The organism is Fictibacillus sp. WQ 8-8 (assembly GCF_024494405.1).
GTDB classification, from domain to species: domain Bacteria; phylum Bacillota; class Bacilli; order Bacillales; family Fictibacillaceae; genus Fictibacillus_C; species Fictibacillus_C marinisediminis.
Window position 1 is genome coordinate 171,743 of record NZ_JAMXKG010000004.1, and the last position, 55,547, is coordinate 227,289.

The 55,547-nt window shown below is 44.7% G+C and carries 66 protein-coding genes and 1 riboswitch (2 of these 67 running past the window's edge); of the genes, 8 read left to right on the forward strand and 58 right to left on the reverse strand.

Annotated elements, in window-relative coordinates; genetic code table 11:
- The 7 genes from M1K46_RS10350 to M1K46_RS10380 all read right to left on the reverse strand — a co-directional run.
- Window positions 1-873 carry the 5' portion of an asparaginase gene (locus M1K46_RS10350; protein WP_256225962.1) on the reverse strand. The gene continues 93 nt to the left of window position 1, outside the view, so 873 of the gene's 966 nt are visible here — the first part of the coding sequence; the start codon lies at window positions 871-873; its stop codon lies off the left edge, out of view.
- Window positions 874-965: 92 nt separating this feature from the next.
- Complete coding sequence (locus tag M1K46_RS10355; protein WP_256225963.1) at window positions 966-1,946, reverse strand: YpdA family putative bacillithiol disulfide reductase; 981 nt, start codon at window positions 1,944-1,946, stop codon at window positions 966-968.
- Between the two features lie 150 nt (window positions 1,947-2,096).
- Window positions 2,097-3,377 (reverse strand): Glu/Leu/Phe/Val family dehydrogenase, encoded by a 1,281-nt coding sequence (locus tag M1K46_RS10360; protein ID WP_053358030.1) that lies wholly within the window; start codon window positions 3,375-3,377, stop codon window positions 2,097-2,099.
- Window positions 3,378-3,566: 189 nt separating this feature from the next.
- Window positions 3,567-4,484: a D-alanine--D-alanine ligase family protein gene (locus M1K46_RS10365; protein ID WP_062235317.1), complete on the reverse strand. Its 918-nt coding sequence runs from the start codon at window positions 4,482-4,484 to the stop codon at window positions 3,567-3,569.
- A 165-nt stretch (window positions 4,485-4,649) separates the two neighbouring features.
- Window positions 4,650-5,240 (reverse strand): genetic competence negative regulator, encoded by a 591-nt coding sequence (locus tag M1K46_RS10370; protein ID WP_053358028.1) that lies wholly within the window; start codon window positions 5,238-5,240, stop codon window positions 4,650-4,652.
- 89 nt (window positions 5,241-5,329) lie between these two features.
- Complete coding sequence (locus M1K46_RS10375; protein WP_062235314.1) at window positions 5,330-6,268, reverse strand: MerR family transcriptional regulator; 939 nt, start codon at window positions 6,266-6,268, stop codon at window positions 5,330-5,332.
- 213 nt (window positions 6,269-6,481) lie between these two features.
- Window positions 6,482-7,114 carry a CBS domain-containing protein gene (locus M1K46_RS10380; protein WP_053358026.1) on the reverse strand — a complete coding sequence of 211 codons (633 nt, stop codon included), beginning with the start codon at window positions 7,112-7,114 and terminating at the stop codon, window positions 6,482-6,484.
- Window positions 7,115-7,250: 136 nt separating this feature from the next.
- On the opposite strand from M1K46_RS10380, the gene M1K46_RS10385 reads away from it, so the two are divergent.
- Window positions 7,251-7,469, forward strand: coding sequence for a hypothetical protein (locus M1K46_RS10385; RefSeq protein WP_053358025.1), 219 nt, complete (start codon window positions 7,251-7,253; stop codon window positions 7,467-7,469).
- Window positions 7,470-7,473: 4 nt separating this feature from the next.
- Here the strand turns inward: M1K46_RS10385 and M1K46_RS10390 are convergent, their stop codons facing one another.
- The 5 genes from M1K46_RS10390 to M1K46_RS10410 all read right to left on the reverse strand — a co-directional run bounded on the left by M1K46_RS10390 (window position 7,474) and on the right by M1K46_RS10410 (window position 11,522).
- On the reverse strand, window positions 7,474-7,926 hold the full coding sequence (locus tag M1K46_RS10390) for a DUF2663 family protein (protein ID WP_062235309.1): 453 nt from the start codon (window positions 7,924-7,926) through the stop codon (window positions 7,474-7,476).
- Between the two features lie 152 nt (window positions 7,927-8,078).
- The gene (locus M1K46_RS10395) at window positions 8,079-8,363 is read right to left on the reverse strand and encodes a hypothetical protein (RefSeq protein WP_256225964.1); all 285 of its coding nucleotides are present in this window, start codon (window positions 8,361-8,363) and stop codon (window positions 8,079-8,081) included.
- Entirely contained in the window at window positions 8,347-8,976 is a 630-nt protein-coding gene (locus tag M1K46_RS10400; RefSeq protein WP_256225965.1) for a CPBP family intramembrane glutamic endopeptidase, read from the reverse strand. The genes M1K46_RS10395 and M1K46_RS10400 overlap by 17 nt, the downstream gene beginning before the upstream one ends.
- Entirely contained in the window at window positions 8,915-10,486 is a 1,572-nt protein-coding gene (locus M1K46_RS10405) for a RecQ family ATP-dependent DNA helicase (RefSeq protein WP_256225966.1), read from the reverse strand. The genes M1K46_RS10400 and M1K46_RS10405 overlap by 62 nt, the downstream gene beginning before the upstream one ends.
- On the reverse strand, window positions 10,452-11,522 hold the full coding sequence (locus tag M1K46_RS10410) for a helix-turn-helix domain-containing protein (RefSeq protein ID WP_256225967.1): 1,071 nt from the start codon (window positions 11,520-11,522) through the stop codon (window positions 10,452-10,454). The genes M1K46_RS10405 and M1K46_RS10410 overlap by 35 nt, the downstream gene beginning before the upstream one ends.
- A 258-nt stretch (window positions 11,523-11,780) precedes the next feature.
- Here M1K46_RS10410 and M1K46_RS10415 point away from each other — a divergent pair, with 258 nt between their 5' ends.
- Together M1K46_RS10415 and serA are read left to right on the forward strand one after the other, a co-directional pair.
- Window positions 11,781-12,029 (forward strand): ferredoxin, encoded by a 249-nt coding sequence (locus M1K46_RS10415; protein ID WP_062235300.1) that lies wholly within the window; start codon window positions 11,781-11,783, stop codon window positions 12,027-12,029.
- A gap of 265 nt (window positions 12,030-12,294) precedes the next feature.
- A complete protein-coding gene (gene serA, locus M1K46_RS10420; protein ID WP_256225968.1) occupies window positions 12,295-13,866 on the forward strand; it encodes a phosphoglycerate dehydrogenase in 1,572 nt (523 codons plus the stop codon).
- A gap of 50 nt (window positions 13,867-13,916) precedes the next feature.
- Here the strand turns inward: serA and M1K46_RS10425 are convergent, their stop codons facing one another.
- The 16 genes from M1K46_RS10425 to M1K46_RS10500 form a co-directional block, all read right to left on the reverse strand.
- Window positions 13,917-14,726, reverse strand: coding sequence for a histidinol-phosphatase (locus M1K46_RS10425; protein ID WP_256225969.1), 810 nt, complete (start codon window positions 14,724-14,726; stop codon window positions 13,917-13,919).
- Window positions 14,727-14,752: 26 nt separating this feature from the next.
- A complete protein-coding gene (locus tag M1K46_RS10430) occupies window positions 14,753-14,926 on the reverse strand; it encodes a hypothetical protein (RefSeq protein ID WP_156316370.1) in 174 nt (57 codons plus the stop codon).
- A 178-nt stretch (window positions 14,927-15,104) separates the two neighbouring features.
- Window positions 15,105-16,895, reverse strand: a complete 1,791-nt coding sequence (locus M1K46_RS10435; protein WP_091004841.1) for an ATP-binding protein — start codon at window positions 16,893-16,895, stop codon at window positions 15,105-15,107.
- Complete coding sequence (locus tag M1K46_RS10440; protein WP_062235285.1) at window positions 16,892-17,611, reverse strand: response regulator transcription factor; 720 nt, start codon at window positions 17,609-17,611, stop codon at window positions 16,892-16,894. The genes M1K46_RS10435 and M1K46_RS10440 overlap by 4 nt, the downstream gene beginning before the upstream one ends.
- 117 nt (window positions 17,612-17,728) lie before the next feature.
- Complete coding sequence (ccsB, locus tag M1K46_RS10445) at window positions 17,729-18,919, reverse strand: c-type cytochrome biogenesis protein CcsB (protein WP_256225970.1); 1,191 nt, start codon at window positions 18,917-18,919, stop codon at window positions 17,729-17,731.
- 19 nt (window positions 18,920-18,938) lie between these two features.
- Window positions 18,939-20,552 carry a cytochrome c biogenesis protein ResB gene (gene resB / locus M1K46_RS10450; protein ID WP_256225971.1) on the reverse strand — a complete coding sequence of 538 codons (1,614 nt, stop codon included), beginning with the start codon at window positions 20,550-20,552 and terminating at the stop codon, window positions 18,939-18,941.
- 14 nt (window positions 20,553-20,566) lie between these two features.
- The gene (gene resA, locus M1K46_RS10455; protein WP_091004834.1) at window positions 20,567-21,094 is read right to left on the reverse strand and encodes a thiol-disulfide oxidoreductase ResA; all 528 of its coding nucleotides are present in this window, start codon (window positions 21,092-21,094) and stop codon (window positions 20,567-20,569) included.
- 52 nt (window positions 21,095-21,146) lie between these two features.
- Complete coding sequence (locus M1K46_RS10460) at window positions 21,147-21,896, reverse strand: pseudouridine synthase (RefSeq protein ID WP_053358012.1); 750 nt, start codon at window positions 21,894-21,896, stop codon at window positions 21,147-21,149.
- 109 nt (window positions 21,897-22,005) lie between these two features.
- Window positions 22,006-22,536: a spore maturation protein gene (locus M1K46_RS10465; RefSeq protein WP_053358011.1), complete on the reverse strand. Its 531-nt coding sequence runs from the start codon at window positions 22,534-22,536 to the stop codon at window positions 22,006-22,008.
- A gap of 3 nt (window positions 22,537-22,539) precedes the next feature.
- Window positions 22,540-23,133 carry a nucleoside recognition domain-containing protein gene (locus M1K46_RS10470; protein WP_256225972.1) on the reverse strand — a complete coding sequence of 198 codons (594 nt, stop codon included), beginning with the start codon at window positions 23,131-23,133 and terminating at the stop codon, window positions 22,540-22,542.
- The gene (locus M1K46_RS10475) at window positions 23,126-24,298 is read right to left on the reverse strand and encodes a D-alanyl-D-alanine carboxypeptidase family protein (protein ID WP_256225973.1); all 1,173 of its coding nucleotides are present in this window, start codon (window positions 24,296-24,298) and stop codon (window positions 23,126-23,128) included. The genes M1K46_RS10470 and M1K46_RS10475 overlap by 8 nt, the downstream gene beginning before the upstream one ends.
- Window positions 24,299-24,372: 74 nt before the next feature.
- Window positions 24,373-24,933 carry an isoprenylcysteine carboxyl methyltransferase family protein gene (locus tag M1K46_RS10480; protein ID WP_256225974.1) on the reverse strand — a complete coding sequence of 187 codons (561 nt, stop codon included), beginning with the start codon at window positions 24,931-24,933 and terminating at the stop codon, window positions 24,373-24,375.
- 5 nt (window positions 24,934-24,938) lie between these two features.
- Window positions 24,939-26,027, reverse strand: a complete 1,089-nt coding sequence (locus tag M1K46_RS10485; protein ID WP_256225975.1) for a type III polyketide synthase — start codon at window positions 26,025-26,027, stop codon at window positions 24,939-24,941.
- Between the two features lie 105 nt (window positions 26,028-26,132).
- On the reverse strand, window positions 26,133-26,495 hold the full coding sequence (locus M1K46_RS10490) for a hypothetical protein (RefSeq protein WP_062235266.1): 363 nt from the start codon (window positions 26,493-26,495) through the stop codon (window positions 26,133-26,135).
- 21 nt (window positions 26,496-26,516) lie between these two features.
- Window positions 26,517-27,101, reverse strand: coding sequence for an SMC-Scp complex subunit ScpB (gene scpB / locus M1K46_RS10495; protein WP_091004825.1), 585 nt, complete (start codon window positions 27,099-27,101; stop codon window positions 26,517-26,519).
- Entirely contained in the window at window positions 27,098-27,853 is a 756-nt protein-coding gene (locus M1K46_RS10500; protein ID WP_256225976.1) for a segregation/condensation protein A, read from the reverse strand. Before M1K46_RS10500 ends, scpB begins: the two co-directional genes overlap by 4 nt.
- A 126-nt stretch (window positions 27,854-27,979) precedes the next feature.
- Here M1K46_RS10500 and M1K46_RS10505 point away from each other — a divergent pair, with 126 nt between their 5' ends.
- The gene (locus M1K46_RS10505; protein ID WP_256225977.1) at window positions 27,980-28,498 is read left to right on the forward strand and encodes a DUF309 domain-containing protein; all 519 of its coding nucleotides are present in this window, start codon (window positions 27,980-27,982) and stop codon (window positions 28,496-28,498) included.
- An 82-nt stretch (window positions 28,499-28,580) separates the two neighbouring features.
- Here the strand turns inward: M1K46_RS10505 and M1K46_RS10510 are convergent, their stop codons facing one another.
- The 23 genes from M1K46_RS10510 to M1K46_RS10620 all read right to left on the reverse strand — a co-directional run bounded on the left by M1K46_RS10510 (window position 28,581) and on the right by M1K46_RS10620 (window position 47,404).
- Entirely contained in the window at window positions 28,581-29,015 is a 435-nt protein-coding gene (locus M1K46_RS10510; protein ID WP_053358003.1) for a peptidylprolyl isomerase, read from the reverse strand.
- An 82-nt stretch (window positions 29,016-29,097) separates the two neighbouring features.
- Window positions 29,098-30,423 carry a diaminopimelate decarboxylase gene (lysA, locus tag M1K46_RS10515; RefSeq protein WP_256225979.1) on the reverse strand — a complete coding sequence of 442 codons (1,326 nt, stop codon included), beginning with the start codon at window positions 30,421-30,423 and terminating at the stop codon, window positions 29,098-29,100.
- Window positions 30,424-30,528: 105 nt separating this feature from the next.
- Window positions 30,529-30,705: riboswitch (Lysine riboswitch) on the reverse strand.
- Window positions 30,706-30,774: 69 nt separating this feature from the next.
- Window positions 30,775-32,256 (reverse strand): spore germination protein, encoded by a 1,482-nt coding sequence (locus tag M1K46_RS10520; RefSeq protein ID WP_256225980.1) that lies wholly within the window; start codon window positions 32,254-32,256, stop codon window positions 30,775-30,777.
- Window positions 32,216-32,815 (reverse strand): stage V sporulation protein AE, encoded by a 600-nt coding sequence (locus M1K46_RS10525; protein WP_062235249.1) that lies wholly within the window; start codon window positions 32,813-32,815, stop codon window positions 32,216-32,218. The genes M1K46_RS10520 and M1K46_RS10525 overlap by 41 nt, the downstream gene beginning before the upstream one ends.
- A gap of 5 nt (window positions 32,816-32,820) precedes the next feature.
- Window positions 32,821-33,171, reverse strand: a complete 351-nt coding sequence (spoVAE, locus tag M1K46_RS10530; RefSeq protein ID WP_062235246.1) for a stage V sporulation protein AE — start codon at window positions 33,169-33,171, stop codon at window positions 32,821-32,823.
- Window positions 33,171-34,190, reverse strand: a complete 1,020-nt coding sequence (gene spoVAD, locus M1K46_RS10535; protein WP_256225981.1) for a stage V sporulation protein AD — start codon at window positions 34,188-34,190, stop codon at window positions 33,171-33,173. Before spoVAD ends, spoVAE begins: the two co-directional genes overlap by 1 nt.
- Window positions 34,191-34,203: 13 nt before the next feature.
- Window positions 34,204-34,659, reverse strand: a complete 456-nt coding sequence (gene spoVAC / locus M1K46_RS10540) for a stage V sporulation protein AC (protein ID WP_053357998.1) — start codon at window positions 34,657-34,659, stop codon at window positions 34,204-34,206.
- A 16-nt stretch (window positions 34,660-34,675) separates the two neighbouring features.
- Window positions 34,676-35,098 carry a stage V sporulation protein AB gene (locus M1K46_RS10545; protein ID WP_091004814.1) on the reverse strand — a complete coding sequence of 141 codons (423 nt, stop codon included), beginning with the start codon at window positions 35,096-35,098 and terminating at the stop codon, window positions 34,676-34,678.
- Window positions 35,088-35,711, reverse strand: coding sequence for a stage V sporulation protein AA (locus M1K46_RS10550; protein ID WP_256225982.1), 624 nt, complete (start codon window positions 35,709-35,711; stop codon window positions 35,088-35,090). Before M1K46_RS10550 ends, M1K46_RS10545 begins: the two co-directional genes overlap by 11 nt.
- Before the next feature lie 133 nt (window positions 35,712-35,844).
- Window positions 35,845-36,600: an RNA polymerase sporulation sigma factor SigF gene (gene sigF / locus M1K46_RS10555; RefSeq protein WP_256225983.1), complete on the reverse strand. Its 756-nt coding sequence runs from the start codon at window positions 36,598-36,600 to the stop codon at window positions 35,845-35,847.
- 12 nt (window positions 36,601-36,612) lie between these two features.
- Window positions 36,613-37,053, reverse strand: a complete 441-nt coding sequence (gene spoIIAB / locus M1K46_RS10560; RefSeq protein WP_053357994.1) for an anti-sigma F factor — start codon at window positions 37,051-37,053, stop codon at window positions 36,613-36,615.
- Between the two features lies 1 nt (window position 37,054).
- Window positions 37,055-37,405: an anti-sigma F factor antagonist gene (spoIIAA, locus tag M1K46_RS10565; protein ID WP_053357993.1), complete on the reverse strand. Its 351-nt coding sequence runs from the start codon at window positions 37,403-37,405 to the stop codon at window positions 37,055-37,057.
- A 110-nt stretch (window positions 37,406-37,515) separates the two neighbouring features.
- Complete coding sequence (locus M1K46_RS10570) at window positions 37,516-38,679, reverse strand: D-alanyl-D-alanine carboxypeptidase family protein (protein ID WP_375162193.1); 1,164 nt, start codon at window positions 38,677-38,679, stop codon at window positions 37,516-37,518.
- Between the two features lie 116 nt (window positions 38,680-38,795).
- On the reverse strand, window positions 38,796-40,100 hold the full coding sequence (locus tag M1K46_RS10575) for a pyrimidine-nucleoside phosphorylase (RefSeq protein ID WP_256225984.1): 1,305 nt from the start codon (window positions 40,098-40,100) through the stop codon (window positions 38,796-38,798).
- An 18-nt stretch (window positions 40,101-40,118) separates the two neighbouring features.
- Window positions 40,119-40,949 (reverse strand): purine-nucleoside phosphorylase, encoded by an 831-nt coding sequence (locus M1K46_RS10580; protein WP_091004805.1) that lies wholly within the window; start codon window positions 40,947-40,949, stop codon window positions 40,119-40,121.
- Between the two features lie 14 nt (window positions 40,950-40,963).
- On the reverse strand, window positions 40,964-41,782 hold the full coding sequence (locus tag M1K46_RS10585) for a purine-nucleoside phosphorylase (protein WP_256225985.1): 819 nt from the start codon (window positions 41,780-41,782) through the stop codon (window positions 40,964-40,966).
- Between the two features lie 11 nt (window positions 41,783-41,793).
- A complete protein-coding gene (gene deoB / locus M1K46_RS10590) occupies window positions 41,794-42,978 on the reverse strand; it encodes a phosphopentomutase (protein ID WP_256225986.1) in 1,185 nt (394 codons plus the stop codon).
- Window positions 42,979-43,092: 114 nt separating this feature from the next.
- Window positions 43,093-43,983 carry a site-specific tyrosine recombinase XerD gene (gene xerD / locus M1K46_RS10595; protein ID WP_062235225.1) on the reverse strand — a complete coding sequence of 297 codons (891 nt, stop codon included), beginning with the start codon at window positions 43,981-43,983 and terminating at the stop codon, window positions 43,093-43,095.
- Between the two features lie 11 nt (window positions 43,984-43,994).
- Window positions 43,995-44,234: a YqzK family protein gene (locus M1K46_RS10600; protein WP_053357986.1), complete on the reverse strand. Its 240-nt coding sequence runs from the start codon at window positions 44,232-44,234 to the stop codon at window positions 43,995-43,997.
- Between the two features lie 147 nt (window positions 44,235-44,381).
- Window positions 44,382-44,843 (reverse strand): Fur family transcriptional regulator, encoded by a 462-nt coding sequence (locus tag M1K46_RS10605; protein WP_053357985.1) that lies wholly within the window; start codon window positions 44,841-44,843, stop codon window positions 44,382-44,384.
- 117 nt (window positions 44,844-44,960) lie between these two features.
- A complete protein-coding gene (spoIIM, locus tag M1K46_RS10610; protein WP_256225987.1) occupies window positions 44,961-45,599 on the reverse strand; it encodes a stage II sporulation protein M in 639 nt (212 codons plus the stop codon).
- 64 nt (window positions 45,600-45,663) lie between these two features.
- Entirely contained in the window at window positions 45,664-46,857 is a 1,194-nt protein-coding gene (locus M1K46_RS10615) for an endonuclease Q family protein (protein ID WP_256226145.1), read from the reverse strand.
- Window positions 46,850-47,404, reverse strand: a complete 555-nt coding sequence (locus tag M1K46_RS10620; RefSeq protein WP_256225988.1) for an NUDIX hydrolase — start codon at window positions 47,402-47,404, stop codon at window positions 46,850-46,852. The genes M1K46_RS10615 and M1K46_RS10620 overlap by 8 nt, the downstream gene beginning before the upstream one ends.
- Before the next feature lie 100 nt (window positions 47,405-47,504).
- Between M1K46_RS10620 and mciZ the strand changes: the two genes are divergently transcribed.
- Both mciZ and M1K46_RS10630 read left to right on the forward strand, forming a co-directional pair.
- Window positions 47,505-47,642, forward strand: coding sequence for a Z-ring formation inhibitor MciZ (gene mciZ, locus M1K46_RS10625; protein WP_062235211.1), 138 nt, complete (start codon window positions 47,505-47,507; stop codon window positions 47,640-47,642).
- An 84-nt stretch (window positions 47,643-47,726) separates the two neighbouring features.
- Window positions 47,727-48,644 (forward strand): aldo/keto reductase, encoded by a 918-nt coding sequence (locus M1K46_RS10630; RefSeq protein ID WP_062235208.1) that lies wholly within the window; start codon window positions 47,727-47,729, stop codon window positions 48,642-48,644.
- A 49-nt stretch (window positions 48,645-48,693) separates the two neighbouring features.
- On the opposite strand, the gene M1K46_RS10635 is transcribed toward M1K46_RS10630, so the two are convergent.
- Genes M1K46_RS10635 through M1K46_RS10650 form a run of 4 tightly spaced genes read right to left on the reverse strand, consistent with a single transcriptional unit; the run spans window position 48,694 to window position 52,477 of the window.
- The gene (locus M1K46_RS10635; RefSeq protein WP_062235205.1) at window positions 48,694-49,875 is read right to left on the reverse strand and encodes a thiolase family protein; all 1,182 of its coding nucleotides are present in this window, start codon (window positions 49,873-49,875) and stop codon (window positions 48,694-48,696) included.
- A 27-nt stretch (window positions 49,876-49,902) separates the two neighbouring features.
- Window positions 49,903-50,556, reverse strand: coding sequence for a CoA transferase subunit B (locus M1K46_RS10640; protein WP_091004791.1), 654 nt, complete (start codon window positions 50,554-50,556; stop codon window positions 49,903-49,905).
- 22 nt (window positions 50,557-50,578) lie between these two features.
- Window positions 50,579-51,268: a CoA transferase subunit A gene (locus M1K46_RS10645; RefSeq protein ID WP_062235200.1), complete on the reverse strand. Its 690-nt coding sequence runs from the start codon at window positions 51,266-51,268 to the stop codon at window positions 50,579-50,581.
- Between the two features lie 12 nt (window positions 51,269-51,280).
- On the reverse strand, window positions 51,281-52,477 hold the full coding sequence (locus M1K46_RS10650) for an acetyl-CoA C-acetyltransferase (protein WP_256225989.1): 1,197 nt from the start codon (window positions 52,475-52,477) through the stop codon (window positions 51,281-51,283).
- A gap of 140 nt (window positions 52,478-52,617) precedes the next feature.
- Here M1K46_RS10650 and M1K46_RS10655 point away from each other — a divergent pair, with 140 nt between their 5' ends.
- A complete protein-coding gene (locus M1K46_RS10655; protein ID WP_256225990.1) occupies window positions 52,618-53,529 on the forward strand; it encodes a hydroxymethylglutaryl-CoA lyase in 912 nt (303 codons plus the stop codon).
- 48 nt (window positions 53,530-53,577) lie between these two features.
- Here the strand turns inward: M1K46_RS10655 and M1K46_RS10660 are convergent, their stop codons facing one another.
- The 3 genes from M1K46_RS10660 to M1K46_RS10670 all read right to left on the reverse strand — a co-directional run bounded on the left by M1K46_RS10660 (window position 53,578) and on the right by M1K46_RS10670 (window position 55,243).
- Entirely contained in the window at window positions 53,578-53,916 is a 339-nt protein-coding gene (locus tag M1K46_RS10660) for an iron-sulfur cluster biosynthesis family protein (RefSeq protein WP_062235191.1), read from the reverse strand.
- Window positions 53,917-53,918: 2 nt separating this feature from the next.
- Entirely contained in the window at window positions 53,919-54,470 is a 552-nt protein-coding gene (locus tag M1K46_RS10665; protein WP_256225992.1) for a PadR family transcriptional regulator, read from the reverse strand.
- A gap of 197 nt (window positions 54,471-54,667) precedes the next feature.
- Entirely contained in the window at window positions 54,668-55,243 is a 576-nt protein-coding gene (locus M1K46_RS10670; protein ID WP_062235186.1) for a DedA family protein, read from the reverse strand.
- A 139-nt stretch (window positions 55,244-55,382) separates the two neighbouring features.
- Here M1K46_RS10670 and M1K46_RS10675 point away from each other — a divergent pair, with 139 nt between their 5' ends.
- On the forward strand, window positions 55,383-55,547 hold the 5' portion of the coding sequence (locus M1K46_RS10675) for an HPr family phosphocarrier protein (protein WP_256225993.1). Its footprint extends 120 nt past the window's final position; only the first 165 of its 285 coding nucleotides appear in the window; it begins with the start codon at window positions 55,383-55,385; its stop codon lies beyond the right edge, outside the window.

A 55,547-nucleotide genomic window follows, 5' to 3' on the forward strand; every position in this document is an offset into this window, starting at 1 on the left:
GATAACCCCGTGTTCAGCAAGATCAAACGTACTTCCAAGATAATCATAAGTCGGATATACTTGGCCCTCCTCAGAACTGGTCGTAATGACGACCTTTATGCCAGCATCAACTGCTTCAATAATGGAATTCATCATCAGCGGAGCTACCTGCCCTCTGCCTGCTCCTTCTAGAACAATGCCCTGAACGCCGCTTTCGATGGCCGCTTTAATAAATTTGCCGTCTGCGCCAATATAACATTTGATGATATCAACTGGAGGCACTGCTTTTTCTATAGTATAATATTCCCTTCCGATCGGCTTTTGGTAGGCTACGACCTTATCGTTATCGATAATTCCTAAGTACCCAAAACCAAAAGAATTAAAGCCCTGCAGGTTGGATGCATGGACTTTTTTTACATACCTGGCCGTAAAAATTCTCTCGTTAAATACAACTACTGTTCCCGAACCTTTTAAATCAGGGTCACATGCAGTATAGATGGCGTGCCTCATATTCGTATAAGAGTCACTGCCGATTTCTCCGGGTGAACGCTGTGAACCCGTAACGACTACTGTCCTCGAATCTGCGATGGTCAGATCAAGAAAATAAGCGGTTTCTTCAATACTGTCTGTTCCATGGGTAATGACTACACCATCATAATCTGAATCCTTAAAAAGGTTTTCAATGGCTTCCTTAAGCACGTTAAGATGTTCAAACGTCATATGCATACTCGGGACCTGAAACAGTGAAAAAATACTAACTTCAATATCGTTTGGCAGCTCAATCATTGCCGCCAGCTCTTCCCCCGTCAGAGCGCCTGAAGATAGAAGGCCTGACGTTTCATTCGGCTTGCTGGCAATGGTTCCGCCAGTAGTTATCAACGCTACTTTTTTCATATGTAAACACCTCTTAAGTATCATAACACATGCTCTTCACCGCAAAAATCCACCAATTAATCGGCTTACATAAATAAAAGCAGCCCCTGTTTTTATTTATGAGATGCCGATAACGTATCGGCGATCAGTCCGCCATGGAACCTTCCATTCTCAATAAAGATCTCATTAGCATTGTTGCCTGCAGCAATGACACCGCAGATGAACACATTTTCCACATTCGTTTCCATCGTCTCAGGATTGTGGGCGGGCCGGCCTGTTTCATGGTCAATATGGATACCGATTTTTTCAAGGAACCCGTGATCCGGATGATATCCTGTCATGGCAAACACAAAATCTGCCTTGACCGTTTCTTTTTCTCCGTTTTTATCAAAGGTTACTGTATTTTTTCCGATTTCAAGAACGTTCGACTGAAAGTGCATGGCGATCTTGCCGCTGTTTACATGCGATACAAACTCAGGCAATACCCATGGTTTTACACTCTTCGAATAATCTTCACCCCGGTAGAGAACCGTCACCCTCGCACCGGCTTTTTGAAGTTCAAGCGCTGTATCGACCGCAGAGTTTTTTCCGCCGATCACCGTCACGTCTTTATCATAATAAGGATGACCTTCCTTAAAATAATGAAAAACATGCTGCTGCTCCTCACCTTGTATGTTCATATAGGTCGGATTATCATAGTATCCTGTTGCAATTATAACAGCCTTCGCCTCGTATTCATTGGAGTCACCTTTAGCCGTTTCTGTCTGGACATGATAAGTTGTACTGTCCCCTTTTTGTACAGCAGTTACTTTCTCAAACGTGCGGATGTTCAGTTCTTTCCGTTTGGCCACCTCGCGATAGTAAGTCAGTGCGTGGATTCTTCTCGGTTTTCTTTCCTCATTGACAAAAGGTACATCACCAATTTCAAGTTTTTCACTAGTGCTGAAAAACGTTTGGTGAGTCGGGTAGTTATAGATTGACTCCACGATATTCCCCTTCTCGATCACCACATAGGAAAGCCCTTTTTCCTTCACAGCGATGGCTGCCGATAAGCCGCACGGCCCCCCGCCGATAATACAAACATCGTACTTCATTTCTCCACTCTCCTGGTTCACAAATCTATAGCTTGCTCTTTTTATATAGGCTCACACATAGCCTTTCATTAATAAAAACGAATTATCCCTTAAACCATAAAAAACCCCTATCAATTAATGATAGGGGATTCTGCTGGCATTTGCAAAAGATTAAATCCATCCTCTGAAACGGGAGGCTTCAGCCATCTTGCGCACGCCTACCATATAGGCTGCGAGGCGCATGTTTACTTTACGGTTCATGGCCGTTGTGTAAACGTTATTAAAAGATTTCACCATTACAGTTTCAAGCTTCTCTTCTACTTCTTCTTCTGTCCAATAATATCCCTGGTTGTTCTGTACCCACTCGAAATAGGAAACCGTTACACCGCCGGCACTTGCCAGTACGTCCGGTACAAGAAGGATGCCGCGTTCTGTTAAAATCTTTGTTCCTTCAAGTGTTGTAGGGCCATTGGCTGCTTCGACTACGATGGAAGCTTTAATATTATGGGCATTTTCTGCTGTAATCTGATTTTCAATCGCTGCAGGAACAAGAATATCGCAATCCAGTTCTAAAAGCTCTTTGTTGGATATGGTATCTTTGAATAATTTAGTAACCGTACCAAAGCTGTCGCGCCTTTCCAAGAGATAGTCAATATCAAGGCCTTCTGGATCGTGGAGTGCACCATAAGCATCAGAGATCCCAATGACTTTTGCGCCTGAATCATGCATAAACTTCGCTAAGAAGCTGCCTGCGTTTCCGAATCCCTGGATAACGACTCTTGCACCCTCAATTTCAAACCCGCGTTTTGCAGCTGCTTCACGAATGCAGATCGTTACCCCTTTTGCTGTAGCTGTTTCACGGCCGTGTGAACCGCCTAGAACAAGCGGCTTGCCTGTGATGAAGCCAGGTGAGTCGAATTCTCTGATCCGGCTGTATTCATCCATCATCCAGGCCATGATTTGAGAGTTGGTAAACACGTCTGGTGCCGGAATGTCCTTTGTTGGACCAACAAGCTGGCTGATCGCACGTACATAACCGCGGCTTAGACGCTCCAGTTCACGGAACGACATGTTGCGGGGATCACAAATGATTCCCCCTTTACCTCCGCCGTATGGAAGATCGACAATTCCTGCTTTTAAGCTCATCCAAATCGAAAGTGCTTTCACTTCTGTCTCTGTTACACTCGGGTGAAAGCGGACTCCCCCTTTAGTCGGGCCGACTGCGTCATTATGCTGGGAACGGTATCCCGTAAATATTTTAGTAGAGCCATCATCCATTTTTACCGGGATGCGGACAGTCAGCATCCGGATCGGTTCTTTGAGAAGTTCATATACTTCTTCAGGGTACCCTAATTTATCAAGTGCTTCCCCAATCACTGATTGTGTTGCGGTTAGCACGTTATTATTTTCATGGTTATCAGATTTGTGATCTGCTGCGTTTTGGGCAGTCATTTGGTTACCTCCCATTATTGTCACCTCTAAAGTTTAGTCAATCTTCAGAGACAGTATACACCTTTGTTAGTCCTATGAGAAGGGGATTTTCAAGATAATCGCGAAAAAGGTAAGCGCTTTCGGTACTTTTTTACTATCAGACGACCGGCATGATGAAGCCCCCCCTAGACTTGAAGGGAGGGCGGCCGTTTATTTTTGAAGCGAAAGCTGAATGAGCTTCTCGATCATATCAGGGTAAGAAAGACCTACTTCTTTCGCCGCGTCCGGGAATAAGCTGGTTGGTGTCATTCCCGGCAGCGTATTGACTTCAAGAATGACAGGTTCACTTCCGTCGCTCGGAATAATGAAATCAACTCTGGAATAAACTTCGCACCCCAATACCTCATGAGCCAAAACGGCTTGTTTCTGAAGCAATGATGTGGTTTTTTCATCAAGGCGTGCCGGTACATAATGAACACTTCCGCCTTCCGCATACTTGGATTCATAATCGTAATATTCATTTTTTGGGACAATCTCAACGACAGGGAGAGCATTGACACTTCCTTTTTCCCCCATAACCGCCACTGTCACTTCTTTGCCGGATACAAATTCTTCAACCATTACTGTATGATCATGCAAAAGGGCTGATGCGATGCCTTTCAGCATTTCATCTTTGTTTTTTGCGATGGTCAATCCGATCGTAGATCCCTCATGATTCGGTTTGACGACAAGTGGAAATCCGAAAGGAACATCGAGTTTATCCTCGCGGTAGAGCTTTTTCTCCAAAACAACCTCTTTAGCTGTTCTGATTCCAGCATTTTTAAAAAACTGTTTGGAACGAGCTTTATCCATTGCCAGTGCCGATGCAAGAACACCAGAACCAACATAAGGAATCTTCAGCATATCAAGCAAGCTTTGCAGCTTGCCGTCCTCACCGTATTTTCCATGCAATCCGATGAATACGATATCTGCATTCAGCTGAATGATTTCTTCCAGTCGATCAGGATGAAAGTCCACTCCGATTACTTCATGCCCTTTCGCTTCCAAAGCGTTCATAATCTGTTTTCCACTAGATAAGGATACCTCGCGCTCAGCGGATACTCCTCCGTATAAAACTGCAATTTTCATGTGTGTAATCACTCCCACCCCAAAAATATATGTAGTTCATTATATTCCCTGCCACTTTTTGTGAGCTTTTCTATAAGGAAATCCCATATATCATACCATGTTTGCAGGTTGATGTAATGGCTTATGTGTTTTTTTCAAATAAAAAACTCCCGGATTTTCGGGAGTTTAATTAAAATAAGAATTGATTTGGGAAATTGCATTGCTTTCCATCAGGGCTTTGCCGTATTCGATCACTCTGTAGCTCGTAATGGTAGAAGAACTGCCAAATTCAGCTAATAATGCAATGAGTGTATCCAGTTCAATATCGGGAAGATCCTGTTCTTCAAACTTCAGATAGAAACAGTTTTCAAATGAATAGAGTGTTCCACCGTCAATGCTGAGCTGACCAAGGCGTTTTGCCAATGATATGACATCTTCAAAGGAAGAAAATTCATAGAAGATTTCGTCACTTTCATCCAAGGTTACTTGCATTTCAATATAGTCTTCATCATATTCATCTTCGAGTTCATACTCGTTATGACCTTTTGTCACAATGACCACCATTCCTTGCGCCGGTAAAGCAAAAACTTCAACAGCAATCGGTCCGTCTGCTTTGAATCCCACTTCGTCGTCTGCTTCGGTCATCATATCTCTGAATAGTTGGTGAACTTTAGGAATATCCTGCCATATTTCATCTTTGGAGATTCCGCGTTCTTTTAAATCATCAAACGTTAGGAAGATCTTGATCTTGTTATAAGTTAATCGCTCTACCCGCATTTCTGGTCCCCCTTACGATCGATTCCGCAACTCTTTAATACACTATATGAGTGAGAAGGAAGTTGGTGCTAAACTTCTCTTACTACACTTTAATGATCAAGAGCCGGTCGCTTTTCTTGTTTTAATTTTTTATGAATCCATTGTTCCCAATCTGTTTTGGTGTTCCCTATTATGATGTCTTTAAATTTGGTTTTTATATCATTGGATAAATATTCAATTCCAAGTCCTCCTAAGCCGATTTGAAGGTTTGGATACTCTTTATCCACCTTTTCAAGCCATTTCAGGGTCTGAGAAGTATGTTGTTCCATCGTACAGGAAACAACTAACAATTTAGGGTCGATTTCTTTAATGACAACATTAAGATCCTCGGGAGGGATTCCTTCACCGAGATAGATGACTTCAAACCCTTTTTGCCTCAAGTACAGTGTGAAGATCAGTAAACCTAATTCATGGGTCTCTTTTAATCCGCAAACCGCCATTACTTTTGGCAAGTAACCGTCGACAGGAAGATGATAGAGTATGTTCCCGATCTTCGCCTTCAAAAAAGAGGTCGAATAATGCTCATGGGCAACCGTAATTTTATGGTTCTCCCACATATGGCCGATTTTTACGAGTAAAGAGCCTAGTATATCAATCGTTACTTTTTCTATGGTAAACAGGCTGAATGCACGGTCCAAAACTTCCTTGGCTTTGTTTTCATGGAAAGAAAGGAGTGCTGACAGCAGCTCGTCCGCCAGTTGGACAGCCCTATCCTTCTGGCTGCTGTTCTCGACGACGAACTGATCGATGTTATTTTCATGATGTTCAAGCAGATCTACAGCCTGGCTAATGGTGAAACCGTGATTAATTTTATTCATGAGCCATTTAATGATATAGATGTGTTCATCCGTATATAGCCTGTGGCCAGCTTCATTGCGCTTGGGCTGGATGATGGAATATCTCCGCTCCCAGGCTCTTAATGTTCCCGCCTGGATTCCAAGCATTTTTGAAACGGCTTTAATATTGTATTTCCCTTCCTGTGAAGCCATTTCTATATCCTCCAATAGCTGATTATACCTATAAGTATAGCGGACTGCTTACCTTGTGTAAAATTTGTACAACGCCTCACAAATATACTCGTACATGCATAGAACTAAAAAGATAGGGAGTATGATGTTAATCCCCGTTAATAACTTTTTGTAAAACACATTTTAACTGAAAATTGATAAAAAGGACAGCCCCGGTATACAGGGCTGGCCGGATCAATCCTCATGTATGCTTAAAATTCTGAATCCAGACTGGCTGAGCTTTTCCACAAACTTTTCAAGATTTGGTGTTTTTTCCACTTTCATTACCATCCGTCTTACGAGCTGATCCGTTTCATCAAATGTAGTCAGTGAAATAATATTCTCGTGAAATTGCTTTGTAATCTCAGACAATCGGGCAATCCTCCCTTCCGTTTCAAGGGAAGCGAAGGATATTCTAATCCCGGGCTTTTTCATGCCGAACGCGCTTTGAAACTGCTCCAGCACATCATACCGGGTAACGACGCCAAGCAATTGATTATGTTTGTCAGTTACGGCAACGATCGGCATATCTTTTACCATCAGCAGGGTCCTTTCAAACATTTCATCTTCACTGATGGTCAGGTTTCTGCAGCAGGCAATATCGCCGGCTTTTGTTTTTGCTAAAAATTGCTCCTTTGTCTTGCCGCTCGCAAAAAAAGCTTCATAGATGGAATGCCGTGTAAGAATCCCTTTAAACCTGTTATCAGAGACGACCGGAACTCCGTCAATATCATACTTTTGCAGAAGATCAAGCACTTGTTTTACAGAATCTTTTTCCTTCACAAAATGTGTCTTACGCAGTGGGATCATATTGCTTTTTACAAACATACCCTTTCACTTCCTCCCCCCAGCCACTCGTTTTAAATTTTAAGAATATTTAAAATCTTTTATTGAAAATACTGTAAAATTGACTTATCATTGAATTAACCAGTGAAAAACTTAAAAAAGAATGGAGAGGAACATCATGACTTTATTAAAAATCAAGACAAAATCTCTCGTGTTAAATAAAGATCTAAGATATAACGAAAAACTTGGACTCCCAGTTGAAGTCTATTGTCCGAATTCCCATAGAACTATAGCTTTCGGGCGCATCGAGACGATGGATGACCATTTTGTAGTCATTAATTCAGAGAAACATTCCATCGCTGATCACTTCTTTTTCGGATGCCCCAGCGCGATCTAGCTCTTCATTTATGATACAGATTTATGTTGTACTCAGATTTAACATACTCCAATACCTGATACCTGTTCTTCCACATTTCCGGCCTTGGCCATAAATCGTCTCCGCGTTCAATAATCTCTTTCCTGATGCTTTCATATTCATCATCCGCTTTTGCACACTTCTTTTTGAGCCGTTTCCACTGAACCCCTGCCACTAGAAAATAAATCCCGATAAACCAGATCATCCTGTCACCTGCGAGTGAAAACAACGCCGCCCGTACACTTTCAGCATGGGTTAACTTAAAACCATACAAGTAGATCAACGCCAGGCAGCCCATGAGCGAACTATAAAACGCCCACCATTTCATCTGTCTATCATACTGGTCTTTCTGTTCTTTCTTTTCAATCAGCGTCTGAAGCACCACTTTGCAGATTTCTGAGATAAAAGGCTCGACCTTCCAGTAGTTGATTGCGTTCATATAAGCCCCCTCCTGCTTCAACGTATGCAAAATAAGATTAAATCATTCCCAATGGCTTCCCGTTTTTAATCTCGTCTCCAGAGGCCATTTTAATAGGCTTTGTTATAAAAAAAGGATGCTGACGAATTTTGCATCAGCATCCTTTTACTACTTCATGATTCTATTTTCACCTTCTGCACATCGTCATTTCCTTTTAACGGATCCGTTACTCTCGGAAACCAATAGTTATATGTAAGGATAAAAACAACGAGGAGCAAGAAAATAACAAGCAGAGATTGGGCCAGCGGCAGCCGGTTCTTTTTTTTCTCTTCAGAAGAACTCTCGGGTTCCACTGCATTTCCTTTTCTTATCTGTTCCGTTTTTCTTTTATGAAATTCCTTCCTCGAAGGCAGCGGACGATCGTTTATTAGTTCAGATTGTTCACTCATGTTCTTCATGAGTACCACCTCCGTTGTCCTCTATTGGATAAGATTTAGGATGGGTCGTGAGCCATCCTTTGGAAATCAGCAGCCCAAGAAAAAAATCGATAAAAAAATGAGCGGTCATCGGAACAAGCAGATTCTCAGTGTATTGGTATAAATATCCGAGAAGAAAGCTAAGTAGAACCGCTGCACTGAAAAGTACAGGCTTTTTTATATATCGTACATGGAGGACTGCAAAAAGTATACTTGTTAAGCTCAAGCCGAGCAAGGGCAGTACAGCTCCCCGAAAGAGCCACTCTTCTGAAAACGAAATGACAGCTGTTAGTACAGCAATATGCCAGACCGGAACCGAGCGGAAGATGCGCTCATTGATCCCTCCGTCATCCAAGTAACGTTTCGGCATCCATTTATGCAGAAGGAGGTTAATAATGACTACCGCTAATGCGGTTCCTGCTCCCAAAACTATGATATTAAAGCTTTCCCATCGGAACTTGTTCAGATCAAAGCCCGCAAACCACATGATGGCTGTTCCGGCAGCAAAGAATAGAAATTGGGAAATATATATATTAGTGCGTAATTCTCGGTCGCTCATTTGCCGGATCAGCTGTGCTTGATCCCAATTCTTCATGATGATCATCACTTTCCTGATTAAAAATTAGTTGCAGCTCATTTTGCCAATTCACAGCTGCAGCAGGCTGAGGATTTGTACGAGTTTCCTTTTGGATGAAATGTCCGATATCTGCCTTGCAGTGGCTGCAGCAATTATCCGGGCGTTCCCCCATCTCATCATGAAAGATGTGTGCAATCTTTTCTCGTTTGCAAAAATCTCCTCTTGTCCATTCTACCATTTCTTCTATTTTTTTGCGTTTCAGAGCTTTTCTGTTTTTCATTTTTTGAAGAATACGTTCCTTGGCTTCATCCTGCAGCACATTTCCTTCGTTTAAAAAGTAACCCTCTTTTTCAAACTGATAAAGCAAAAATCTTCTTGCGCTGTCACTCATCTCAAACCTTTCCAGCATACCCGAAAATGAAACGCGGTCAGCCGCAGGAAGTGAAGCACAATGGAGTACCTGTCCCTCATCTGGAAACTCATGGTCAATAAACATCCCCGGAATTTCTTCATCCCCTCTGCAATATAACAAAACAGCGAGACTCTCTTTGCCGTCTCTTCCCGCCCGGCCGATTTCCTGGACATAAGACTCTATGGCAGAAGGCATATGAAAATGGACAACAAACCGGATGTTTGGTTTGTTGATGCCCATGCCGAAAGCATTCGTACAGCAAATGATATCAAGTTCATCATTTAGAAACTGTTTTTGGATCAACAGCCGATCCTCATTTTCAAGCCCCCCATGGTAGGCAGCTACACGATTCATCCCTTTTTCTCTCAGATTTTCTGCAAGGTTTTCAGCCCATGATCTTGTCGAGGCATAAAGAATTCCAGGTCCATTTAATGAGGAAGCGAGTTCAATGGCACGATTCAGTTTATCCAGATGCTCCGTGCAGTGCTCTACTGTTAACGTAATGTTCGGCCGGTCCACACGATAAACATGCATCGTACAGCTTTTCATTTTAAGCTTTGCTGTGATATCATCTCTGACTTCCGGTGTAGCGGTCGCTGTCAGAGCAAGACAAGGGGGATTCCCAATATTGCTTCGGAATGACGCCAGTTTTAGATAACTGGTCCGAAATTCATGGCCCCATTGGGATATACAATGCGCCTCATCAACAACGAACAGAGAGACGGAGATTTTTTTCAGTTCGTTGAGTACAAATTCATTTTCAAGTATTTCAGGAGAAACGTATATAAATTTATAAGAAGAGAGCCTGTGAAGCACTCTTCTTTTTTCTTCAAAATCCATAAAACTGTTTAAAGCCACCGCTCTTTTTTCCCCAGAACGCTTAAGCTGTTCCACCTGGTCTTCCATCAGTGAAAGAAGAGGTGAGACAATGATGATTGAGCCGGAAAGAATGTTGCCTGGAAGCTGATAGCATAATGATTTTCCTTTACCAGTAGGCATCATGGCCAGTACGTCATTTCCCATCAGAATGTCTTCGATCACTTCCTTCTGTCCAGTGCGGAATTCATCATATCCGAATTTTTTACTTAACAGGGCTTCCAGCTCCAATTCGATCACCTGCCCTTCCTAGTACGAGACGTATTTTAAAGTAAGAGATGTCATCTCCGAGGCTTTCTTTTATGCGTTTTAGTTTTTTAGTCTGCAGCTTTTCAAAGGCAGCTATTATCTTTTCTTGTTCCTGTTCGGTTACGTAAGGGTCGACCGAAAAGTTGGGATAGTGGATCGCAATCTCTACTAAGTGGTCTTCAATTGTGCTTTTTCTCATCTTTCTGATCATGATGATCTGTTCCATGCTATTTCCAGATTTCAGCAATCTCCACGTCTTTTGAGCGGATACTGTGAGAGGATCGTTTATTTCCAGACAGTTTACGAGTTTGTTCAATACGGGGTAAAATTTTTGCCCTTCTTCTGCATTCATGAGAAGATAGTGGAGCACAGAACGGAAAATAAGCTCAGTATCCTCTACAGGCAGCCCTAATACACTAGCCGCTTGGTTATTCGTGAGACCTGTTCTTCCGTACCTGCTTAATTTTAATACAAATATCTCTGCATGGCGGCCGGGCAGTTCACCGAGGAGTGAAAGAAATTCTCTGTATAACTGATCCGCCTCCGCCTGCCTCTCGTTCTGCTTCGGAAATATTCTTTTCACAAGATAAAGCGTCACCGGGTCTCTTGAAACCGGCAGAAAATCATAATTGTTTCGGGTACTGTGAGATACTGCTTGTATGTATAGAGCAAGAAGCCTGTAAAATGGAAGTTCTGCGTTTCTGTAGCGAAGACCGTTAAAGGCGAATAGATACGGACGATCCTTCAGAAGCTTGGCTAATTGTTCATCCCCTTCTTCTGTAATGATATACCGGTCTTCCAGCCTTTTGGCCAAACTGAGCTCAATGAGATGGCTGATCGTTTTTTCAAAATCTTCACGTTCGAGGCTCGGCAAGACCCCAAATAAAAAAGAGAGATTAAAAAGGTGTCCGTCAGAAAGTGTCTGCGAGGTTTTCTTCCCTTTTACCAAATGCAAGATTCCTGACAGACTTCGTTCACCGTTAAATTGTTTCAAACAATAGAGGAGTATGCCATCTCGTGTATTCATCATCCATCACCACACTTAAATAATCTTTAGCCTAACACGCATCTGTAAACTAATAAAGAAGCAGAATTCGTTTAGCGGAGAAAAACCAGGGGAAACATGAAGTTAAAGGGAGTTGTGACATAAACCATTATTTTTTCTATTGAATTATTGGTAGCTAATAAATTACAATATGAATAGCACACATATATTGAAGTATAACATTTTGAATGTATTCGTGTTTTATTGCATTGTTCTTACCATGATTAGGAGGTTATAAATATGCCAAAGTACACAATTGTAGACAAAGACACTTGCATTGCCTGCGGAGCTTGCGGAGCTGCTGCGCCCGATATTTATGATTATGATGATGAAGGCATCGCCTTTGTTACTCTCGATGAAAACCAAGGAATTGTTGAAATTCCAGATGTATTGATCGACGATATGCAGGATGCTTTCGAAGGCTGCCCAACAGATTCTATTAAAGTGGCAGACGAACCGTTTGACGGCGATGCATTGAAATTCGAATAGAAGAAAATACAAAGCCCTTCATGCTGATGCTGGAGGGTTTTTATTTTCTCTTTCATTTAAAATTAAATGATAACCATTGTCAATTATAAATTTTGCGTAAACGATTTCATCGTCCTTCTCTAAAGTTCTCCCCTCTTTCTTCTTTATTTCGTTTAGATTTTCTCTCAAATTTCGTTTGTACTCTAAATAGCCCTGTGTTAAATTATCAATATTATATAAATATTCTGGCAATATAAGCTGTAATTACAAACTGGGAGTGGATGAGATGTTTCGTGTGCTGGCAGCAGATTCAATAGCAAAAGAAGGAATGGCAGCTCTGGAGAAAGAGTCCGGCGTTTCAGTCATTTATGGCAGTGTTGAGGACGTTCAAGATCCAGAGAGTATCGACGCTTTGGTCGTAAGAAGTGCCACTAAAGTAACAAAAGAACTTCTATCCCTTTTTCACAACATTAGAATTGTAGCGCGTGCAGGTGTCGGTGTGGATAACATAGATATCGATGCAGCAACACAGCGCGGAGTTCTGGTCATTAATGCACCTGATGGAAACACGATTTCCACAGCTGAGCATACATTTGCGATGATCATGGCAATCCTTCGAAAGATTCCTCAGGCGAACCAATCGATTAAAGAAGGAAAATGGAACCGTTCAAGCTTTACAGGAGCTGAGCTTTCCGGAAAAGTGCTCGGGATCGTAGGACTTGGGAGGATTGGAACAGAGCTTGCCAAACGGGCTCGTGCGTTTGGTTCAAAAGTCCAAGTGTTTGATCCGTTTCTAACGGCAGAAAGGGCAAAAACACTGCAGGTCGTTCCTGTTACCCTGGATGAACTTCTCGAGAGCAGTGATATTATTACCGTCCATACACCGCTTACGAAAGAAACAAAAAACCTCATCAACACCGAGAATCTATCAAAGACCAAACAAGGCGTTTATTTGATCAACTGTGCGAGGGGCGGCATCCTTGATGAAGAGGCCCTTTACGCCTACCTATCAAACGGCCATATTGCAGGCTGTGCCCTTGATGTGTTCGTGCAGGAACCGGCTGTTGAGAACCGGCTTGTTCACCTGCCGAACGTGATCGCCACTCCTCACATCGCGGCTTCAACCGCAGAAGCACAGATGAATGTTGCTGCACAGGTTGCCAAAGAAATCTTAACCTTCTCCAAAGGCAAGCCCGTCAAAAACGCGGTGAACCTTCCAGCCGTCTCCAATGACGACTTTCAGAAGATCTATCCTTATTATGAACTTGCTAAAGTTTCCGGCCAGTTTCTATCACAGTCATTCTCTTCTCCGATTAAAGAGATTAAGATTACCTTTGCCGGAACTATCACAGAATTGGATACAGGATTAGTATCAAGAGGCCTTCTGTCCGGATTCTTACAGCCAAGAGTAGACCGGATTGTCAATGATATCAATGCCACGCTCATCGCGAAAGAGCAAGGCTTCTCATTTAGCGAAAAATACAGCACAGAAACACAAGGCTATGAAAATATCATTGAAGCCCGTGTTATCGGCGAAACAGAAAGCTTCAGCCTTCAATCCACGTATATCAACGGCTATGGCCCAAGAGTGGTCAACATCAACGGATATTCCACTGATTTTGTTCCTGAAGGATTCCTCGTATACATTGAGCATGTCGATAAGCCTGGTGTCATCGGCAGAGTCGGAAAGCTGCTCGGTGATCTGGAGGTCAACATCGCTGCAATGCAGGTGGGGAGAAAGATGGCCGGCGGTGAAGCAATCATGATGCTTATATTTGACAAAGAGCTGGATCAGGATGTATTACTGAGGATCAAGGAGCTCTCTGACGTAGTTTCCGCTACTACTATAAACCTGTAATAACAACAAAAAAAGCATGGAAGCAAAGGCTTCCATGCTTTTTTTATGCTTTAAAACGAGATTTCTTTTCGTTCTCCTTTAGTAAACGTCATTACAGACGTATAACCAGCTTCCCTTGCCAGTTGGATAGCCTGTCCATAATCAGCACCCACATGGGACGGTTCGTGAGCATCAGAAGAAAATACGATCGGAATCCCTTTGCTTCGACACATTTTTAGTAATACTGGTTCTGGATAAAGCCGCTGAACCGGTTTGCGCAATCCGGCAGTAGAGATCTCAACGCATGTTTTTGAATTCTTGAGCGCGTCTGTCGCCCGTTCATATTGTTCAAGAATAAATTCCTCATCATTCGGTATGTAGTTGAAAATTTTAACAAGGTCGATATGCCCGATGATATCAAAAAGATTGGAATCTGCAAGTGTTACCACTTGATCATAATATTGTCTGTAGACCTCATAAAGATCCCTGCGTTCCCACTCTTTCCGGTACTCAGCAAGATCAATGCCAAAGTCTCCAACCCAATGGACGGAACCGATCACATAATCAAAATCATAGCTTGATATAAAACTTTCCATCTCTTTATGCCGGCCTGGCGTATAATCCATCTCGATCGACATCTTTACATCCAGATCTTTCGACCATGCCTCATGAAACAAGTCTACATAGTCTTTCATGTCATAATATCTTCGTTCTTCCATCCAAGGTTTGCTCACTATATCTTTCGTTTGGTAAAAATGATAGGCATGTTCAGAGATTCCAAAATGGCTGATCTCTCTTTCTCTAGCCTGGTTAACAAACCTTTCAAGATAGTCCAGTGTTAGCGTTCCCTTTTCTAAATGATTGTGATAGTCTGTCGGCAAGCTTGTTCCTCCTCTAATTTTTCAACCTAATTCTTGGGCAAATCCTTATCCACTTTTGTAACATGAATTTCGGCCTCCTTCAAGTGTTTTTCAAAACTTTCTCCTGACTTTGCCTTGCCGCCCTTGCCGCCCACAAACAGAATTCCGATGCACAAGGTGATAGCCAATACAACAAGAAATCGCCTTCCGTAATCTTTCATCTTTTCCTCCCTGAAACTAGAATCACCTTTTCATGTTATGCGGCTCTGCATAAAACAGAACAAAAAAACTGCTCCTCCCGTTGTTAGTTGTGTCTAACAAGAGGAGTGCAGTTCACTTCAGTCGTTTGTTTTATGGTGTTTTTGTTTCTTATGGAACAAGAATAATCGAGGTGTTTTACTATTCTTCAACAGATAGCGGCAAAAAGATCGAAAATGTCGTACCTTCGTTCAGCTTGCTGTGAACAGAAATCGTGCCGCTGTGGCTGACCACGATATTTTTGGCGATCGCCAAGCCAAGCCCGGTTCCGCCTTTCTTCCCCCGTGTTCTGGCTTTATCCGCTTTATAAAACCGTTCGAAAACAAAAGGCAGATCTTCTTCTGCGATTCCTGATCCATTGTCGGTAACTTCGATCTTCAATCCTTGCCCAGCGGAACCGACCCGGATGGAAACTTTACCGCTGCTGGCTGTATGGCGGAGTGCATTGTCGATCAGGTTGGTCAACACTTGTTCGATCCGGTCAGGATCAAGTCTTGCCGTACCATCTGTATTGATATCCAGTATGAGCTCGATTTCCCTTTCCCTCGCGATTCCATAGAATTTGCGGACTACCCGTTCAAAAAATTCAGTGACAGATACATTAACGGGGTGCAGTTTCATCTGGCCCGCTTCAAGCCTCGCAAGATCAAGCAGTTCATTTACAAGGCGGCCCATGCGCAGAGATTCATCATGTATAATCTTAACGATTTCCTTTTCTTCTTCCTTGGAGCCGGCCACATCATCAACGATCGCTTCACTGTATCCTTGAAGCATGGCAATCGGTGTTCTGAGTTCATGAGAGACATTCGCGATGAAATCTTTTCTTAATTTATCCAACCGTCTTTCTTCTGTCATGTCCCGTAAAACGGCAACAGCTCCCCTTACATAGGACTGGTTATAGAGAGGCGTCATGAGCACCACCCAGCTTCGCCCCTGAATATCAATTTCAATGTACTGTTCTTTTTCAAGGGTAACAACATTCTCAAACAGCTCTGTAAGCTGATCAGGCAAGGTCTTATCTTTGTTACGGTCCATCCCCTGTTCATAATACCAGGCCTGCAAGAAGCGTTCAGCCGGCGGATTGGATACAAGTATGCTCATTCTCCTGTCAAAGGTAATAACCCCGTCTGCCATTGAACTAAGGATTCCTGAGAGCTGTTCTTTTTCCTGATTCAGCGCAGTAATAAAGTTTTTCAGCTGCCTTCCCATCCGGTTAAAGGCCATGGCAAGTTCTCCGATCTCATCGTGCGTCAGCATCGGAACCTTCATATCAAACTCTCCTCTGGCCATATGGGAGGCCGCCTCCCGCATTTTACGCAGTGGGGCGGTGATTCGGCTCGAAAGAAAGAACGCAAAGATCGTCGTTAAGATAATGGCAATTCCTGCTGATAAAAAGATAAGGCGCTTCGTATAGTTCGTACTTTCGGCGATGTTTTCGAGTGACTGGTAGATGTACACCGCACCCGTTTTCCCGTTCTCCATTTTAAAAGGCAGCCCGACGATCAGCAGCCGGTTATGTTTTTCTTTACCATTTGACATAACGGGAAAATCGCCTTTTTTAACGACTTTGTTTCCTTTTTTGTAGACGGACGCCAGTGAATCATTTTTAAAGAACACTTTAACTGGCAAGTCCGGTTCCTCATTCTTCCTCGGTGTCGGAGAATAGTATTCTTTTTTATCCATGATGAACATCGCATTTAATGAATAAGCGTCGACAAGCTCTGAAGAAATCCGCAAAGCCTCTTCCCTGTTGTCATAATGCTCCACGAGCTCCACCATTTTTTGGGCAAGCTTGGTAAGCTGCTGCTCTGCTTGTTCATCGTGGTATCTTTCTACGAATTGTGTAAGCAGCACTGTTAAAATAAAAAGGACTACGGAAACAAGAAGCAATATGGTTACCCAAAGTTTTCCGACTACGCTGCGCCAGATCATTCTTGTTCAGCTACCTCAAATTTGTAGCCCACTCCCCACACTGTCGCAATCATCGATGCTGCCTGAGGGGAAACTTTATTTAGCTTCTCGCGCAGCCGTTTGACATGAGTATCAACCGTCCGAAGATCTCCGAAGAACTCATAATTCCAAACATCTTTTAAAAGCTGCTCCCTTGCATACACTTTATCCGGGGTCTTCGCCAGATAATACAGCAGTTCATACTCTTTAGGAGTCAGGTTGACTTCTTTTCCCCCAGCGATCACGCGATGAGCGTCATGATCGATCGTCAGGTGCGGAAACACGATGATATTTTTAGCGACGGATTCAGTCTGCAGGAACTTGGTAGATGAAGACCTGCGCAGCAGTGCCTTCACTCTGAGGATGACCTCTCTGGGGCTGAACGGTTTTACGATATAGTCGTCAGCACCTGATTCAAATCCTTGTATCCGGTTCATCTCCTCACCTTTAGCCGTTAGCATGATAACAGGCGTGGCTTTCCTTTGCCGGAGTTTTTCACAGACTTCCGTTCCATCCATGCCGGGCATCATCACGTCCAGCAAGATCAAGTCGTAATTTAAGGTCAAAGAGTAGTCAAGCGCTTCCTCTCCGTTCTCCGCTTCATCTACTTCGTAATTTTCTCTTTCAAGATACATTTTTAAAAGCTTGCGAATCCTTTCTTCATCATCAACAACAAGAATTTTCGCTTCTTTTTCCACTGCTGTTCCTCCATTTCATATGTATCTGCCCTTCTATCATACATGAACACTTTGTATATCACAAAACCCTTCATACCAGGAAACAAACCTGACATGAAGGGTATAGGCCTGCGCTAATTATGCGTAGGAATGAAGACCGGAAATCACAAGGTTAACCGCAACAAGGTTAAACATGATGATGACAAATCCGATGACGCAGAGCCAGGCAGACTTCTCGCCATGCCAGCCTCTTGAAAGCCGAAAATGCAGATAGGCCGCATAGAACAAGAAAGTGATCAGTGCCCATACTTCTTTTGGATCCCATCCCCAGAACCTTGTCCATGCCTGCTGTGCCCAGATCATCGCAAAAATGAGTGCGCCAAGTGTGAAAACAGGAAAACCGATGGCAACAGAGCGATAGCTGATCTCATCAACAAGATCCGGTTTAAGATTCATAAGTTTTGGCTGAATGGCTGCGGTGATCCGCTTTCTTAAGATCAGCCGGATGATCCCATACAGTACTCCGCCCATGAGCAGGGACCAGATGAATGTGTTAAATTTCTTTGGTGCTTCATCACCATTCATCCAGGATGGAGATTTCAGTAGCGGTCCGAAATGATTGTCTGCCTGCGTTCCGTTCGGAGGGCCTACGAGAGCCGGCAAATTGTACGTCAACTCCGTTTTTTGATCCCTCTTGTCCGTCCAATCAAACTTCGTCTCATAGCCGGCTGCTGAAGAGATCGCACTTACAAGAACGAAACCGAGTACACATAAGAGCAGATACATAATGATCTCAAGCATCTTTGTCTTTTTGGATGAAATGCTTTGATCAACCACGCGAATCAGGTAGATGAACCCTGCCGCAAATGAGATGGACAGGATGCCTTCGCCGAGGGCTGCAGTCGTTACGTGTATTTTCAGCCAATCACTTTGAAGTGCCGGAATGAGCGGTGCGATATCTTTCGGGAACATGCTGCCATATGCGATGACCAGCAGGGCGATCGGCATCGCGAACACCCCAAGGGCATTTGTTCTGTAAATGCCATATAAAAGGATGAAAGCAAACACCATCATCATCCCAAAGAAAGTAGTGAATTCAAACAGGTTGCTGACCGGTGCATGTCCGCTCGCGATCCATCTCGTAACGAAATATCCAAGCTGTGAGATGAAGCCCAGGATGGAAAGTACATACCCAGTTCTTCCCCATTTCTTAGTATAGGCTGCTTTTTCCTTTCCTTTTTTGTCAGAAAGAGACATGGCAAAGACAGCTGTTGCGATTAAATAAATAATAAATGCAATATAAAGCAAATTACTGCTAAGTTGAGCCATAATAACCTCCAGTCAGGGCTTAAGCGCTTTTTTCGCCACTTTGGTCAACAGGCATGACCAGCCCGGATTCCTCCGAAATGGCCTGCATTTCTTTTTTCAGGCCAAACCAGTTTTTATTCGTATGAGCAGCAATCCATAATTGCCCGTTTTTCTGCTGAATCCAAATTCTGCGGTGATTCCAGTACAGTCCCTGGACCACCCCAAGCATGAAGATAATTCCGCCAACAATAATGATTGGAAGTGTTCTGTCCTTCTTGACGGTTAACGCTGATACGTTTTTCGTTCCGAGACCGGAGAAGGTCATCTTATACTTGTTGTTGCCGGCTTCTACGTTCTTACGAATTCCTATAAAAGCGGTTTCTCCTTTTGGCGTCTCTGGGGTAATCATCTTAAATACGAATGCCGGATTGTCGGGCACGCTGTTTTCTGTTGTCGGCTGGCCGTCTTCATCGAGCTTAAAATTCGGGAAGTATTCAACCATTTTCACTTTGTAGCCGTTTCCAAGATCATACGCCGACTTTGGATTAAAGAGATTGATCTTGATTTCCCCAAAGCTTTTCCCCGTCGATTTCTTTTCAAGCTTCAGGTTCATTCTATGAAACTCGTTCAGCTTGAAATCTACTTGATAAAGGGCATAATCCCCGAAAGTCAGCGGCTCATTCACTTTAATCTTAGCATCTTTAACTTTCTTCAGTTCCGGAGCTGCTCCTACAACTTGGGCAGGATTTGCATGGTAGAGCGTAATATTGCTCTGATAGTTCTTCGGCACCTCGTTGCCCACCTGGTTTAGTGCGTTGGAGAACTGCTTGTCCTTTTTATTGTAGAGCTCCATAACAAACTTATGGTTCTTTAAATAATACTGGCCTTCGTCTGTTTTCGTTCCAGGTACAGCAGTCGTTTCCCCTTCTCTGATCCAAAGTGTCTGATCTGTATACATACCCGGGAAAAAGCGAAGCATGGCTCCGATCAAAAAGATGATGAGCCCTGTATGGTTCACATAAGGACCCCATCTGGAAAACCTGTTTTTCTCTGCCAGTATGTTGCCGTTATCTTCTTTAATTCTGTAGCGTTTGCCTGACAGAACCTTCTTCACCTGCTCAAGTGAGATCCCCTGATCAGAAACCGCAAAAAGACGCTGCCTCTTCATAAAGCTTTCATGGCGTGTCACTCGCTGGTGTTTAAGCGCCCTGTAAAGAGGAACGCCCCTGTCGATGCTCACGATAATGAGAGATATACCAAGAGCTGCAAGGAGCAGTAAAAACCACCAAGAACCATATAGGTTGTGAAAACCGAGCAGATAGAAGATTTGTCCCGGTGTCCCGTATTCCTGTTTATAATACGTCGTTGGATCCACATTGGGAGGTATGTACATTTCTTGCGGGAAAATGGTGCCGATTGCTGCTGCTATTAAAATAACAATAATGATTCCAATGCCCACTTTTACGGATGAAAAGAAGTTCCAGATCTTATCAATAAACGTTTTGTTATAGGTCTGGGAACGAATAGCGCTGCCCTCATACCTCATGTTGATCAGCTCGCGCGAATTTTCGTTGCTTAACGGCTTCCCGCACGATTCACAAATCTCAGTTCCGAACGGATTCTTGTGGCCGCATTCACATTGTATCGTTTTCAAATTTGCACACCCCGTTACGGCTTGATTTTTTCCATATACTCTTTAATCGTTTCATTAGAAAGTGATTCACTCGTTTTCTCAATGATGTTTCCGTTCTTATCAACAAGGAATGTTGTAGGAATCGGTCCGATGCCATAAGCCTTCGTCACTTCCCGTGAACCATCGAGTGGAATAGGAAAGGACAGATGAAAGCGGTCCGCAAAATTTTTCACAGAAACATTGGATTCTCCAACGTTGACGGCCAGAATCTCTACTCCATGTTTCTGATACTCTTTATATTCCTTTTGCATATATGGCATCTCGCGCTGACAAGGCTTGCACCATGTTCCCCAGAAATTCAAGAACACTCCTTTTCCTTTGTAATCTGACAGCTGGACTTTGTTTCCCTGCAGATCCGTCAGCTCAAAATCAGGTGCCTTATCGCCCTTTTGCACACTGCCGCTCTTATCTTGAAACACATTATTGTAAAAGGTATAACCGACGGCAAGAGCTATGACGGCAAGAAGAATTGAGCGAAACACCAGTCTTCTTTTCTTTTTCAATTATGACGCCCCCATTTTATATGTTCCCAACTTAACTATAACGCTTGAAATTTTATTTATGGCCTCTCTTTTTTGACGGTTGTGTGACAGCCTGGTTGCGCAGCTGTTTCACTTCATGCGGCGTCAGTTCTCTGAATTCGCCAGGATTCAGCCCTTTCACATCTAAAAAAGCATAACGCTCCCTCTTCAGTTTCATCACCGGATGTCCGATCGCTTCAAACATTCTTCTGACTTGCCGGTTTCTACCTTCGTGTATGATCAGTTCAATAATAGAGGTCTGTTTCTTCCTGTCCCCTGAGATGAACTTCACTTTTGCAGGCGCGGTCTTGCCATCTTCCAGCACGACCCCCTTTTCAAGCTTTTTCAGCACTTCCCGTTCGGGAATACCTTTTACTTTCGCGATGTACGATTTGTCCACCTTATATTTCGGATGCATCAGTTCATTGGCAAATGCACCGTCGTTGGTCATGATCAAAACACCAGAAGTGTCATAGTCCAAACGGCCGACCGGAAAGATCCGCTCTTCCACGATATCCTGAAAATAATCCGTAACAACCTTTCTACCTTTGTCGTCCGAAACAGCAGTGATGACACCCGAAGGCTTGTACATCAGAAAGTATACAGGCTGTTCCCTTTCTATTTGCACTCCATTTACTTCGATGCGGTCTTTTGGAGAAACCTTCGTACCAAGCTCCTGCACAACGGTTCCATTGACTTTAACTTTTCCTTCCAATATTAATTCCTCAGCTTTTCGCCTTGATGTAATGCCGCTCTGTGCAATTACTTTTTGTAAACGTTCCATGATTTCACCTCATTTAACATCATACTCTCTACACTTCCATTTCTCAAGCTGAGCTTCAATGTTCTTCACACAAAAACACACCGAACAACATTTGTGGGTTCGGTGTGTTCTATGAAAATACGATGGTAACGACGATGATAGAAGCGATAAATCCAACCAGGTCAGCAAGGAGTCCTACTTTCAGCGCGTACCCCATCTTGCGGATGCCGACCGCTCCAAAGTAGACGGTTAAAACATAGAACGTCGTATCTGTGCTTCCTTGAATCGTAGAGGCCAGTCTGCCTATGAATGAATCAGGCCCGTTGGAAGCGATAAGATCAGAGGTCATGCCAAGTGCTCCGCTTCCTGAAATGGTGCGCATCAGACCGAGCGGCACCACTTCTCCGGGGACGTGAATAAAATCAAAGAACGGTTTCCCGAAATCAAGCAAGAGATCAAGCGCACCTGAAGCCCGGAACACGGATATAGAAACGAGCATTCCGACCAGATAAGGTATCATGGAGACAGCGAGGGAGAACCCTTCTTTTCCGCCTTCTACAAAGGCTTCATAGGTCGGAACTTTTTTTACTGTTCCATACAGTAAAATAAAGCCGATCAAAAATGGGATAAACCAGATTGAAAATGAATTTATGAAACTCATAATCTATTTCTTCCCCTTCCTGCTTGACCGATAATAGAAAAAACGGTCAATACAAAGTGCAAACACCGTCGAGACTCCCGTTGCGAGCAGCGTTGTCCCGACAATGTCTGTAGGATTGGAAGATCCATAATTCATTCTGATCGCAATAATCGTTGTTGGAATCAGCGTGATGCTTGATGTGTTGATCGCCAGCAGGGTGATCATCGAGCGGCTCGCTTCATTTTTCCCGCCGTTCAGTTTCTTCAGCTGTTCCATCGCTTTGATCCCCATTGGTGTAGCTGCGTTCCCAAGGCCAAAAAGATTAGCTACCATATTGGATAAAATATAACCGAGTGCAGGATGGCCTTCGGGCACATCCGGAAAGAGGCGCTTGACGATTGGACGGAACAGAAAGGCAAGCATTTCCAGCAGTCCGCTCTTTTCGGCAATTTTCATGAGGCCGAGCCAAAAAACAAGGATACTGACCATTCCTAGACTGATCGTTACTGCTTCCTGTGCGCTTTTAAAAACAGCCGCGTTCACCTTATCGACGTTTCCAGTCAGCATGGCGACAATGAACCCTGTCACCATCATCCCCACCCAGATGTAATTAACCATGTCTTACACCTGAGCTGATTGAGAAAAGGGATGCCACCATGTCCTTGAATACACTCCAGAATGTCTTGCTGTCTTCCTTCACCAATCCTTTTCCTTCATAATATAAAGGCAGATCTGCGATCATCGTTTCCCCCAGCGTGACTTTCATTTTCCCAATCGGTTTGGGTATGGCTCCTTCTTTCCACTTCCCTCCTTTTGGAGGCTGGTATAGAGTGACGGATTTCTGAACTTCTTTTTTCTCGCTTTTCATGAGAGGGTATCGAAAATCTCTTGAAGCTTCAATCTTATTTTTATAGGCTTTCAGCTTGATTCCGTCAACGGCCCCTTTTTTCACGATGCTGGCAAGGTGAAACGTCCGATAGCCAAAATTAAACATAGCAGCATGATCTTCCCAGTCGTCCGGATCGTTCAGCGTTACTGCAATGAGCCCCATTCCGTCTTTCTTGGCTGTCGATACGAGTGTTCGTTTTGCAAGCCTTGTATAGCCGGTCTTTCCCCCCGTAGAATAGGGATACCGTTTAAGCATTTTATTTTTGTTTCGCCAAACCCGATCCCACTTCTCGCCTTCTTGAGGAGACCGGTAGATAGCAGAGGACGATATCTCTCGGAACTGAGGATTCTCCATGGCATAACGTGTGAGCACCGCCATATCATAGGCGGTGGAGTAATGGTCATCATGATCATCAAGTCCGTGCGGGTTGCGGAAAAGCGTGTTCTTCATGCCGATTTCCCGGGCTTTTTGATTCATCATGTAAACGAAACCATCAAAGCTGCCTCCGACATACTCTGCGATGGCTACAGCTGAATCATTCCCTGAGCGAAGCATTAAACCATATACCAGATCATTTAGGGAAATATGCTCACCTGGCTTTAAATAAAGTGAAGAACCTTCCGTTTTGGTCGCTTTTTCGCTGACCGTCACCCGGTCCTGAAGTTTTCCAGATTCAATCGCGAGTATAGCAGTCATGATTTTGGTGATGCTGGCGATCCGCATCGGCCGGTGTTCATTTCTGGCATAAAGGATTCTTCCTGAATCCTGATCCATGAGGATAGCAGCTCTCGCGGAAACACCAGGACCATCAGCATGAGCTGAAAATGGCGCGTAAGGAAAGACCATTACGGCTATTAATATCGGCAGAATCCATTTTTTCGATGTATAGAGCATAAGTATCCCGTCCTTAGTTGTTTTGTACAAGTTTATGCAAAAACAGGACGGTTATGATGGTAAATTATATCCAATTATGTTTCGTCACCAGGTAAGAATCTGTTTTTCCCGTCGAATCGCTGTCCGTAATCGGTTGCCTCCTGAAGGGCTCTCTCTTCTGTTGGAATTCGGACAGATAGGATAACAGCGTTTAAAACAAGAAAAAGAAAAGCTGTGAAATAGGCCTGAAAGACAAGAGGGATCGTGATGATCTCCATGGTTACGATACAATAGTTTGGGTGTCTGATATATTTGTAAGGGCCTCTTGCCACCACTTGTGCCCCAGGCAGAATAATAATTTTCGTGTTCCAAAAGGCCCCGAGCGATCTGAGGCACCAAACACGGGCCATCTGGGCGAGTAAAAAAAGAGAGAAAGGGATCCACCACCAGGTGGCCGGCTCTTTATGGAATAGTGTGACTTCGAGGAGCAAGAAGAAAAAAAATGAAGCATGAATCGCCACCATCCATTTGTAATGTTCCTGTCCTGCTTCAAACGCTCCTTTCGAACGAAGAAACGTTTCATTCCTCCTTGCGATTACAAGCTCTGCAAGCCTTTGAAGAATCAGTGCACCGAGAAAAAGAAAAAACACGATCATCCCCCCTATGTCCATTGTATGTACAGCAGTTCAGAAGAAAAACCGGGTCCAAGCGCTGCCATCAGTCCGGTTTCACCCCGTTCAGGCATTCTTGCCATAAACCGTTCCATCACATAAAACACCGTAGCTGACGACATATTGCCAAACTCCTTCAGCACCGCTTTGGAAATCTCCGTCTTTTCCGGCGGTATCTCAAGAGCATCAATGTAGGCATCTAATACTTTTTTTCCTCCCGGATGAGCGATAAAGTGTTTGATATCCCTCCCGGTTAAGCTGTTCTTTTCGAGGAACTCGTCCACGTTCGGTTTCAGCCAGCCCCGGATAATATTCGGTATGTCCCTTGAAAATACCACATAGAGTCCGTTATCTTTCACATCCCACCCCATGACATCTTCAGAGTTCGGCATAAGTGTGGACATCGTATCTTTCACTTCAGGTATCGCTTGAAATGCTGAGGCTTCTGCCGCATCCGACTCATCGCCGCAAAGAAGCGCACAACCGACCCCGTCTGAAAAGAGCGATGTGCCGACAAGGTTGCTTTTACTGTGATCATCATGCTGAAACGTTAAGCTGCACAGCTCAACACTTAGTACGAGGACGTTTGCTTTCGGATACGCCCGGCAATAATCATAGGCTCGGGAAAAACCCGATGCCCCTCCCGCACAGCCAAGCCCCCAGATCGGCACCCGTTTTGTATGGGGTGAGAATGGCAGTTCATTCATGATTCTTGCCTCAATGCTCGGTGTGGAAAAACCAGAACTGGAAATAAAGAAAATCGCATCAATCTCCTTATATTCAATATTCCTTCTTAAAAAGGGGGAATATTGCAGACATTTTTTAATCGCTCTTCCGCCATACTTGGTTGCGGTTTCGATGTAAAAATCGTTCTTCTCCTGAAAAGAGTGCGTTTCTTTGAACCACTCCAGCGGCTTCGCAAAATGGCGGGTCGCAATCTCGCCATTGTGAAACACCTTCAGAAGTCTCTCAATATCTTTAAATGACTGAGAAAATAATCCCCGTGCAAATTCGAGAGCCTGTTCTTGTTCCAGCTTATGTGGAAGATTCGTTGTTTGAACGGATACAATTTTGGGCATGTTGAAACCTCCGTATGGGTAGTTACGTAAGTTTTCCCTTTTAATACCGGTTTTACGCCCTTATTTCTTTCTAATAAAAAAAGCCTCCATTAAGGAGACGTTTTTTTACTGCTGTTTTACCGTTTTCCAAATCTTTTTAACATCAGACCAATCCACGTTCTGAAAGAGAGAAAGAAAGTTTTCCTCCCTGTTCATGTAAAGTCTTCTTCTTTCCAGGGCATCCTTTAAATGAAGCAAGCAAACCAGGGCTGCGATGTCTTTAATCGCCAGCTGCTCTCCATCATCCGTGATTAATTGTTCCGAGATGCGCGGCAGGAGCTGTTCCTCAAAATATCTCACGTAAAGAAGCTGAAAACTTTTTTCTTGTCCTTCTTGTTCATAGAATACTTCTGAACGGTTAAAAAAATCTTCCGGCGAGTTCGGCTTTTCCTTTTCCAGCTCATATCCTGTACATGCTCTAATTTTCAAGGCCTTCAACTCCTGTTCCCATTATTCCATCGTTTCTTGAAACTTTGAAAAAAACAGATCCGCTTCCTCTTCAATCGATTGATCGTTCACTTTCTCAGGGAGGGGCGGAAGTTCGTGCAATGACTTTAAACCAAAATGCTCCAGAAAATTCTTTGTCGTACCGTATAGAATAGCCCGGCCGGTTCCTTCTGCACGGCCTGTTTCTTTGATGAGCCCTTTAGAAGAGAGCGTCTGCAGCGGCTTTTCAGTCTTTACCCCTCTGACTTCCTCTATTTCAGCCCTCGTGATCGGCTGTTTATAGGCGATGATTGCAAGTGTTTCCAAAGCTGCCTGTGACAGGCTGGAGTGGGAGGGAGCAGATACAAGCCTTTCATAATAGCCGGCATGTTCGCGCTTCGTAACAAACTGGAATGAACCGGCGATTTCAATGATTTCCATGCCTCTCGTATCAGACTTGTAGTCTTTGACCAGCTCATCAAGAAGCTCTTCAGCCGCATCCATGCTGATCTGCAGAACGTCTGCTATCTGCTTTTTTTCAATACCCTCCTCCCCCGAAACAAATATTAGCCCTTCAATGACCGCTTTATGTTCTGCTGATTGACTCAAACTTCATTCTCCTTTGTTGCATAAATAAAAATTTCGCTAAAATTGTTTTCTTGCTCACATGTCACATCTTTCGTCTTCATTAATTCCAGCACAGCCAGAAAAGTGACAACAAGATGTTCCCGGTTTGAGGAGGTGAAAAGATCGGAAAATTTCTTTCTGCCGCTCGAATAGCGGATCTCATTGATGATCTGCTTCATCCTTGTCTCAATCGGGATCTCCTGGCGCTCAATCGTTGTTTTTCTCGGCGCCTTCTCGAGTTTTTTAGTAAAAATCTTCTGCATGGCGGCGAGCATATCATAGATCGTTACGTTAGCTACGGGATTGACTTCTTCTTCTTGGTTTTCATAGTACGTCAGATCCATAGCCTCTCTTGTAAAGATCATGCTTCTGGCCGTTTCTTTCTCCTTCAGGCCGACTGCCGCCTGCTTAAATTTTCGATATTCAATAAGCCTGCGGACGAGATCTTCCCGGGGATCTTCATCCATCTCAATCTCCATCTGCTGATCAAGATCCTGTAGTTCCTGTTTTGGGAGCAGCATCTTGCTCTTGATGGCGAGAAGCGTTGCCGCCATGACCAGGTATTCACTGGCCACATCCAATTTTAATTCCTGCATCGTATGTATATAGTTCATATATTGCTCTGTAATCGCAGCAACGGGTATATCGTATATATCGATCTCGTACGAAGTGATCAGATGCAGGAGCAGATCGAGAGGACCTTCAAATGCATCGACTTTCACGCTATACTTCATAGTAGTAACCCCTGTTTCCAAATTCAATATTGTACCGGAATTATACCATATTTTAAACACAGTTCCTTTTTGCATCTTAAAATTTTTAGTAAGATAGACTGTAAAAAGCAAACCAGGAGGCCATTGATGTACCCAGAAGCATACATTGAATACCTTGCCTACTTCCACGGATCGAGGGACTTTTTCGAATGCCATGAAGTACTTGAAGAGCATTGGAAAAGCGAAGGTCAGCAAAACGGCGTCTGGGTCGGATTGATCCAGGTCGCGGTCTCACTCTACCATCAGCGCAGAGGCAATGACATTGGAGCACTCAGAATGATGAAGAGCGCAATCGGTAAACTGTCCGCACATAAAGAGGATCTCACGAGGCTCGGACTTGATTGCACAGCGCTGCTGGAAAGGCTCATTATAAGATTGGATGAGATCGAATGCCGAAAGCCATTTACAGACCTGAATCTTCCTGTTGCAGATGAAGCACTTATGGACCAGTGCTGCCGCTGTATCGAAAAACAAGGCTCGGTTTGGGGCAATGAAAGCAATATGGCGGATGAAACGATCATGCACAAGCATAAACTGCGTGACCGGAGTGATGTTATTTTAGAACGTGAAGCGCAAAAGCAGCTGCGGATGAAAAAGAAGAGCTGAAGCCGAGCGGCGCACTTAAAACCTTTTCCAACAAGAAAATCCCACAAAAAAACCCCCGGGAAACCGGGGGTTTTCACTATTCTTATTCTTCCCAAACTTTAACTTCTTTCATTACATCGCCTTGTTTGATTCTTAGAACCGTGTCCATCCCTTCGGTAACTTGTCCGAAAACAGTATGAACGCCGTTTAAATGCGGCTGCGGCTCATGAACGATAAAGAACTGGCTTCCGCCTGTGTCTTTGCCGGCATGTGCCATTGAAAGAGAACCAGCCACGTGTTTGTGAGGGTTTCCGGCTGTTTCGCATTTGATCGTATAGCCAGGGCCGCCTGCACCTGTTCCTGTCGGGTCTCCGCCTTGTGCTACGAAACCAGGAATTACACGATGGAATGTTACCCCATTGTAGAAACCTTCGTTCGCTAATTTTTCAAAGTTGGCTACTGTTCCCGGTGCTTCTTCCGGAAAAAGCTCGATGGAAATTTTTTCACCGTTTTCAAATTCGATAGAACCTTTTTTCATAGATATAACCTCCTGAATTCAACATACTTCATTATTTTATGCTTTTTTTAGCCCAGAGTCCAGCGAGGTCAGCAAGCTCATCTTAATTGCCGGCAAACACGCCGTTCTTTAAAGGAAGATCCAGGCGTAAAAGATCTTCGTAAGACTCTCTTTTCACAACGAGGCGAGCTTTCCCTTTTTCAGCAAAAACGACCGCCGGCCGGGGTATGCGGTTATAGTTGTTGGACATGGAATAGCCATAAGCACCCGTGCAGAAGACAGCGAGCAAGTCTCCGCTCTTCGTCTCCGGGAGCATGATGTCCCAGATCAGCATATCCCCTGATTCACAGCATTTCCCGGCGATTGAAACTTTTTTCGTTCCTTTTTCACCAGCACGGTTTGCAAGCGCGGCCTCATACTGGGCTTGATATAGAGCAGGACGAATGTTATCGCTCATGCCCCCGTCGACAGCCACATAGTGACGGACAGAAGGTATATCTTTTTGAGAGCCGATCGAGTAGATGGTCGTTCCTGCATCTCCTACCAGTGAACGCCCGGGTTCAATCCAAATTTCCGGAACAGCAACAGAGGCGCTAGTAGATAACCTGGTGATCTCCTGAATCATCGCGTCAATGTATTCTTTCGGTTCGAGCGGTTCATCTTCTTCTGTATAGCGGATGCCGAATCCGCCTCCGAGGTTCAGGACTTCAGGAAAGAAAGAAAATTCTTTGTCCCATCTACCGAGATATTCGTAAAGCTTTTGAATCGCCAGAACAAATCCCGTGGTCTCAAAGATTTGTGAACCGATATGGAAATGAACGCCCAAGAGGTTCAGACGGTGTGATTCAAGCGACTCTAGAACCGCCTGTTCTGCCTGGCCGTTCTGAAGGTCAAAACCGAACTTGGAATCCTCCTGCCCAGTCAGGATGTACTCGTGTGTATGAGCTTCAATACCCGGAGTAACCCTCAGCAAGATGGATGTGTTCTTGTTCAGCTGATTGCAAAGGCTTTCGAGCATGCGGAGTTCATGAAAGTTATCGACAACAAAACATCCGATCTCCGATTGAAGAGCATATTGAAGTTCCTCGTAACTTTTGTTGTTTCCATGAAAATGAATACGATCCGCCGGAAAACCAGCTGAAAGAGCGGTATACAGCTCCCCGCCAGATACGACATCCAGGCTCATTCCCTCCTCGTCCATCAGCTGCACTTGCGCCAAACATGAAAACGCTTTGCTTGCATAAGCCACTTGTGCTTTGATCCCTTGTTCCTCAAACGCTTTCTTGAACGACCTCGCACGCTTGCGGATCAGCTCTACATCATAAATATAAAGCGGTGTACCATATTCACTCGCCAGCTGAACGGTGTCAACCCCGCCGATTGTTAAGTGATTGTCATCATTGATTGAACTAGTACCATGTAAATACATGAAAAAATCTCCCCTCTGCTTTTCCATTAGAGATTCTGTTCCGACGAAAAACAAAGACAGCTAATGTATTAAGGTACATTAGCTGTCTTACACCGTACCCCCATTTGCCGGAATAGTTCTCCACTGCATGATGCAGTGACAGTCCGCTGTCTGTTCGGCAGCGACCCAGCATGAGGATGTATGGACCATCTTCACACTTCGGCAAATTGGCCTTTAAAATGATTTCTTCATGTCCATTCACTCCATCATCCTACTGATCCGCTTTGCGCCTCTACCCCATTATCAATAAATGAGGCATATCCAATTGTTATGAACAAATTTATCACAAATTTATTCTTTCGGCAATACTTCTTAGGAAGTCGGCTGTTTTTTTCTGTTCTGCGGATGGACGATGCTTGGCCTGATCTTTGAGAGCGGCACAGCGAGCCGGATGACAATCTGCAGGAAGGCTTTTGCGTTAAACGGTATGAATGGCCATAAGTAAGGGGTATTCAAGTTCTTCATCGAGCACAGATAAAGTATTATTAAGGTGGCCCCACCTACAAATCCCGGCACATGGAAAATGGCAGTTAAGAATAGCAGCAGGAGCCGGAGCATCTTATTGGCTACACTCAGCTCATAGCTTGGGGTCGAGAAACCGCCGATCGCCGCTATAGAAACATAGAGAATAACTTCAGGAACAAACAGTCCGACATCGATCGCGATCTGTCCGATCAATACGGCAGCGATCAAACCCATCGCCGTCGACAGCGGACTGGGGGTATGGATGGCCGCTACCCTCAATATTTCTATCCCGATCTCAGCAAAGAGGATCTGCAGAAATAAAGGAATATGCGTCGTCTTGTTCGGACCGATAAAATCAATATTAGGAGGAAGCAGGTTTTCCTGAGTGGCATAGAGGTACCAGAGAGGCACAAGTAAAAGTGAAGCGATAATCCCTGCGAAACGGACCCATCTGATAAAAGCTCCTACCATCGGGGTCTGCCTGAACTCTTCAGCATGCTGAATATGGTGGAAATAAGTAGTCGGGGTAATGATGACCGATGGGCTTGTATCCGTAATAATCAGAACATGCCCCTCCATGAGATGCTGTGCGGCGACATCCGGCCGCTCGGTATAACGGACGAGCGGAAAAGGATCCCAGCCTTGCTTTACGAGAAATTCTTCGATAGTTTTATCCGCCATTGGAATACCGTCGATGTCAATGCTCTGCAATTCTTGTTTGACAAGCTTGACGAGCCCGGGATCGGCAATGTCATCGATATAGCAGATACAGATGTCTGTTTTGGATCGTTTACCGACCTGCATTATTTCGTGGCGGAGCCGTTCATCCCTGATCCGCCTGCGGGTAAGAGCAGTATTGACAATTATATTTTCCGTATATCCATCACGGGAGCCGCGGACTACCTTTTCAGTGTCCGGTTCTTCCGGCTGCCTGCCCGGATAGCTACGGACATCCACGATGAAAGCTTGGTCTTCCCCTTCAAGAAAGACGGCAATCAATCCAGAGAGCATGCGGTCAATAGCAATCTCCAAATTGTCGGTCAGTTCCACCTGCTGGTGAGACAGATGTTCATGAAGAATTTCTTTTACATTGGAGGGAGCCCGATGCCCATGGTCCATGTCCATGAGCTCTCTCATGATCTCAATGATAAAAAGGCTGTCACATAGTCCAGTGCAATAATAGATCTGGACTTCTTTTTTTAATAGATGCAGTTTCCTGACACCCACATCAAAGCTGATTCCGATGCCCAGCCGTGATTTCAGCTGCTGTTCGTTCTCTTGGATTTTTTTACTGATTAGTGTCTTTTTCCTTTCTTTCGATCCCTGCATTATAACCGCTCCTTTCTAAAATGGTTTCAACCGCCATACTTGTAATCGGGGCTCCTTTTTCCACTGCGTCATGGCCGGCCATCTTTCCGATATCACCGATACCGATGACGATCGGGAGGTTCAATTCATCAAGTATATAGACGGTATCTCCGTTGATCCTGCCTGTCTCAAAATCGGGAACACCGCTCTTGTCAATCCCGTATTCTGTAAAGCTCCCATACCGGTCGATGGAAAAATGAACTTTAGTCCATTCCGAATGATGGGTTTTGGATGCGACGGCTATTGCGCCGAGCACCTCGATGTCCGGTTGGCTGCACACAATTCTCATTGCGAGTTCTCCCGGGCCTTCGCCGCGGAATCCGCAATCATCGAACATGACGAGGACGGGATCGTGGGGCGTCTGCATGATCATTCTTACAAGCTGGTGCCCGCTTATTTTCGAAGGGTTCCCCCAGGACTGGGAAATACAGCGTCCACCTATTTTTCTGGCTACATGCTCTACTGCTCGCAAAGCATATAAATCTCCGTCTGTAATGAGGATGACACGCTTCTTTCCCAATGTTTTCACCCCTTAGGCTTAAATATTAATGCGACCAGAAAACCGAATAGAATGGCAGATGAGATACCGGCTGAAGTCAGTTCAAAGATTCCCATGGCTATTCCAATAAACCCATGATCGTCTGCTGATGCCATCGCACCATGCAGCAGGTTATGCCCAAAGCTCGTGATCGGAACAGTAGCTCCTGCACCTGCAAATTTAATAAGATTATCATAAATTCCAAATGCATCCAGCGCTGCTCCAACGACAACAAAGGAGGTGGTGACGTGTGCAGGAGTTAATTTAAACACATCCATCATGAGCTGGCCGACTACACATATGGCGCCTCCGACTAAAAATGCCCATAAATACTCCATTACTTAAGCACCTCCTTTGTACTTTCAAGAACTACTCCGTGAGCAATCGTTGGAATGGATTCTTTCTGCTGCATCATCGTCGGATTCAGGAGTGCCCCAGTGGCTACGACTAAAATCCGGTTCAAATTACCTGATTGGAGTTCTTTTACAAGGTGGCCGTATGTTACGACTGCAGAGCAGGCACAGCCGCTTCCGCCGGCAAACACTTCCTGATCAGGACGGTACATCATCAGACCGCAATCTCTGTGATTTTTTGAGATATCTACACCTTGCTCACTTAAGAGCATCTTAACGATCGGTGAACCGACTGCTGAAAGGTCCCCTGTTACGATCAGATCATAATAATCAGGATCGTTTCCGGTCTCTTTTAAGTGAGCTGCGATCGTGTCTGCCGCTGCAGGAGCCATGGCTGAACCCATGTCAAAAGGATCCTTGATCCCAAAGTCTTTTACTTTTCCAATCGTGGCTGCGGTTATTTTTATGGATGATGGTTCTCTGCTGACGAGAGCAGCCCCCGCTCCTGTCACCGTGAACGTTGCCGTATCCGGCTTCTGTCCGCCATATTCAGTCGGGTACCGGAATTGGCGTTCAGCTGTAGCGTTATGTGAACTTACGGCTGCCACTACCCGATTGGCGTAGCCCCCATCCACCAGGGCAGCACCGACTGCAAGAGATTCCATCGAAGTGGAACAGGCTCCGAAGACACCAAGGAAAGGAATTTCATTAGCTCTTGCCACATAGTTTGCTGTTACAACCTGATTGAGCAGATCGCCAGCAAGGAAAAAATTAATATCCTCGTTTGACAATTTTGCCTTGTTCAGACAGCTCGTGATTGAATCTTCCATCAAACGGCGCTCTGCGAGTTCCCAGTTCTTTTCATTACAATGAAGTTCGTTGTACTTTACATCAAACATCGCTCCGAGCGGGCCTTCACTTTCCATTGGGCCTACCGCCGTTCCTGTTGAATTTAAAAAGACCTGTTCTCCAAATTTCCACGTTTGCCTGCCGAGCAGTTTCATATCCATCGTTCCTTTACATTAGTGTTTTAAACGCATACCTGATCATTCCGAAGATATAGGCTGATACAGCTCCGAAAACAATAACTGCACCTGCAAGTTTGAATAAGTTGGTAGCAATTCCTAATACGATCCCTTCACTCTTGTGTTCAAGGGCGGCGCTCGTTATAGCGTTGGCGAACCCTGTAACCGGCACAGCTGATCCTGCGCCGCCGAACTGTCCGATCTTGTCATACACCCCGATGCCTGTCAGCAAAGCCGCGATGAGGATCAGTGTAGCTGCAGTTGGATTGCCTGCTGTCTGTTCATTAAAGTTGAAATAGGTCATATAAAACTTCTGAAGGGCTTCACCTATAATGCAGATGAATCCACCCACCAAAAATGCCTTCAGGCAGTTTATGAAATAAGGTGGTTTCGGCTGCAAGGGTTTGATTTTTTCGGCATAAGCCTGCTGCTGTTCTTTACTGGACATGTTCATTTCTCCTGTCTTATTGATTTACGTATACCATCCAATGAAACAAAGATCCCAACACTTTTCCTAATACGATCGCCATTAGTATCACGAGAAGTTTTTCTCCGAACCCGATTCTTTTTGCCAGGATCGGGAGTACGTTCAGCACTTCGGTTAAGGCCGCGGCAAGCATTCCGATAAATACACCGCAAAAGATCCCGATCGGAATGAGAAGCAGCGGCGAGGAATGGATGGAGGCATTTCTCAAGTTCAGCCATCCCCCGATCACTGCCCCTAAAACAACACTCCACTCATAAGCCCGTATAAAACAGTACGTTTTACTGAGCTGCATCAGCCGGGGAATAATCCCAAGAACCGTTAAAAAAGCAACAAATCCCGATCCTACAGCAATACCACCGCCTAAACCGATAAAAGCAAGGAAAACACTCTTAATCTCCATGGATCTTCTTCTCGGTCTCTTTGTTCTCATGAATAACGACATACTGATCCAGATCCTGCTGGTATTTAAACATTTCAACTTCCAGAGGACTCGGTTCTTCGTTCAGCCTCTTCTTGAATACATGGTTAAAAAATAAGACCATTCCGAGCCCAAGCCCAAATGAATAGGGAATCTGCAGAAGAAGAGGCTGATTGTTATAGCTGCCGGTAATCATAAAATAGATCTTCTGATGGACCACCTGCATGCTTACATCCTCGTGAAAATTCATAATGGCAAGGGCTGAACCGATAAATAGGAGCAGCCAAACAAGTACAAAATATACAGGTGCCATTTTCTTCTTTTTAAATTGTATTTCAAGTATCGTTTGGGCTGGGCCTACCGTTTGGATATCACAATTTGGCAGAACATCCTGGATCTGTTTCACGACCTTCATAACATCAAGAACAACCAGATGCTTATCTGCCGGTTTTACTTGATGAACAATCAGGTCCTGCAGCTTTTTGGCAGCTGCCGGTGATGCGACAATCTGTGCGGCCGTTCCAAGTGTAACGGGCTGATGAAGAACAACCTGAACCTTTTGTCTCATACGTATGTAAACAGTAGATTCCTCCATGGTTGTGCCTCCTGTTTTCTTCGACATTCGTTTTTAGTATGTATTTGGTAAAGTTGTCTCATTCTTCATACCCGGATTATCCATCAATTGCCAATGCGAAATCTTTGCAAAATAAAAAAGCCAAATGGACTGGTTAATCCATCTGGCTTTTCATCTGAGCTAATATTTTCTTTTCAAGGCGAGAGACTTGGACCTGTGAGATGCCAAGGCGCTCAGCCACTTCCGACTGTGTCTGGTCTTTGTAGTAGCGGAGATAAACGATAACCCGCTCCCTTTCATCTAGAGATTCGATGGCCTCCTGCAAGGTGATTTTGTCAAACCACTTGTTATCAGCTGTATCTGCGATTTGGTCAAGAAGTGTGATAGGATCTCCGTCGTTTTCATAGACGGTCTCGTGGATGGACGTCGGTGCACGTACAGCTTCTTGTGCAAGCACGACTTCCTCAACGGTGATCTCCAGCTTTTCAGCGACTTCATTGACAGTAGGTGTTCTGCCAAGACCTTTTGACAATTCATCCTTCGCTTTCCTTACTTTGTTCCCCATTTCTTTCAGCGATCTGCTGACCTTTACTGTACCATCATCCCGGATGAACCGCTGGATCTCTCCGATGATCATCGGAACGGCATACGTAGAAAAGCGTACGTCATAACTCAGGTCGAACTTATCCACCGACTTTAGGAGGCCGATGCTGCCGATTTGAAAAAGATCGTCCGGTTCGTATCCCCTGTTGATAAAACGCTGTACGACTGACCAGACAAGGCGCATGTTCTTCTCCACGATCAAATCACGGGCAGTTTGGTCGCCTTCCTGGCTTTGTTTGATCAATAACTTGATTTCCTCATCCTTAAAGTACGATTCATTCTTACCGCCTTTAACCTCGACATCCATAAGGCATACCCCTTAATTGATAACCGCTTTATTTTTTGCCAGGAATTTAGTCAAGTGAATCGTGGTGCCATAGGAAGGTTCTGAGATCACTTCCACCTCATCCATAAAATTCTCCATGATCGTAAAGCCCATTCCAGACCGTTCAAGCTCAGGTTTTGAAGTGAACAGCGGCTGTCTCGCCTCGTCGAGATCCTGGATTCCTATCCCCTTATCTCTGATTGTCAGCTTAACCGTATCTTCATCAATAGTGACTTCAATGTATACGATTCCATCCGCACGATTCTCATAGCCATGAATAATAGCATTGGTTACCGCTTCAGAGACGACCGTCTTAATCTCTGTCAATTCATCCACTGTCGGATCCAGCTGGGCAATAAAAGCAGCGACTGTAACCCTCGCGAACGATTCATTCTGGCTAAGCGCCGAAAACTGGATTTTCATTTCGTTTCTCATGTTAAGCCACCCCCAGTGTTTGTAGGGCATATTCTTCATTTTCTTCCAGCCTGATAATCTTAAAGAGGCCAGACATGTCGAATAGACGTTTAACTGCCGGAGAGATCGCGCATACCACCATCTCACCGTGATTGTTCTTGATCTGTTTATACCTGCCAAGGATAACGCCGAGGCCAGAACTGTCCATGAAAGCCAAACCTTCAAGGTTCAGCATGATATGTTCAATCTTTTTGCTCTTTAAAATATCATCAACCTTTGACCTCAGTTCATCAGCGGTATGATGGTCCAGTTCCCCTTCAAGGCGTATACATAAAACGGTATGCTTAATCTCCAGCCCGATGTTAAGACTCAACTTTCTCTCCTCCTTTTTCTTGATACGAAAATGTTTCGATAAAAAAAGGACGAAATCCTCCACTATTACAAAACTAGTGCGGATTCGTCCATATTAGTCAAATCATGCAATTAAGACGATTTTGCCATATGGCCAATCGTACGTTTAAATAAACTCCACCAAGAAGCGCTCTTCACATTCTCAGATGCAAGCAGCGGGCTTTTGGTGATCGTTTTTCCACCTTTAACAATACTGAGTGTCCCTACCTGCTGGCCTTTTTTGATCGGCATCTTCAGATCAGGAGTAACTGTGATCTTTGGATTCACTTTGTTTTCTTTTTCACCGCGCTTGGAAAGGACAGAAATACTTTCAGAAGTTACAACCGCCAGCCTCTGCTTGTTCCCCTTCTGGATTTTAACCTGCTTCACAATTTGATGGCGATCATACAATTTCTTAGTTGCGTACTGAGAGAAGGCATAATCAAACATTTCGGTGATCTGCTTGTTCCGTTCCTTCGGATTCGGTGCACCCATCACAACAGCGATGACACGCATATCATGCTTTTTAGCTGTAGCTGTAAGGCAATACTTGGCCTCCTGGGTAAATCCGGTTTTCAAACCGTCTGTCCCTGGATAAAACTTTACAAGCCTGTTCGTGTTCACGAGCCAGAATTTTTTCGATGTGTTTTGGCGAAGGTATTCTTCGTAAAGGCCGGTATATTTCGTAATCTCTTCATGCTTCAAAAGTTCCTTGCCCATAATTGCCATATCGTGAGCAGAAGAATAGTGGCCGGCTGCAGGCAGTCCCGTCACATTTTTAAAGAATGTCTCATTGAGTCTCAGCTGTTTTGCTTTTTTGTTCATCATGTCTACGAAAGAAGACTCGGATCCTCCGATTTTCTCAGCCATCGCGACAGAAGCATCATTTGCACTGCCAATGGCGATTCCTTTCATCATGTCATGAACGGTCATCTCTTCGCCCGGCTCAAGGAAAATTTGAGAGCCTCCCATTGACGCGGCATACTCACTTACCCGGACGGGATCAGTAAGTTTAATTTTACCGGAATCCAGTGCTTCCATGATTAAAATCATCGTCATAATTTTTGTCATGCTCGCAGGCGGCAGTTTTTTATGGCTGTTCTTATTAAATAATACCGTACCTGTATCACGCTCGATTAAAATGGCAGATGAAGAATTTGGAGCAAGATTTAATGTTTTTTCAGCAGCAAACGTACGACCTCCGCCAACGGATAGCAGGAGTGCCATCGCAACAGCAACCACTATGTATCGTTTCATTGCATTTTCCCTCCAATTCATGATACCCCTATTTTTTCCATTAATTTTCCGTTTATACAGGGGATGGAAGAAAAGCAAAAAGGATCATCCGAATGGATGATCCTCAAGAGAAATAATTATTCTTTGATCTCTTTGTATACAAGAGTAGGAGCTGTAACACTTTCTGATGATACCGTGTAAGCCGCATGAATTTTCTCAACGACTGCTTTCACGTCTTCTGTGTTGCTGTAGATCGTAACCAGCGAATCTCCAGCAGCAACTTGATCGCCGACTTTCTTCTTCAGCATAAGTCCGACAGCCAAATCAATTTCAGATTCTTTAGTCGCACGTCCTGCGCCTAGAAGCATAGCCGCTGTTCCGATCTCATTAGCAACGATCTCTGAAACATATCCATCTTGTTTAGCTTCTACTTCAAACGTATATTTCGCCTGCGGAAGTTTAGACGGATCATCGACTACGGATGCATCCCCGCCTTGTGCACTCAAGAACGTTTTCAGCTGTTCCAATGCCTTGCCGTTCGTCATGACTTCTTTTAATTTCCCGCGTGCTTCTTCAAGGGATTCAGCTTGTTTAGCCAGAAATACCATGTGGCTTCCAAGCGTTAGGCAAAGCTCTTCAAGATCTTCAGGGCCTTGGCCTTTTAAAGTATCGATGGCTTCTTTTACTTCAAGTGCGTTACCGATGGCAAATCCGAGAGGCTGGCTCATGTCAGAAATGACAGCCATTGTATTTCTGCCTACGGTATTCCCGATTTGAACCATTGCTTTTGCGAGTTCTTCTGCTTCTTCAACGGTTTTCATGAACGCGCCTGCACCCGTTTTAACATCAAGAACGATTGCATCTGCACCAGCTGCGATCTTCTTGCTCATGATCGAGCTTGCGATCAATGGAATGGAGTTAACAGTCGCTGTAACATCACGCAAGCCGTATAATTTTTTGTCAGCGGGCGTCAGATTACCACTTTGGCCGATAACGGCTACCTTATTTTTATTCACGAGAGAGATGAACTCTTCGTTATCGATCTCTACGTGGAAACCTGGTACAGCTTCAAGCTTGTCGATCGTTCCGCCGGTATGGCCAAGGCCTCGGCCGGACATTTTAGCGACAGGAACATTCAGAGCAGCTACCAATGGAGCCAGGACTAATGTTGTTGTGTCACCTACGCCGCCAGTAGAGTGTTTATCCACTTTGATTCCTTCAATGCCGGACAAATCAATCTGATCGCCGGACTCCACCATCGCTAGGGTAAAGTTAGCACGCTCTTCTGTTGTCATGTCCTGGAAATAGACAGCCATCGCGAAGGCTGCCATCTGGTAATCAGGCACGCTTCCGTTAGTATAGTTCGTAATAATAAAATCAATTTCTTCTTTCGTCAGTTCTTTGCCGTCTCTCTTCTTTTCAATCAAATCTACCATTCTCATATTCAAACACCGCTTTCTTCACAAAGTAACATTTTTGACTAATTCTTTAACCAAGTTGATAAATTTCGGTTTTGTCCGGTTGGCAACTGCCACCACTTGTTCATGCGTAAGCGGTTCAAGCTCATCCGCGATCGCCATGTCGGTTATACAGGAGATTCCGATGACTTTCAAGCTCATATGGCTGGCAACGATTACTTCCGGAACGGTAGACATTCCAATTGCATCTCCGCCTACCGTACGCAGCATGCGAAGCTCGGCTTTGGTCATGTAGGTCGGACCAGTGATCCCTGCGTATACTCCATGCTGCACTTTAATTCCAAGGTTTGCTGCTGTATCTTTCGTAAATTGAACAAGTTCAGGCGTATATGCTGTGCTCATGTCAGGAAAACGTGGTCCAAGTTCAGCATCATTTGGACCGATCAGAGGGTTCGCTCCTGTCATATTCAAATGATCATCAATGATCATGAGATCACCAGCTGAAAATTCAGGGTTCATACCTCCGCAAGCGTTTGTCACGATTAGAAGTTTTACTCCAAGGCCTTTCATCACACGGACAGGAAAGGTAACATCCTGCATGCTGTAGCCTTCATAGAAATGAAATCTTCCTTGCATTGCTAAAACCGTTTTTCCGTTAAGCGTTCCAATGACCAATTTACCTGCGTGGCCTTCAACCGTTGATACCGGGAAATGAGGGATATCACTGTAATCGATCTGAACGGCGTTTTCGATCTCATCTGCTAGCTCCCCAAGACCTGAACCAAGAATAAGGCCGATTTCAGGATGCATCCCCTCTGTTCTGGATTGGATCATATTTGCTGCTTCATTCATTTTGGTTAATAGTGTAGCCATTTTTCTTCCTCCCCTTAAATGGTTTTTACGATTCCTTTTACAAGACCAAGAAAATTGGATTTAACCCGTTCAGTTGTTTCCATTACTTCATCATGGGTCAACGGCTGGTCTAGAATTCCTGCTGCCATGTTCGAAATGCAGGAAAGTCCGAGAACCTTCATTCCTGAATGGCGAGCTATGATTACTTCGGGGACAGTGGACATACCTACTGCATCTCCTCCCAATGTTCTGAGCATGCGAATCTCTGCCGGCGTTTCATAGCTTGGACCAGAATTCGCCACATAGACTCCCTCTTTTAACGTTATGCTGAGGGATGAAGCTGTACTGCGCGCAATTTCCTGCAGGCTCTGAGTGTAAGCTTCAGACATATCGGGAAACCTGACCCCAAAGGAGCTGTCGTTTGGTCCGATTAAAGGATTGTCGCTCAGATTATTGATATGATCCGTAATCAGCATCAGATCTCCTGCTTCAAAAGAAGTGTTGATCCCGCCTGCTGCATTTGTCACGAGGACACTCTCCACACCAAGCTCCTTCATGACTCTGACAGGGAAGGTGACTTTCTCCAGAGTGTAGCCTTCATAATAATGAAAACGGCCCTGCATCGCAATGACCTGTTTGCCTTCAAGCTCCCCAATAACAAGCTGGCCGGCATGCCCCTCAACCGTCGATACAGGAAATTCAGGTATTTCGCCGTAAGGAAGAATAACAGCATTTTCGATTTCATCAGCCAATATCCCCAAACCTGATCCTAGGATGAGGCCGATTTCCGGTTTTGCGGACAGTTTTTCTTGAATAAAGTTTGCAGCAGTCTGTATCTGTTTCAATTCTCCCATTTCTTTTCCTCCTAATTTAGTTGATCAAGAAAGCTTTTTCCATATTCAGGCATCTTCACATTGTAGTTGGCGGCTACCGTCGCCCCGATATCGGCAAAGGTTTTACTCACCTTTATAGGTTTTCCTGATTCGATTCCTTTGTAATACACAAGAAGCGGAACATATTCTCTCGTATGGTCTGTTCCATGATGAACCGGATCATTTCCGTGATCGGCTGTAATAATCAGAACATCATCTTCGTTAAGTTTTTCAAAAACCTCCGGAAGGCGGGCGTCAAACTCTTCAAGAGCTTGTCCATAACCTTTTGGATCCCTTCTGTGTCCGAACAGGGCGTCGAAATCAACAAGGTTTATGAAGTTCAGCCCCGTAAACGATTGATCCATCGATTTAACGAGCTGATCCATGCCATCCATATTGGATTTGGTGCGGATCGCTTCCGTAACTCCTTCACCGTCATAGATGTCGGAAATTTTCCCGAGCGCGATCACATCATAACCGCTGTCCTTCAGTTCGTTCATAACCGTTCTCTCAAACGGTTTCAACGCATAATCATGACGGTTGGCTGTCCGTTTGAAGTCACCGGGTTTGCCTACAAACGGCCGCGCTATAATGCGGCCGACCATATATTTATCGTTTTTGGTAAGTTCTCTTGCTATCTCACAGATTTTGTACAGTTCTTCAAGCGGGACCACTTCTTCATGAGCCGCGATTTGCAGAACGGAATCCGCAGAGGTATAGACGATGAGCGCTCCTGTATTCACATGCTCCTCACCCAGTTCATCCAGAATTTTCGTCCCTGAAGCCGGTTTGTTGCCGATGATCTTGCGTCCGGATTTTTCTTCAAGCACCTGAATCAAGTCATCAGGAAATCCTTCTGGGAACGTTTGAAAAGGCTGTTCGATATGAAGGCCCATGATTTCCCAGTGCCCTGTCATCGTATCTTTGCCGTTCGATGCTTCCTGAAGCTTAGCAAAATGTGCTTTCGGCTTTTCTGCAGGCTTGATCCCTTTGATTTCCCGAATGTTGCTCAGGCCTAAAGATTCCATGTTCGGCATATGAAGCCCGTTCATTTTTTCAGCGATATGGCCAAGTGTATCCGATCCTTTATCATCAAACTTTCCGGCATCCGGTGCTTCTCCGATTCCGACAGAATCCATTACAATCAAAAACGTGCGTTTGAACTTTTTATATTTCATTCTTAAAAACCTCCAAAACTAATTAATTCATCTTTAGATACTATATCCTCACACCCGCTTGAACAAACTCGGAGCGATGATGTCAGAAGTCAGACATCTATGTGAAAAAAAAGGCTAAGCCCTTGGATGATACGCAGCGTAAATATCTTTAAGCCTTGTTTTCGACACGTGGGTATAGATTTGCGTTGTGGAAATGTCTGCATGGCCGAGCATCTCCTGTACCGCCCGCAGATCCGCTCCATTTTCCAGCAAATGCGTCGCGAACGAATGTCTAAGCGTATGGGGAGTCAATTCTTTTTCAATATTTGCTTTTTTGGCAAGCTGTTTTAAAATTTTCCAAAAACCTTGCCTTGATAAACGGTTTCCGTGGTGGTTCAAAAACAAAGCGTTCCCGCTCTTGCCTTTTGAAAGTGCAGGACGGCCCTTATCCAAATAGGTTTGTATGGCCCCTGTCGCCATTTTACCGAGCGGAATAATACGTTCTTTGTTTCCTTTTCCAAGACAACGCAAAAACCCCATCGATAAATGGACGTCGGCAAGATCTAGGCTTACCAGTTCCGTCACCCTGATCCCGGTCGCATATAGCAGCTCGAGCATGGCCTTGTCCCTGATCCCGAACGTTTCATGGGTATCAGACGTATCTAAAAGCGCTTCCACTTCGTTCATAGCCAGCACCTTCGGAAGCTTGCGTTCAGCTTTGGGTGTTTCAATATGTACAGATGGGTCAGATTCGCTCGCCTTTTCACGAAGCAGAAACTGGTGAAACGAACGGATAGATGCAATGTTCCTCGCAATAGTTGTTGTAGCCTTGCCGTTTTCTTTAAGATGAAGCAGGTAACCTATTATATTTGCACGCTGAATCTGGTTGATATCTGAAATGTTTTCCACTTTTTCAATGAAAAGCACATACTGCTCAAGGTCGCGGCGGTAAGAATCCACCGTGTTTTTAGAAAGACCACGCTCGACTATTAAATAATGAATAAAATCCTGGACATGATCTGTCATATCTGCGCTCCTTATTCACTGGATTCGTAGAAAAACAGCAATCGGATGAGCCAATTGCTCTCCTCTTTATTCGTAGTGGCAGCGTCACTTTGGAAAACCTTGACCGCTTTCCCCTTCGGCACATCGTACCGGTGATAATCCTGGTACTCCTGGTTGATCCAAAGCAGCCCAAAGTAGAATAACAATGTGCAAGCTGTAAAAGATAAAAATATTTTTGATGTGTTCCAGCATAACCTCAGCCAAGATCTCATGGTTCAGCGGCCTCCCCGTACTATAATATTAGTACAGGTTATGCCAAAGAATTGCGGTTATATACACATTTTCTAATTTTACTACAACTTTACGTTAACTGATTCTTTCGGATTTGTAAATAAATAAAAAATGATGAGTACCTTTCATCAAGGGGTCTCATCATTTTTATCATTTCCGTTACAGCGGTGGCAGATGCCATGAAAAGTGAGGCGGTGGTCTTTAATTTTAAAATTCCAGCCCTCTTCAACGACCTTTTCCACATCTCCCAGCAGATCCTCTTGGATTTCATCGACCGCTCCGCATTCAAGGCAAACGAGATGATGATGGAAGTGAGCTGCTCCTTCTGTACGAAGATCATATCTCGATACGCCATCTCCAAAATTTATTTTATCGACTACTTTCAGTTCAGTTAATAGTTCTAATGTACGGTAGACAGTAGCAAGACCTATCTCTGGTGATTTCTCCTTCACAAGAAGATAGACGTCCTCTGCACTTAAATGATCTTCCTCATTTTCCAGGAGGACCCTAACTGTAGCTTCTCGCTGGGGAGTAAGCTTATAGCTCTGGGAATGCAGCTGTTTTTTGATCCGGTCAAGACGGCTTTCCATACCTAATCCTCCCTTATGTTTCACATGATTATTATAAGGCATGGAAAGAAAAGGTGTCAATTTAAAATAATTATAATTTGCAGTTTATAATTATTATTTTATGGTAGTTTTTATTCTTTATTTGGACCCCAAACTCATGACTCCTTCCATCAGAAGCGGTGAAAGATACGCTTCAAAGGCGGATGCAACAGCCAGGAACAATCCTACTGCGATAATGAGAGCTGAATATTTAAAGAACTTTGGAAAAAAGGGGTCGCTCGATTTTTTCAAAAACTGCTGTCTGATCATTTTAACGGAAAATAGAATAGAAGCGGCAGCTGCCACGATCAAACCCGGAACCAGAATGAGGTTCTGTGGAAGAACGGAAACAAAAGCGAGCAAGAATCCGTGCCAGCTCATCTGATTCACGAGAAAACCGACCGTAAACCCGATGACTACCCCTTTAATGAAGAGCATGATCAAGATGACCGGCAGTCCGATAACAGACAGCCCAAGAATCCACATCACCGCTATATATTTAATATAATGGCTGTAGCTTTGTGAGAACATATCCTCTGGATCAGCAAAACTCCCTTTGGAGACCTCCCCGAAAAACCGGGACAAATAATTCAGCAGGTCCTGTTTTTGGCTCAGTGTCAGGCTGTTTACAATAACAGCTCCAAAAATAACGCCCATCAGCAAGAGGACGGATACAAACACATACAGCGAATAATGCTCTTGAAGGTGAAACAGTACAAACCTTTTAATAGACCGCATCTCTATTTCCTCCCTTAATCTCTTATTTCATTCTATGAAAGTCAGAGGGAGGTATGTCTATTTTTTATCTGCTAGATTTGCCTGATGCTACTTTCCCGTACTTGCCGCCCCCGCCAGACTGGAAAGATAGCTTGCCTTCCCTTGCACGCAGAATATGATGCACGATCGTTTGCGGAGCAGCTTCCATTAAATCTTTTTCTTCTACCTCATGAAGGATCGCCATGTCCGTTCCGAAATGATCCCTTAGTTTTTGCAGCGTTTTCGGTCCAAGAGCAGGAATGAACTCCAGTGGAACTTGATGGATATAAGGCGGCCTTTCTTTGTGATCTGACTGGTGCATGGCGCATTTTCCTAATTCATTGATCCGGTTTTTAACACCTCGTATCGTAGATGAACTCCCGCATTGTTTGCATACGGTCCCTTTCTCTTCCTCGATGAACGCAGAGCATTTAGCGCAGGTCGTTTCATAATACTTGCCGAGTCTCGGATTTAAGCCGTAGTTGGCTGTAATCCCCCTCCCCTGTTCCTCTTTTAATGCCTGTTTGAATTCCAGAAAAGTAGGTTTCTCCATCCGGATCGTCTGGTATTCCCGTCCGATCTTTTCCAGAGAATGCGCGTCTGAATTTGAAAGAAATGGATAGGACATCAGTTCTTCAACAGCAAAAGCCATAGACGTATCCGAACTTAAACCGAGTTCGATGGCATCTATGAGGTCTGGAAGGAAAACTTCCGAAAGAGAAGCGTTTACCCCTTTTCCATACAAGCTCTTATGCGGAGTGAACACGTGAGCCGGGATAAACAGTCCTCCCAGTTCTTTCGTTTTTCTTTGAAGGTTATGGGCCCACTCGTAGATTCGCTGCGAGCTTAACGTAATATTTTTCATCCGGCCGGCCATATAAAAACTGAACTGTTTCATCTTTTCAAGTGTAGGAAAAAACACCAGAACATGGATAGGCCCTTTGCAGTTCTCATCATAGATTTCGATTTCGGACCCTGGCAGAAGGCACACCTTCTCATACCATAATCCGCCTTCTTCGTGTTCAGCCATGACTCCCGATTCTAGCATCTCCTCTAGTTCTTGAATCACTTCCGGCACGTGGCAGTCAATGATGCCAAGAAGATCGATTCCTTTAACGGCAGAAGCCATATCTAAAATAGCAGATAAAGTCAGGGATTTGGCCCCCGTAATCTTTACAGGCTTTCCAGAACGCGACCTTCCGATATGTACATGCAGGTCCGCGTAATACGTATTAAGCATCTTTCTCAAGCTTTCTCTTCAATAGTACATATTGTACGGCATAAGCGGTCTTCGCATCGTGAATCTGCTGGTTTTTTACGAATTCCTCCGCCTCTTCAATAGATACTTCAAGAACATCCAGAAACTCATCCTCATCGGGCTGCTGTTCTTTGCACTCTTTAAGGGAATCCGTGAAATACAGGTGGATCAATTCGTCTGCAAATCCCGGTGAGGTATAGAACGATGATAAATACTCAAGCGATCCGCATTCATAGCCTGTTTCTTCGAGCAGTTCACGCTTCGCACACTCCAGCGGATCTTCATTCTTCTCAAGCTTTCCTGCTGGTATTTCAACGATCGTCTTTTCCAAGGCTTTACGGTACTGTCTCACAAGCAGCAGTTTATTTTCCGGTGTAAGGGCAATAATAGCTACTGCCCCGGGATGTTTTACAATCTCGCGCTTGCTTTTGTTGCCGTTGGGAAGCAGGACTTCCTGTATTTCTAAATCTATGATCTTTCCAGAATAAACCGGGGTTGTTGATATTGTCGTTTCTTTTAAATGATCCATTGCTTGTCTCACTCCTGGTTCTATATCTTATTTGGCTACATAAAGTCTATCATAAGCCGGTAATGATGAACAAGATAACGCCATATTGAGGAGGAAACCCGTGAAAGTGTATATCCAGCATAATGGTGTAACATTGGTAGGAAAAGCTTGGCAGATTAAATATATGCTCAAGCACTATATGAAGCAGCATTCCACTGTAAAGGAGTGGATCACTTCCTCCCCAGGACATAAACGCTGACCCCTTCCAGGCTGGAAGGTTTTTTTTTGCCTGTTTTCATGCTACTCTTTTTGTAATTCACTCAAACAAGGAGATGATTTTCCCATGAAGCAGAATAAACTTGGAGCCTCTGATTTGTTTGTAAGCGAAATCGGGCTCGGCTGCATGTCCATTGAGCCTGGTAATGAAACAGAAGGAAGAGAAATGATTCAAAGAGCGTATGACGAAGGCGTCACTTTTTTCGACACCGCTGATCTTTATCACTTCGGCTGGAATGAAGAATTTGTAGGAAAAAGCGTAAAGCCTTTCAGAGACAAGATCGTTCTCTCCACTAAAGTTGGCAACCGCTGGACCGCGGGTAAAGAGGGCTGGGACTGGGATCCATCAAAGACATACATAAAAACAGCGGTAAAAGACAGCCTCCACCGCCTGCAGACGGACTACATCGACTTATATCAGCTCCATGGGGGAACCATTGAAGACAATATGGATGAAACCATCGCCGCCTTCGATGAACTGAAAAAGGAAGGCCACATCCGGGAATATGGTATCTCTTCGATCAGACCAAACGTGATATCGTATTATGCGGAACATTCAGACATCGTGAGTGTCATGATGCAGTACAGCATTCTTGACCGTCGCCCGGAGGAAGAGATGCTTGATTTTCTTCATGATAAAAACATCAGCGTGATCGCACGCGGACCTGTTGCGAAAGGCTGGCTCTCTAAACGAGCGCTGCAGCGCAACGAAAGCGATCAGTACTTGGATTATGAAGGAAAGGAGATCCAGGAACTCGTCAAACACTTGCACAGCGAATTTGGAAGTGAAAACCGTTTGAGCCAGACTGCGATCCGTTATGCTCTTCATCACCCTGCTGTCGCTTCGGCTATTCCAGGCGCGAGTTCTGTGGAACAGCTTCTTTCCAATATCGGAGCCAGCACTATGCATGAACTGGCTTCCGATGAGGTTAGCGCCGTCCGTTCGTTGTCTAAAAAGAACGTCTATGAACAGCATAGAAGATAAAATGAAAAAGCTTCACGGCTGTCATCATGGGCGGCCGTGAAGCTTTTATTTATGAAACGTTCTCTATAATCATGGCAATTCCCTGGCCTCCGCCGATGCACAGGCTCGCTAAACCATACTTACCGCCCCGGTTCCGGAGTTCATAAGATAAAGAAAGCAAGAGCCTTGCTCCGCTTGCTCCCACTGGATGGCCGAGTGCAATCGCTCCGCCGTTGACATTGGTTTTTTCCCGATCTAGCCCCAATTCTTTCTCAACCGCCAGATACTGTGAAGCAAACGCTTCGTTTACTTCAACCAGGTCCATGTCTCCAATCGTCAGGTTTGCTTTGGCCAATGCCTTTTGTGCGGCAGGAACTGGGCCGATTCCCATAATCTTTGGATCAACCCCGCAGACTGCCCATGACACAATTTTCGACATCGGTTTAACTCGTTTGTTCTGAACGCTTTCCTCTCCTGCCAGAATAAGAGATACAGCACCATCATTAATCCCGCTTGAATTTCCTGCTGTTACGGTTCCGTCTTTTTTAAACGACGGTCTCAGTGCTAAAAGCTGTTCCAGAGTGGAGTCGGGTTTGACGAGTTCGTCCGTTTCCAGCTGCTGCTTCCTCTTTTCATCAACTGCAACCGCAATGATCTCTTCAGCAAAACGGCTGCTGCTAATCGCTCTTGCGGCTCTTTGGTGGCTCAAAAGCGCATATTGATCCTGTTCTTCTCTTGTTATACCGTACATCTCTGCCAGGTTTTCAGCGGTAATCCCCATTCCGCACCCGATATACTGATCTGTTAAGGTGTGAAGAAGCATATCTTCAAGCTGGAGGTTTCCAAATTTCTGTCCCTGAAAGCGCTGGTTAAAGGTCGAATGAGGGCTCATGGACATGTTCTCAATCCCTCCGCATAACGCCAGCTGTGCGTCTCCGGTTTGGATGGAAAGCGCACTGCTGATCACCGCCTGAAGGCCGGAACCGCATAACCGGTTAACTAGCATCGCCGGCACCGTTTCAGGAATATCCGACCTTAGTGCGATATGCCTTGCTGCGTAAGCCGCATCAATGCTCGAATGAATCACATTTCCGTACACCACTTCTCCTATTTCTTCAGGATTGACTTTTGCACGCTGAAGCGCTTCATGGGCGGTTATTGTTCCAAGCTGCAAGGATGAGATATTTTTCAATGATTTACCAAAGCTCCCGAAGGGTGTCCTCGCCCCTTCCACCACATAGACTGAACTCATCATCTTCCTCCCCGTTTGTTTTAACTGTTAGTAAGCGTCCGTTTTTACATTTTCATCAATGATCAAATCAGGGTCCGTGCATGCTTGAATGTCCTCAACGGTATAACCCGCAGCTACCTCTGCCAGCTTAAGACCCTGTTCTGTCACATCGAGAACGGCCTTGTCTGTAATAATGCGGTGTACGACACCTTTTCCTGTTAACGGCAGGCTGCAGTTCTTCAAGATCTTGCTTTGGCCGCTTTTATTCACATGCTCCATGATCACGATGATTTTTTTTGCGCCATGGACGAGATCCATCGCACCGCCCATGCCTTTGATCATTTTGCCCGGAATCATCCAGTTGGCCAGATCACCATTCTCTGAAACTTCCATCCCGCCAAGAATGGCGATGTCAACATGGCCGCCCCTGATCATGGCAAAAGATTCGGCACTGTCAAAGTAAGATGCTCCCTTAATGGCCGTAACCGTTTCTTTCCCTGCATTGATCAAGTCCGGATCTACGTCAGATTCCCTCGGGTACGGACCGATTCCGAGCAGGCCGTTTTCGGACTGCAGGACAACGCTCTTGTTTTCACTTATGTAATTCGCAACCATGGTAGGCATTCCAATGCCAAGATTGACGTAGAATCCGTTCTCAATCTCTTTTTCTGCTCTTCTTGCGATTTTTTCTCTAGTATTCATCGCCATTCCCCGCTTTCTCTGCTTATGATTGAACGGTCAGTCGCTCGATGCGCTTTTCCTGCTGTGCGACGATCATTTTCTGTACGTAAATTCCCGGTGTATGAATACGGTCTGCGTCCAATTCTCCTATTTCATGCAGCTCTTCCACTTCTGCAATGGTTACTTTGCCTGCCGCTGCGATCATAGGGTTAAAATTTCTTGCTGTTTTGTTGTAGATCAAGTTTCCTGCCTTGTCTCCATGCGCCGCACGGATCAGGCTGTAGTCAGCGGTCAGCCCTTTTTCTAAAAGGTACTCTTTCCCATTAAATGTGCGGACTTCTTTGCCTTCTGCGATCGGTGTACCGACTCCGGCTGGTGTGTAAAAGGCGGGAATGCCTGCACCCCCCGCGCGGATCCGTTCAGCAAGCGTCCCTTGCGGAATCAGCTCGACTTCAATTTCGCCGGAGAGCACCTGTCTCTCAAACTCCTTGTTTTCTCCCACATAGGAACCTACCATTTTTCTAATCTGCTTGTTCTTCAGGAGCAAGCCAAGCCCCCAATCATCCACGCCGCAGTTATTGGAGATGACGGTTAAATCCTTCGTCCCCTTTTCAACGAGCGCCAGAATCAATTTTTCAGGAATTCCAACGAGACCGAATCCGCCGACCATCAGCGTTGATCCGTCCTTAATCTCTTCAATCGCATGCAGTGCACTGGTTTCTATAGATTTCATTCTGCTCCCCCCTTATTGCCACTTTTCATTTTCTACGATTGTAGCTACTCCCTGGCCGCCGCCGATGCAAAGGGTAGCAAGCCCGTACCGGTTCTCTCTTCTTCTCATCTCGTGCAGAAGGGTCACAAGGATTCTCGCGCCGCTTGCTCCGATTGGATGGCCAAGGGCGATTGCGCCTCCGTTGACATTCAATTTTTCATCTGAGAACTGAAGCTCTTTTCCTACAGCAAGCGACTGTGCCGCAAACGCTTCGTTCGCTTCGATCAAATCGATATCTTCAAGCGTTATCCCTGACTTTTCGAGCACTTTTTTCGTGGCATCTACCGGGCCGATTCCCATTATGCTTGGATCAACACCTGCACTTGCATTGGCTATAATTCTTGCGAGAGGTGTCAGGCCAAGTTCTTCTGCTTTTTTTCTGGATACAACAACAAGAGCAGCTGCGCCGTCATTTATGCCTGAAGCATTTCCTGCTGTTACTGTGCCGTCCTTTTTAAATGCCGGTCTCAGCTTTCCTAGCTTTTCAGCTGTCGTCCCTTTCTTCGGATATTCATCCTCTGAGAACAGCAGTGGATCTCCTTTTCTTTGCGGAATCTCAACCGTTACGATCTCATCCGAAAATTTGCCATTCTCCATGGCTCTTTCACATTTCTGCTGGCTGTCTGCTGCAAACTCATCCATCTCCTGGCGGTTCAAGCCATAGGCGTCACAGAGATTCTCAGCCGTAATTCCCATATGGTAATCATTAAAGGCACACCATAATCCGTCATGAACCATGGAATCAACCAGCTTGCCATCTCCCATGCGCAACCCGTTTCTTGCTTCGTTCAAAAGATATGGCGCCGCACTCATATTTTCCATTCCGCCGCATACGACCACTTCCGCTTCTCCGAGCATGACCGCCTGGCTGGCTAAATGAAGAGCCTTCAGTCCGGAACCGCAGACCTTGTTGATCGTCATGCTGGAAACCCTCTGCGGCAGTCCCGCTTTCATGGCCGCCTGGCGTGCCGGGTTCTGGCCCAATCCTGCCTGAAGAACATTCCCCATGATCACTTCACTCACTTCATCCGCTGAAACGCCTGCACGCGACAGTGCTTCTTTAATTACAATGGCTCCCAGCTCTGTGGCGGGGATATCCTTCAAACTTCCCAGGAAGCTGCCAATCGGTGTTCTGACAGCGCTTACAATCACTGCATCTTGTAGTGACATAATTTCTTCTCACTCCCGTATTTTTTTCTGAATATTCCTTATTATCATACCATAATTCCCTGCTCCGTATTGCAACTTAAGGAGGTAAAACGTAAAATAAAGGAAAGATTTCATACATAACGCAATGACTAGGAGGAGCTATGGAACTACCCCAAAGAGTCACCATCATTGAAGTTGGACCGCGCGACGGACTGCAAAACGAAAAGCAGCTCGTGCCGGCGGAAGACAAGATCCGTTTTATTCATAAACTGAAATCTTCGGGAATTCAAGAAATGGAGCTTACCTCGTTCGTCTCTCCCAAATGGGTGCCGCAGATGGGTGATGCTGAACAAGTGATCGAGCATTGCACCGATGACAGCACTCGAAATATCGTGCTCGTTCCGAACGGAAAAGGAGTAGAGCGCCTGCTTTCTTCCGGATGTAAGAACGCAGCTTTTTTTGTCGGTGTGAGTGATACGTTCAACCGGAAAAATATTAATAAAAGCACGAGAGAGAGCATGGATGAGCTTACTCCGCTCATCAGAGACCTGAAACGGAAAGGCTTTTTTGTGCGGGCATGTATTTCGACGGCTTTTTATTGTCCGTATGAAGGAAAAATGGACGAACAGGCTGTCCTGAAACTATGTGAGGAATTTTCAGATCTGGGAGTAGATGAGCTCTCCGTCGCCGATACGATCGGGCTTGCTAATCCTCAGGAAGTTTATGACTTGTTTGCCCTGCTTAAGCATCATCTTCCTTCTGCCCTGCTCATCGCTGCCCATTTTCATGACACACGCGGCATGGCCCTGGCTAATATCTTTTCTGCCCTTCAGGCAGATGTGGACCGCTTCGACACGTCCGCAGGGGGGCTTGGCGGCTGTCCGTTTGCTCCGGGAGCAACAGGAAATGTGGCAACAGAAGATACTGTTTACATGCTGAATCGTATGGGTATCTCGACCGGCATCCAGCTCGATCTTCTCCTTGAGGCTGTGGAGTTTATCTCTCCTTTTGTTTCCCGCAGCCTTCAAAGCAGGCAATACCTTCTTTCAAAACAGGAAAAGACGCCCTTTTAGGCGTCTTTCATCATCATTGATGCACTAAAAAATAGGAAAGACGCCCTTTTAGGCGTCCTTTCCTGTTTTTATTTTATTTTCGAGCCTAAGATGCGGATTGAGCATCTGGTTCGGGCTTTTCAGCTGAAACGTATGCTGTTCCTTTTTAAAATCGATCGTCATCTGCTCATCAAAGAATACCATTTTGGTTTTCTCCATATAAACGGGCAGGAAGTTCGTTTCAAGCTGGACCGTGCCCTCCGGTTCTTCATCCACAATCCAGAGTGCGGACACCCCGCTGACGACACAGCCGCACCCTTCCGTATCATACTTTAGCAGTACGCTGTCTCCTTCCTGCATCTTACTCTTTATCTTTTCGATCGCCCTTTCCGTCCATTCCAGTTTCATATTCACTTCTCCTTGCTGTTCATGGTTTGTATGACCTGAATGGCCCAGTCGCACCATTCAATCCAGTTTTGCAGGTATCTTCTCCCGAATTCCGATGTTAAATATTCTCCTAGATCCTCCTGCTGAAAGCTGTCTTCAGGAAAATGGCTGTCTTTCCAGTCTTTCATCAATCCCAGGCCAAAAGAATGCTGTTCCTTGGCCCGTTCTAAAAAAGCAACAGCCGTATCTGGAGGTATAAGATGAAACAATGAAACACGCAATAACAGGTCATCCTTTAGTTTCGGCTGTGAGATTTCCTTGCTCAGCAGCCATTTCAGCAGCCTCTCATAGCCTTTTGGTTCGATTTGATATACCTTCTTATCCGGATAGTCCACCTGATGAATCACTTGCGAGGTTACAAGCTCCTCTTCCTCCATCTTTACAAGTTCTCGATAAATCTGGGTATGATGGGCTGTCCAGAAGTGGATCATCGTTTCTTTAAACTGCTGATTCAGTTCATATCCGGTTGCCTCGCTCTTGGCCAACAATCCAAGCAGCGCATATCTCAACGCCATCCTCTTCATTCCTTCTTTCCGTATCTGTTTGTCATTTTAACATATTCTACACAATTTTTAAGGGAAAATGCTTGATGAACATATGTGAAAATACACATATCAATAATAAGGCGAAAAGAGAGCAAAGCTATAGAAGATCTCAAAAATCAAAAAGCGGAAACCTTCGAGATTTCCGCTTTTTTGATTTGTCTCTTATTTTAGCTTGCCGTCCTTTTCTTATAAACGAATTTATACAGTAAAAAACCAACCAGCAGGACTCCTGCCCCTGCAAGAATATAGGACTGTGAAGCCTGCAGCACATGATTAACGGTCTTGACTTCCCCCAGCCTGCCTAAAAACAGCATGGCAACTGCTAAAGGAAAGATGCCGATAAAGGTCAGCCCGCCGAATTTCCACCGATTGACCTTGCTCATCCCTGCTGCGTAGGAAACATAATTTCCGATTCCCAAAGGCCGGGAAAGAGCAATGCTCCACTCTCCGTATTTTTTAAACACTTTCTTCGTTTTCTCTACTTTCTTCTCGTTGAACTTCTCTTTCATCTTGCTTTCAAGCTTATAACCTATCATATAAGGTACATAGCTGAATATGGTGTATACTGCACTTACTGCCAATGCCAGAAGCAAGCTCTCGACCAGGTTTGGCTTCAGCAGAAATCCGTAGATCAGAATGACCAGCGCACCGGGAAAAGGAATCGAGGAAGCCTCCAGGGCGGTCCCGATAAATAGCCCGACCGCTCCCAACTCTTTTAAAAAATGAAAGATCATTTCAAACATCCGTGCATCCTCCTCCTTCTTTCTCCCCCTCACTATTCCCTTTCCTGATGTTTTCAATCTCACCTGGTTTGAAACGGTTTATTACAGGGTAGATACGCTGTAGATAACTATTACAATCCATTTCAGGAGGATCCTATATATGAAAAAGATTTGTTCAAAAACCGTCTCCATTACCAGTGACGCTTCTAAATTCACCATTCAAAAGGTTACGGATTTCGTAAAAATATCCAGATCGTTTCAGTCCAACGTCTTTTTATGTAAAAACGGAGTCACCCTGCACGCGAAAAAACTAACATGCCTTGTT

Coding starts and splice junctions, on each gene's coding strand:
- M1K46_RS10655 (WP_256225990.1), top strand. CDS start 52,618: ATGGAACTACCCCAAAGAGTCACCATCATTGAAGTTGGACCGCGCGAC.
- M1K46_RS10670 (WP_062235186.1), bottom strand. CDS start 55,243: ATGTTTGAAATGATCTTTCATTTTTTAAAAGAGTTGGGAGCGGTCGGG.
- M1K46_RS10545 (WP_091004814.1), bottom strand. CDS start 35,098: ATGGAGATTAAGAGTGTTTTCCTTGCTTTTATCGGTTTAGGCGGTGGT.
- M1K46_RS10360 (WP_053358030.1), bottom strand. CDS start 3,377: ATGACTGCCCAAAACGCAGCAGATCACAAATCTGATAACCATGAAAAT.
- M1K46_RS10665 (WP_256225992.1), bottom strand. CDS start 54,470: ATGGCGTTGAGATATGCGCTGCTTGGATTGTTGGCCAAGAGCGAGGCA.
- M1K46_RS10640 (WP_091004791.1), bottom strand. CDS start 50,556: ATGAATACTAGAGAAAAAATCGCAAGAAGAGCAGAAAAAGAGATTGAG.
- lysA (WP_256225979.1), bottom strand. CDS start 30,423: ATGTATTTACATGGTACTAGTTCAATCAATGATGACAATCACTTAACA.
- M1K46_RS10480 (WP_256225974.1), bottom strand. CDS start 24,933: ATGATCGTGTTTTTTCTTTTTCTCGGTGCACTGATTCTTCAAAGGCTT.
- M1K46_RS10500 (WP_256225976.1), bottom strand. CDS start 27,853: ATGAAGTATAGCGTGAAAGTCGATGCATTTGAAGGTCCTCTCGATCTG.
- M1K46_RS10415 (WP_062235300.1), top strand. CDS start 11,781: ATGCCAAAGTACACAATTGTAGACAAAGACACTTGCATTGCCTGCGGA.
- xerD (WP_062235225.1), bottom strand. CDS start 43,983: ATGACAGATCATGTCCAGGATTTTATTCATTATTTAATAGTCGAGCGT.
- M1K46_RS10645 (WP_062235200.1), bottom strand. CDS start 51,268: ATGAAATCTATAGAAACCAGTGCACTGCATGCGATTGAAGAGATTAAG.
- M1K46_RS10520 (WP_256225980.1), bottom strand. CDS start 32,256: ATGCAGGGATCGAAAGAAAGGAAAAAGACACTAATCAGTAAAAAAATC.
- spoVAC (WP_053357998.1), bottom strand. CDS start 34,659: ATGTCCAGTAAAGAACAGCAGCAGGCTTATGCCGAAAAAATCAAACCC.
- deoB (WP_256225986.1), bottom strand. CDS start 42,978: ATGAAATATAAAAAGTTCAAACGCACGTTTTTGATTGTAATGGATTCT.
- ccsB (WP_256225970.1), bottom strand. CDS start 18,919: ATGGCTCAACTTAGCAGTAATTTGCTTTATATTGCATTTATTATTTAT.
- M1K46_RS10370 (WP_053358028.1), bottom strand. CDS start 5,240: ATGCGGGTAGAGCGATTAACTTATAACAAGATCAAGATCTTCCTAACG.
- spoVAD (WP_256225981.1), bottom strand. CDS start 34,190: ATGAAACTGCTCGGCAGGCAAACGTGGAAATTTGGAGAACAGGTCTTT.
- M1K46_RS10365 (WP_062235317.1), bottom strand. CDS start 4,484: ATGAAAATTGCAGTTTTATACGGAGGAGTATCCGCTGAGCGCGAGGTA.
- M1K46_RS10475 (WP_256225973.1), bottom strand. CDS start 24,298: ATGCTCTATACATCGAAAAAATGGATTCTGCCGATATTAATAGCCGTA.
- serA (WP_256225968.1), top strand. CDS start 12,295: ATGTTTCGTGTGCTGGCAGCAGATTCAATAGCAAAAGAAGGAATGGCA.
- M1K46_RS10600 (WP_053357986.1), bottom strand. CDS start 44,234: ATGAGATCTTGGCTGAGGTTATGCTGGAACACATCAAAAATATTTTTA.
- M1K46_RS10585 (WP_256225985.1), bottom strand. CDS start 41,782: ATGGGAGAATTGAAACAGATACAGACTGCTGCAAACTTTATTCAAGAA.
- M1K46_RS10485 (WP_256225975.1), bottom strand. CDS start 26,027: ATGCCCAAAATTGTATCCGTTCAAACAACGAATCTTCCACATAAGCTG.
- M1K46_RS10580 (WP_091004805.1), bottom strand. CDS start 40,949: ATGGCTACACTATTAACCAAAATGAATGAAGCAGCAAATATGATCCAA.
- M1K46_RS10550 (WP_256225982.1), bottom strand. CDS start 35,711: ATGGAGGAATCTACTGTTTACATACGTATGAGACAAAAGGTTCAGGTT.
- M1K46_RS10400 (WP_256225965.1), bottom strand. CDS start 8,976: ATGAAGAATTGGGATCAAGCACAGCTGATCCGGCAAATGAGCGACCGA.
- spoVAE (WP_062235246.1), bottom strand. CDS start 33,171: ATGGAGTATTTATGGGCATTTTTAGTCGGAGGCGCCATATGTGTAGTC.
- spoIIAB (WP_053357994.1), bottom strand. CDS start 37,053: ATGAGAAACGAAATGAAAATCCAGTTTTCGGCGCTTAGCCAGAATGAA.
- M1K46_RS10380 (WP_053358026.1), bottom strand. CDS start 7,114: ATGTTTGTAAAAAGCAATATGATCCCACTGCGTAAGACACATTTTGTG.
- sigF (WP_256225983.1), bottom strand. CDS start 36,600: ATGGATGTCGAGGTTAAAGGCGGTAAGAATGAATCGTACTTTAAGGAT.
- M1K46_RS10635 (WP_062235205.1), bottom strand. CDS start 49,875: ATGAGTTCAGTCTATGTGGTGGAAGGGGCGAGGACACCCTTCGGGAGC.
- M1K46_RS10430 (WP_156316370.1), bottom strand. CDS start 14,926: ATGAAAGATTACGGAAGGCGATTTCTTGTTGTATTGGCTATCACCTTG.
- M1K46_RS10410 (WP_256225967.1), bottom strand. CDS start 11,522: ATGAATACACGAGATGGCATACTCCTCTATTGTTTGAAACAATTTAAC.
- M1K46_RS10505 (WP_256225977.1), top strand. CDS start 27,980: ATGTACCCAGAAGCATACATTGAATACCTTGCCTACTTCCACGGATCG.
- M1K46_RS10390 (WP_062235309.1), bottom strand. CDS start 7,926: ATGAACGCAATCAACTACTGGAAGGTCGAGCCTTTTATCTCAGAAATC.
- M1K46_RS10575 (WP_256225984.1), bottom strand. CDS start 40,100: ATGAGAATGGTAGATTTGATTGAAAAGAAGAGAGACGGCAAAGAACTG.
- M1K46_RS10395 (WP_256225964.1), bottom strand. CDS start 8,363: ATGAAGAACATGAGTGAACAATCTGAACTAATAAACGATCGTCCGCTG.
- M1K46_RS10510 (WP_053358003.1), bottom strand. CDS start 29,015: ATGAAAAAAGGTTCTATCGAATTTGAAAACGGTGAAAAAATTTCCATC.
- M1K46_RS10615 (WP_256226145.1), bottom strand. CDS start 46,857: ATGCTTAATACGTATTACGCGGACCTGCATGTACATATCGGAAGGTCG.
- M1K46_RS10460 (WP_053358012.1), bottom strand. CDS start 21,896: ATGGAACGTTTACAAAAAGTAATTGCACAGAGCGGCATTACATCAAGG.
- M1K46_RS10620 (WP_256225988.1), bottom strand. CDS start 47,404: ATGGATCATTTAAAAGAAACGACAATATCAACAACCCCGGTTTATTCT.
- M1K46_RS10465 (WP_053358011.1), bottom strand. CDS start 22,536: ATGAGTTTCATAAATTCATTTTCAATCTGGTTTATCCCATTTTTGATC.
- spoIIM (WP_256225987.1), bottom strand. CDS start 45,599: ATGCGGTCTATTAAAAGGTTTGTACTGTTTCACCTTCAAGAGCATTAT.
- M1K46_RS10385 (WP_053358025.1), top strand. CDS start 7,251: ATGACTTTATTAAAAATCAAGACAAAATCTCTCGTGTTAAATAAAGAT.
- M1K46_RS10470 (WP_256225972.1), bottom strand. CDS start 23,133: ATGGTTAATTACATCTGGGTGGGGATGATGGTGACAGGGTTCATTGTC.
- M1K46_RS10660 (WP_062235191.1), bottom strand. CDS start 53,916: ATGAAACTGGAATGGACGGAAAGGGCGATCGAAAAGATAAAGAGTAAG.
- M1K46_RS10650 (WP_256225989.1), bottom strand. CDS start 52,477: ATGTCACTACAAGATGCAGTGATTGTAAGCGCTGTCAGAACACCGATT.
- M1K46_RS10605 (WP_053357985.1), bottom strand. CDS start 44,843: ATGGAAAGCCGTCTTGACCGGATCAAAAAACAGCTGCATTCCCAGAGC.
- M1K46_RS10630 (WP_062235208.1), top strand. CDS start 47,727: ATGAAGCAGAATAAACTTGGAGCCTCTGATTTGTTTGTAAGCGAAATC.
- M1K46_RS10375 (WP_062235314.1), bottom strand. CDS start 6,268: ATGGCTTCACAGGAAGGGAAATACAATATTAAAGCCGTTTCAAAAATG.
- M1K46_RS10355 (WP_256225963.1), bottom strand. CDS start 1,946: ATGAAGTACGATGTTTGTATTATCGGCGGGGGGCCGTGCGGCTTATCG.
- M1K46_RS10435 (WP_091004841.1), bottom strand. CDS start 16,895: ATGATCTGGCGCAGCGTAGTCGGAAAACTTTGGGTAACCATATTGCTT.
- M1K46_RS10570 (WP_375162193.1), bottom strand. CDS start 38,679: ATGAAACGATACATAGTGGTTGCTGTTGCGATGGCACTCCTGCTATCC.